General features: G+C 46.4%; 63 protein-coding genes. 58 read left to right on the top strand and 5 right to left on the bottom strand.

The window, feature by feature from the left end; translation table 11 throughout:
* The first annotated feature begins 600 nt into the window (after positions 1-600).
* The 7 genes from ABEQ74_RS00315 (at position 601) to ABEQ74_RS00285 (ending at position 4,930) form a co-directional block, all read left to right on the top strand.
* Positions 601-900: a hypothetical protein gene (locus ABEQ74_RS00315; protein WP_430118278.1), complete on the top strand. Its 300-nt coding sequence runs from the start codon at positions 601-603 to the stop codon at positions 898-900.
* 94 nt (positions 901-994) lie between these two features.
* On the top strand, positions 995-1,318 hold the full coding sequence (locus tag ABEQ74_RS00310) for a hypothetical protein (protein WP_430118276.1): 324 nt from the start codon (positions 995-997) through the stop codon (positions 1,316-1,318).
* A 56-nt stretch (positions 1,319-1,374) separates the two neighbouring features.
* The gene (locus tag ABEQ74_RS00305; protein WP_430118274.1) at positions 1,375-1,608 is read left to right on the top strand and encodes a hypothetical protein; all 234 of its coding nucleotides are present in this window, start codon (positions 1,375-1,377) and stop codon (positions 1,606-1,608) included.
* 252 nt (positions 1,609-1,860) lie between these two features.
* The gene (locus tag ABEQ74_RS00300) at positions 1,861-2,361 is read left to right on the top strand and encodes a hypothetical protein (RefSeq protein WP_430118272.1); all 501 of its coding nucleotides are present in this window, start codon (positions 1,861-1,863) and stop codon (positions 2,359-2,361) included.
* Between the two features lie 236 nt (positions 2,362-2,597).
* On the top strand, positions 2,598-3,248 hold the full coding sequence (locus ABEQ74_RS00295; protein WP_430118270.1) for a hypothetical protein: 651 nt from the start codon (positions 2,598-2,600) through the stop codon (positions 3,246-3,248).
* Between the two features lie 30 nt (positions 3,249-3,278).
* Positions 3,279-4,577: a site-specific DNA-methyltransferase gene (locus ABEQ74_RS00290; protein WP_430118268.1), complete on the top strand. Its 1,299-nt coding sequence runs from the start codon at positions 3,279-3,281 to the stop codon at positions 4,575-4,577.
* Between the two features lie 137 nt (positions 4,578-4,714).
* Positions 4,715-4,930 carry a hypothetical protein gene (locus tag ABEQ74_RS00285; RefSeq protein ID WP_430118266.1) on the top strand — a complete coding sequence of 72 codons (216 nt, stop codon included), beginning with the start codon at positions 4,715-4,717 and terminating at the stop codon, positions 4,928-4,930.
* Positions 4,931-4,941: 11 nt separating this feature from the next.
* Here the strand turns inward: ABEQ74_RS00285 and ABEQ74_RS00280 are convergent, their stop codons facing one another.
* Positions 4,942-5,361 carry a hypothetical protein gene (locus ABEQ74_RS00280; RefSeq protein WP_430118264.1) on the bottom strand — a complete coding sequence of 140 codons (420 nt, stop codon included), beginning with the start codon at positions 5,359-5,361 and terminating at the stop codon, positions 4,942-4,944.
* A gap of 78 nt (positions 5,362-5,439) precedes the next feature.
* Here ABEQ74_RS00280 and terS point away from each other — a divergent pair, with 78 nt between their 5' ends.
* From terS to ABEQ74_RS00125, 31 genes are all read left to right on the top strand, one after another.
* The gene (gene terS / locus ABEQ74_RS00275; RefSeq protein WP_430118262.1) at positions 5,440-6,318 is read left to right on the top strand and encodes a phage terminase small subunit; all 879 of its coding nucleotides are present in this window, start codon (positions 5,440-5,442) and stop codon (positions 6,316-6,318) included.
* Positions 6,311-7,729 (top strand): DEAD/DEAH box helicase family protein, encoded by a 1,419-nt coding sequence (locus ABEQ74_RS00270; protein ID WP_430118260.1) that lies wholly within the window; start codon positions 6,311-6,313, stop codon positions 7,727-7,729. The genes terS and ABEQ74_RS00270 overlap by 8 nt, the downstream gene beginning before the upstream one ends.
* 10 nt (positions 7,730-7,739) lie before the next feature.
* Positions 7,740-9,245, top strand: coding sequence for a hypothetical protein (locus ABEQ74_RS00265; RefSeq protein WP_430118521.1), 1,506 nt, complete (start codon positions 7,740-7,742; stop codon positions 9,243-9,245).
* The gene (locus tag ABEQ74_RS00260; protein WP_430118258.1) at positions 9,245-10,288 is read left to right on the top strand and encodes a phage minor capsid protein; all 1,044 of its coding nucleotides are present in this window, start codon (positions 9,245-9,247) and stop codon (positions 10,286-10,288) included. Before ABEQ74_RS00265 ends, ABEQ74_RS00260 begins: the two co-directional genes overlap by 1 nt.
* A gap of 106 nt (positions 10,289-10,394) precedes the next feature.
* Positions 10,395-11,111 (top strand): scaffolding protein, encoded by a 717-nt coding sequence (locus tag ABEQ74_RS00255; RefSeq protein ID WP_430118256.1) that lies wholly within the window; start codon positions 10,395-10,397, stop codon positions 11,109-11,111.
* Positions 11,112-11,126: 15 nt separating this feature from the next.
* Positions 11,127-11,504, top strand: coding sequence for a head decoration protein (locus tag ABEQ74_RS00250; protein ID WP_430118254.1), 378 nt, complete (start codon positions 11,127-11,129; stop codon positions 11,502-11,504).
* A 29-nt stretch (positions 11,505-11,533) separates the two neighbouring features.
* Positions 11,534-12,673 carry a major capsid protein gene (locus tag ABEQ74_RS00245; RefSeq protein ID WP_430118252.1) on the top strand — a complete coding sequence of 380 codons (1,140 nt, stop codon included), beginning with the start codon at positions 11,534-11,536 and terminating at the stop codon, positions 12,671-12,673.
* A gap of 53 nt (positions 12,674-12,726) precedes the next feature.
* Positions 12,727-13,089 carry a hypothetical protein gene (locus ABEQ74_RS00240; RefSeq protein ID WP_430118250.1) on the top strand — a complete coding sequence of 121 codons (363 nt, stop codon included), beginning with the start codon at positions 12,727-12,729 and terminating at the stop codon, positions 13,087-13,089.
* A gap of 9 nt (positions 13,090-13,098) precedes the next feature.
* Complete coding sequence (locus ABEQ74_RS00235) at positions 13,099-13,488, top strand: hypothetical protein (protein ID WP_430118248.1); 390 nt, start codon at positions 13,099-13,101, stop codon at positions 13,486-13,488.
* Positions 13,485-13,802, top strand: coding sequence for a hypothetical protein (locus tag ABEQ74_RS00230; protein ID WP_430118246.1), 318 nt, complete (start codon positions 13,485-13,487; stop codon positions 13,800-13,802). Before ABEQ74_RS00235 ends, ABEQ74_RS00230 begins: the two co-directional genes overlap by 4 nt.
* The gene (locus ABEQ74_RS00225) at positions 13,795-14,247 is read left to right on the top strand and encodes an HK97 gp10 family phage protein (protein ID WP_430118244.1); all 453 of its coding nucleotides are present in this window, start codon (positions 13,795-13,797) and stop codon (positions 14,245-14,247) included. Before ABEQ74_RS00230 ends, ABEQ74_RS00225 begins: the two co-directional genes overlap by 8 nt.
* 1 nt (position 14,248) lies before the next feature.
* Positions 14,249-14,653, top strand: a complete 405-nt coding sequence (locus ABEQ74_RS00220) for a minor capsid protein (RefSeq protein WP_430118242.1) — start codon at positions 14,249-14,251, stop codon at positions 14,651-14,653.
* A gap of 2 nt (positions 14,654-14,655) precedes the next feature.
* A complete protein-coding gene (locus tag ABEQ74_RS00215; RefSeq protein ID WP_430118240.1) occupies positions 14,656-15,207 on the top strand; it encodes a hypothetical protein in 552 nt (183 codons plus the stop codon).
* A gap of 74 nt (positions 15,208-15,281) precedes the next feature.
* Complete coding sequence (locus tag ABEQ74_RS00210; RefSeq protein ID WP_430118238.1) at positions 15,282-15,689, top strand: hypothetical protein; 408 nt, start codon at positions 15,282-15,284, stop codon at positions 15,687-15,689.
* A 152-nt stretch (positions 15,690-15,841) separates the two neighbouring features.
* Entirely contained in the window at positions 15,842-15,988 is a 147-nt protein-coding gene (locus tag ABEQ74_RS00205) for a hypothetical protein (protein ID WP_430118236.1), read from the top strand.
* A gap of 4 nt (positions 15,989-15,992) precedes the next feature.
* Positions 15,993-20,492: a hypothetical protein gene (locus ABEQ74_RS00200; protein ID WP_430118234.1), complete on the top strand. Its 4,500-nt coding sequence runs from the start codon at positions 15,993-15,995 to the stop codon at positions 20,490-20,492.
* Positions 20,493-21,035, top strand: a complete 543-nt coding sequence (locus ABEQ74_RS00195) for a phage tail domain-containing protein (RefSeq protein ID WP_430118232.1) — start codon at positions 20,493-20,495, stop codon at positions 21,033-21,035.
* 7 nt (positions 21,036-21,042) lie between these two features.
* Positions 21,043-21,480, top strand: coding sequence for a phage tail fiber protein (locus tag ABEQ74_RS00190; protein ID WP_430118230.1), 438 nt, complete (start codon positions 21,043-21,045; stop codon positions 21,478-21,480).
* Positions 21,481-21,493: 13 nt separating this feature from the next.
* Positions 21,494-24,283 carry a hypothetical protein gene (locus ABEQ74_RS00185; protein ID WP_430118228.1) on the top strand — a complete coding sequence of 930 codons (2,790 nt, stop codon included), beginning with the start codon at positions 21,494-21,496 and terminating at the stop codon, positions 24,281-24,283.
* A 12-nt stretch (positions 24,284-24,295) separates the two neighbouring features.
* Positions 24,296-25,087 (top strand): hypothetical protein, encoded by a 792-nt coding sequence (locus tag ABEQ74_RS00180; RefSeq protein ID WP_430118226.1) that lies wholly within the window; start codon positions 24,296-24,298, stop codon positions 25,085-25,087.
* Positions 25,074-25,217, top strand: coding sequence for an XkdX family protein (locus ABEQ74_RS00175; protein WP_430118224.1), 144 nt, complete (start codon positions 25,074-25,076; stop codon positions 25,215-25,217). The genes ABEQ74_RS00180 and ABEQ74_RS00175 overlap by 14 nt, the downstream gene beginning before the upstream one ends.
* A gap of 24 nt (positions 25,218-25,241) precedes the next feature.
* On the top strand, positions 25,242-25,760 hold the full coding sequence (locus ABEQ74_RS00170; protein ID WP_430118222.1) for a phage distal tail protein: 519 nt from the start codon (positions 25,242-25,244) through the stop codon (positions 25,758-25,760).
* Between the two features lie 12 nt (positions 25,761-25,772).
* Positions 25,773-27,968 (top strand): phage tail protein, encoded by a 2,196-nt coding sequence (locus ABEQ74_RS00165; RefSeq protein ID WP_430118220.1) that lies wholly within the window; start codon positions 25,773-25,775, stop codon positions 27,966-27,968.
* 45 nt (positions 27,969-28,013) lie between these two features.
* Positions 28,014-28,574, top strand: coding sequence for a copper amine oxidase (locus ABEQ74_RS00160; protein WP_430118218.1), 561 nt, complete (start codon positions 28,014-28,016; stop codon positions 28,572-28,574).
* Between the two features lie 92 nt (positions 28,575-28,666).
* On the top strand, positions 28,667-29,368 hold the full coding sequence (locus ABEQ74_RS00155; protein ID WP_430118216.1) for a copper amine oxidase: 702 nt from the start codon (positions 28,667-28,669) through the stop codon (positions 29,366-29,368).
* A gap of 59 nt (positions 29,369-29,427) precedes the next feature.
* Positions 29,428-29,637 (top strand): hypothetical protein, encoded by a 210-nt coding sequence (locus ABEQ74_RS00150; RefSeq protein WP_430118214.1) that lies wholly within the window; start codon positions 29,428-29,430, stop codon positions 29,635-29,637.
* Positions 29,638-29,654: 17 nt separating this feature from the next.
* Positions 29,655-30,116: a phage holin family protein gene (locus ABEQ74_RS00145; RefSeq protein WP_430118519.1), complete on the top strand. Its 462-nt coding sequence runs from the start codon at positions 29,655-29,657 to the stop codon at positions 30,114-30,116.
* A complete protein-coding gene (locus ABEQ74_RS00140; RefSeq protein WP_430118212.1) occupies positions 30,061-30,858 on the top strand; it encodes a peptidoglycan recognition protein family protein in 798 nt (265 codons plus the stop codon). The genes ABEQ74_RS00145 and ABEQ74_RS00140 overlap by 56 nt, the downstream gene beginning before the upstream one ends.
* Before the next feature lie 2 nt (positions 30,859-30,860).
* Positions 30,861-31,151: a holin gene (locus ABEQ74_RS00135; RefSeq protein WP_430118210.1), complete on the top strand. Its 291-nt coding sequence runs from the start codon at positions 30,861-30,863 to the stop codon at positions 31,149-31,151.
* 82 nt (positions 31,152-31,233) lie between these two features.
* Positions 31,234-31,818: a hypothetical protein gene (locus ABEQ74_RS00130; RefSeq protein WP_430118208.1), complete on the top strand. Its 585-nt coding sequence runs from the start codon at positions 31,234-31,236 to the stop codon at positions 31,816-31,818.
* On the top strand, positions 31,796-32,320 hold the full coding sequence (locus ABEQ74_RS00125) for a hypothetical protein (RefSeq protein ID WP_430118206.1): 525 nt from the start codon (positions 31,796-31,798) through the stop codon (positions 32,318-32,320). The genes ABEQ74_RS00130 and ABEQ74_RS00125 overlap by 23 nt, the downstream gene beginning before the upstream one ends.
* 45 nt (positions 32,321-32,365) lie before the next feature.
* On the opposite strand, the gene ABEQ74_RS00120 is transcribed toward ABEQ74_RS00125, so the two are convergent.
* Positions 32,366-32,584: a DUF3006 domain-containing protein gene (locus ABEQ74_RS00120; RefSeq protein ID WP_430118204.1), complete on the bottom strand. Its 219-nt coding sequence runs from the start codon at positions 32,582-32,584 to the stop codon at positions 32,366-32,368.
* A 5-nt stretch (positions 32,585-32,589) separates the two neighbouring features.
* Complete coding sequence (locus ABEQ74_RS00115) at positions 32,590-33,462, bottom strand: ComEC/Rec2 family competence protein (protein ID WP_430118202.1); 873 nt, start codon at positions 33,460-33,462, stop codon at positions 32,590-32,592.
* A gap of 278 nt (positions 33,463-33,740) precedes the next feature.
* Here ABEQ74_RS00115 and ABEQ74_RS00110 point away from each other — a divergent pair, with 278 nt between their 5' ends.
* From ABEQ74_RS00110 to ABEQ74_RS00025, 18 genes are all read left to right on the top strand, one after another.
* The gene (locus ABEQ74_RS00110; protein WP_430118200.1) at positions 33,741-34,592 is read left to right on the top strand and encodes a DUF3800 domain-containing protein; all 852 of its coding nucleotides are present in this window, start codon (positions 33,741-33,743) and stop codon (positions 34,590-34,592) included.
* 640 nt (positions 34,593-35,232) lie between these two features.
* Entirely contained in the window at positions 35,233-35,445 is a 213-nt protein-coding gene (locus ABEQ74_RS00105; protein ID WP_430118198.1) for a helix-turn-helix domain-containing protein, read from the top strand.
* A 102-nt stretch (positions 35,446-35,547) separates the two neighbouring features.
* Positions 35,548-35,928 (top strand): hypothetical protein, encoded by a 381-nt coding sequence (locus tag ABEQ74_RS00100; RefSeq protein ID WP_430118196.1) that lies wholly within the window; start codon positions 35,548-35,550, stop codon positions 35,926-35,928.
* Entirely contained in the window at positions 35,929-36,273 is a 345-nt protein-coding gene (locus ABEQ74_RS00095) for a YolD-like family protein (protein WP_430118194.1), read from the top strand.
* Positions 36,274-36,523: 250 nt separating this feature from the next.
* Entirely contained in the window at positions 36,524-37,669 is a 1,146-nt protein-coding gene (locus ABEQ74_RS00090; protein ID WP_430118192.1) for a cysteine desulfurase family protein, read from the top strand.
* Between the two features lie 140 nt (positions 37,670-37,809).
* A complete protein-coding gene (locus tag ABEQ74_RS00085; RefSeq protein ID WP_430118190.1) occupies positions 37,810-38,331 on the top strand; it encodes a PRC-barrel domain-containing protein in 522 nt (173 codons plus the stop codon).
* Between the two features lie 11 nt (positions 38,332-38,342).
* On the top strand, positions 38,343-38,552 hold the full coding sequence (locus ABEQ74_RS00080; protein WP_053489262.1) for a hypothetical protein: 210 nt from the start codon (positions 38,343-38,345) through the stop codon (positions 38,550-38,552).
* A 165-nt stretch (positions 38,553-38,717) separates the two neighbouring features.
* The gene (locus tag ABEQ74_RS00075) at positions 38,718-39,785 is read left to right on the top strand and encodes an AI-2E family transporter (RefSeq protein ID WP_430118188.1); all 1,068 of its coding nucleotides are present in this window, start codon (positions 38,718-38,720) and stop codon (positions 39,783-39,785) included.
* Between the two features lie 424 nt (positions 39,786-40,209).
* Positions 40,210-42,837 (top strand): alanine--tRNA ligase, encoded by a 2,628-nt coding sequence (gene alaS / locus ABEQ74_RS00070; RefSeq protein ID WP_430118186.1) that lies wholly within the window; start codon positions 40,210-40,212, stop codon positions 42,835-42,837.
* A 202-nt stretch (positions 42,838-43,039) separates the two neighbouring features.
* Positions 43,040-43,300, top strand: a complete 261-nt coding sequence (locus ABEQ74_RS00065) for an IreB family regulatory phosphoprotein (RefSeq protein WP_006208869.1) — start codon at positions 43,040-43,042, stop codon at positions 43,298-43,300.
* Positions 43,301-43,312: 12 nt separating this feature from the next.
* Positions 43,313-43,726 (top strand): Holliday junction resolvase RuvX, encoded by a 414-nt coding sequence (ruvX, locus tag ABEQ74_RS00060; RefSeq protein WP_053489259.1) that lies wholly within the window; start codon positions 43,313-43,315, stop codon positions 43,724-43,726.
* A gap of 17 nt (positions 43,727-43,743) precedes the next feature.
* Positions 43,744-44,046: a DUF1292 domain-containing protein gene (locus ABEQ74_RS00055; RefSeq protein WP_053489258.1), complete on the top strand. Its 303-nt coding sequence runs from the start codon at positions 43,744-43,746 to the stop codon at positions 44,044-44,046.
* Entirely contained in the window at positions 44,046-44,357 is a 312-nt protein-coding gene (locus tag ABEQ74_RS00050; protein WP_430118183.1) for a DUF1292 domain-containing protein, read from the top strand. The genes ABEQ74_RS00055 and ABEQ74_RS00050 overlap by 1 nt, the downstream gene beginning before the upstream one ends.
* 94 nt (positions 44,358-44,451) lie before the next feature.
* The gene (gene mltG / locus ABEQ74_RS00045) at positions 44,452-45,495 is read left to right on the top strand and encodes an endolytic transglycosylase MltG (RefSeq protein ID WP_430118517.1); all 1,044 of its coding nucleotides are present in this window, start codon (positions 44,452-44,454) and stop codon (positions 45,493-45,495) included.
* Between the two features lie 82 nt (positions 45,496-45,577).
* Entirely contained in the window at positions 45,578-46,510 is a 933-nt protein-coding gene (locus ABEQ74_RS00040; RefSeq protein ID WP_430118181.1) for a peptidase U32 family protein, read from the top strand.
* Positions 46,511-46,522: 12 nt separating this feature from the next.
* Positions 46,523-47,869 (top strand): peptidase U32 family protein, encoded by a 1,347-nt coding sequence (locus ABEQ74_RS00035; RefSeq protein WP_430118179.1) that lies wholly within the window; start codon positions 46,523-46,525, stop codon positions 47,867-47,869.
* Between the two features lie 212 nt (positions 47,870-48,081).
* Entirely contained in the window at positions 48,082-50,253 is a 2,172-nt protein-coding gene (locus ABEQ74_RS00030; RefSeq protein WP_430118177.1) for a methyl-accepting chemotaxis protein, read from the top strand.
* 139 nt (positions 50,254-50,392) lie between these two features.
* On the top strand, positions 50,393-52,186 hold the full coding sequence (locus tag ABEQ74_RS00025) for a peptidoglycan D,D-transpeptidase FtsI family protein (protein WP_430118175.1): 1,794 nt from the start codon (positions 50,393-50,395) through the stop codon (positions 52,184-52,186).
* On the opposite strand, the gene ABEQ74_RS00020 is transcribed toward ABEQ74_RS00025, so the two are convergent.
* Positions 52,135-53,298 (bottom strand): AI-2E family transporter, encoded by a 1,164-nt coding sequence (locus tag ABEQ74_RS00020; protein ID WP_430118173.1) that lies wholly within the window; start codon positions 53,296-53,298, stop codon positions 52,135-52,137. The two genes, ABEQ74_RS00025 and ABEQ74_RS00020, sit on opposite strands and share 52 nt — an antisense overlap.
* A gap of 142 nt (positions 53,299-53,440) precedes the next feature.
* On the opposite strand from ABEQ74_RS00020, the gene ABEQ74_RS00015 reads away from it, so the two are divergent.
* Positions 53,441-54,820, top strand: a complete 1,380-nt coding sequence (locus ABEQ74_RS00015) for a polysaccharide deacetylase family protein (RefSeq protein ID WP_430118171.1) — start codon at positions 53,441-53,443, stop codon at positions 54,818-54,820.
* Between the two features lie 131 nt (positions 54,821-54,951).
* Here the strand turns inward: ABEQ74_RS00015 and ilvD are convergent, their stop codons facing one another.
* Positions 54,952-56,640: a dihydroxy-acid dehydratase gene (ilvD, locus tag ABEQ74_RS00010; protein ID WP_430118169.1), complete on the bottom strand. Its 1,689-nt coding sequence runs from the start codon at positions 56,638-56,640 to the stop codon at positions 54,952-54,954.
* 288 nt (positions 56,641-56,928) lie between these two features.
* Between ilvD and ABEQ74_RS00005 the strand changes: the two genes are divergently transcribed.
* On the top strand, positions 56,929-57,095 hold a 167-nt coding region (locus ABEQ74_RS00005; RefSeq protein ID WP_430118515.1), incomplete at its 3' end, for a transposase.

Here is a 57,095-nt window from a genome sequence, read left to right as displayed (position 1 = left end):
AGGGGGACCCCTGAGAAGGTCCCTGGCTATGCTCCTTCAGTTGCTTTACTGCTCAAGTGTAAAAGAGTGAGCAAAATGGAGAGTAAGAGAGAATTGATACAGCAGATCGTTAGTAACTGCAGCTGTGAATTTTGACTTCATTTTCGGCGGCTCGTTAAAATGGTCTTGTCATTCGTATCTAGTTGCAAAGTACAGATGCTTTTAAAGCAAAGAGCGAAGCGTTTTTGCTGCGGCCGGTACGGTCGCAATGCTCTAATGGCTCTCTTTGCAGATAAGAACTGAATATATAATCCGAAGTCGTTCCTTCCTGGAGCGGCTTATTTTTATTTCCTCGAAGGAGCGTGATGTTACATGAAATGGATTGAATGGTTGGTTAAAGTGACAGCGGGCAGCTCGCCAAGAAATCGGGAGGAACGACGACATGGCCGGAAAACGTAATAAGCTGAAGCGACCACGATATAAGCCGAAACAGCCGGATAAGTGTAAGCGATGCGTGTGGGGTGAATGGACCGGCACGAAGCAGTTCTGCAGTAGGAGACCTTGTGTGAACCTTGTAAAACCCTCCCAGTTTCGAATATGATATGTGAGGGAGGGGATCGCATGGTTAGAATTAGATTTGCAGATGGCGCAACATTTATTGTAAAAGCAGACACCGTGCTCCATGGTTACAGAAATATTTCTTCTGACCCTGAAAAGGAGTTCTATTTGGAAGAAGTATATAGCGGATCAATCGATGGTGCTAGTGAAGAAAATGGTTCACGTCTATCAACCACTAATCCAGCAGTAGGGGTCATGGGGTTTATTCTTTCAGTTGACTGTTTCACGTTTGGCGACAACATCAATGCTATTTATCGCTCAGCGGCGGTCGTTTCAGTCGAAAACACAAAATTAATTCTATGAGTATGGAAGCACCTCTTACAGGTGCTTTTCTTTTACAACAAGAGGGAAATCCTCCCTGTTGTCGAATTATGGACACTAGGAGGCGATGTGAGATATGAAAGAAACGCTAGATGGAATCCTTCGTTCAATTAAAGACAACAGAAATAAAGCCCTAATCATCGAATTAGAGGAATTGTACATTACAATCTTCAATCAAAAAGTAAAAATGGGTGTAAGTGATGATGTCTGGGGAAGATACCAACTCCTTAATAAAGCAGAAGACGAAGCACAAAAAAAGACAAGGCAAAGCAGGTTGAATTTATCTGTAGAATTTGAAATTGAAAAGAATCCAGAAGTCTGGGTATCGGCTAATGAGTTTTTAAAAAGCCGAACGGAAGAAGATGTAAAGAGAATGAAAGAATACTTCAGCGAAAAGTAAGGCGATTTTCGAGATGTTATGTCAAGGGGATGATTCTCATAAAGGGGATTGTAACAATGATCAACCCTCATAAACAGTTTCTTGCAGTTAAAACTCCCTCAGATGAATATTCCGTTATTGAAGTCCTTGAAATGGAGACTCCAGAGTTGGGGGACGTCCTCTCAGGGGAGTTAGAGTCTTTAGGCGGTGAAACTTTGATTAACTTAACCAAAGAGGAAAGTATAGATGTTTTCATTCAAGAAATATATGCTACAAAAGAGCAGGCATTAAGACTACTACAGGCACCTTAACATGGTGCTTTTTCTTTTGCTCTCGGATGCGAAATCCAAGCCGTTTTAAGGCGTGGACAATTGATTGTGAATGGAATAGAGGAACGAGTCGGGAAAACAGCAGAGAAGGGGCATAGCGTTGGCGTATGCTCCTATTTGTCGTGCGTTCATATTAGAAACCAACTCAACTCAAATAGAAGTTCTTAATTTTGGAGAAGGGAAAACTTCCCGGATGTCGAATTTACTCCTAACACAATTGAGAGGAAACGAATTATGGACAAAGCAGTTATGTTGAAGGCGCTTGATGCTATATCATTCAGAATTAAAGATCCAGTCCACAAGGACATAAATAATACAGCGCAAAAATTGCCGAAAAGTAGTGCGCTCGTAGAAAATTCCTATAGAGTATTGAATGACTCCCTAAAGCTTGAGGTACTTCGATTAATAGAAGACATCTCAAACACTAGAATTAAAATTAGTGAAGTAATTTGGATTGACCGTCAAGTTGTTATATTTGTACATAAAGAATATGAAAAACACAAGGATTATCTAAAGAAAATCAATGCTTACAATATTGGAAATAGAGATTATTCGGCATTTATAAATGAATTACAGAACGATCTCCTTTCAACATTAGAAATAAAGATAGCCATTCTGAAGAGTGATCTAATAAGAAAAAGAAATAAGGGATTGCTTGAAATAGGCAGGATGGTGTTATCAGCACTTATAGGGGCCTTAATAGGGTGGGGAATAAAGCATTGGACTGGAGGGTAAATGTAATGCTTTTTCTTCTGTTCTCAAATGGCGGTATCTAAGACTCTTTAAGGAAAACCAATTCATAGTTGATGAATATAGGAATAAGCTGGGAAACAGCAAAGGAATGCATAGCGTAGGCATATGCTTCTTTTTTCGAGCATCTATATTTAGAAATCAATATCACTCCAAAGTGAGGAGATACATAGGAAACTATTGAAATTATATGCAACAATCATGTGCTGGGGGTAGGGGATTTGAGAACAGATAAAAAAAAGAACAATTCACTGATATTAATTATTTCTCTACTGTTGATTTTGGGTCCCACTCTGTATTTCGGAATCGTAGGTAAGGCTGCTGAAATGGGAGTGGCGCTAGCAGCAGGTACTTTATCCGCTGCTTTTCTTCACCTCGACAAACTTCAAAAATTTAAAGGTGCAGGAATTGAAATTGAACTAAAGGAAGCAGTGAAGGAAGCACAAGCCACACTAGAGACATTGAAGGATTACACTGATCCCGTGTATATCTCATCTATCAAGATAATGTCTGAAGGTTTAACGTGGGAGGGAATATCAGAAGATACTCAGCATGATATCGTACGTAAAATCGAAAAAATCGTGAATAATAATGGAGCCAGTGAAGATGTATCAGAAGCTATTAAAGAATTTTATAATTTCAATCTTACGCAATTATTTGATCGTTTAATTCCTATTGTTGATGGTTATTTTAAGCCCGAGGCAACAAAAAATCTATTATTGCTCAGGGACAGGGAGAACTTTATTTTTCCATCAGAGAAGCAAGTAAGGCAGGCATTAGAGGCGCTTCCTCATCTAACTCCTGATCTAGAAGAATCTATAAAGGACTATGGCTATTATAAAGAAAATCTATATCCAAGAAACCACTCTTAAGAGTGGTTTCTTCTATTATGGAGGTTAACAATGGACATCAGATTTATATCGGTCGATCAAATCAACGCAGCAGCTTACAACCCACGAGTGGACCTGCAGCCGGGAGATCCAGAATATGAGAAGCTTAAACAATCTATAGCAACTTTCGGGTACGTTGAACCTATTGTTTGGAATGAGCGTACTGGCAACATGGTCGGCGGGCATCAGCGATATAAGATCATGGTCTTTGAACAAGGACATACGGAGTTGGCTGTCAGCGTTGTCGATCTAGATGATCAGCAGGAAAGGCTTTTGAACATTGCGTTGAACAAGGTGTCTGGACGCTGGGATGAGGAAGCGCTGGCCATGCTGCTCTTGGAGCTACAGGAATCCGGATCGGACTTGGAATTGTCGGGCTTCGACCAGGAAGAAATCGGAGACCTGATCGCATCGTTACCGGATGTACCGGACGTGGATCCTCCGGTGGTTGAGGACGATTTCGACGTAGGGAAGGCATTGGATGATATCAAAGAGCCGGAGACCCATCGCGGTGATGTTTGGCAGCTGGGCCCTCACCGGTTGATGTGTGGTGATTCTACCAGCATTGAGGATGTAAGTTGCTTAATGGACGGTGAGCTGGCTGCACTTGTGGTTACAGACCCGCCATATAATGTGGCCGTAGAGAGTGATTCCGAGCGCCTCGGAGCCGACGGTCGCAGTAGCATAATGAACGACGACATGCCCGCAGAGGAATTTGCGGGCTTTTTGCATTCCGTATTCGAGAGGTATGCCGAGCATATGGCGCCGACGGCGGCGATATACGTCTTTCATCCATCTTCTTACCAGCGCCAGTTCGAGGACGCCATGAACGCAGCAGGCATTGTCATCCGGAGTCAATGCGTATGGGTGAAGAACGCGGCTTCGTTTGGCTGGTCACAGTATCGTTGGCAGCATGAGCCGGTGTTTTACGCTCATATAAAAGGGAAGGCCCCAGCTTGGTACGGTGATCGTCGGCAGACAACGGTATGGCGAGCTGGTCTACCCTTGGAAGAACCCGAGCCGTCTACGGTCTGGGAGGTATCTCGCGGAGATGTCGGAAAATACGTTCATCCGACACAGAAGCCGCTGGAACTGCTGGCAATACCGATCAAGAACAGTAGTCGTCCAGGTGACACTGTGGTGGATTTCTTCGGCGGCAGCGGATCCACGTTAATGACTTGTGATCAACTTGATCGGCCTTGTCGCACCATGGAGATTGATCCAAAGTTCTGCGATGTAATTAAACGGAGGTATCAGGAGGCAACAGGTATCGAACCAGTTCTGATCCATCGTGCTGTTACCACAACATAATAAAAAGGAGGACGCGGTAACGTCCTCCTAACTGACCAGGGTATCCCCCGGCTGAGATAGCGGCCCGCCACGCGTGGCATTTTGCAGACATCCGCTATCTCGCATTCCATCATAACGGAAAGCCGAGGGGAACGACAATGGGAACACCTGAGAATAAAGATTTGCTTCTGCAGCATGAGCTTGAAGTCATGGAAGGTATCCTCGAGAGCAAGGAACAATACAGGAAGATCGTCAAGGCTGGAATAGCCAAGTGGGTCAAAGACTTTCAAGATGGTCGTATCGAGATCAAGACGGTGGACGACCTAAAAAAGCTGATTGAAATAGATATTGAGCTACAAAAGGATGAGCTATGAACTTACTTTGATTAATTCTCTAACACTTCATCAATCAATTGTATGATGATTGTATAAACAACAGATTTTTTATTGATAAGGAAGTTGCTTAAGACAAGCATGACGAGTGATAAAAGGATGAGAGGTGCAACAATTGAGAAAAACAGCCTTATTTCTTGCCCCAATGAAGAGTTTAAACTGAACATACCAATAATTAATGAAATTATGATAGCTGCTATTGTTAGATAATTTGCCATTGTTGGCGCACTAGCTAATTGAGCTTGATAGAGAATTCGGATATCTTTTAAATCTTCATCCAATTCTTTGCCTCGTTTTTTTGTGTGTTCCTTTAAAATTTGTAGGCGTGATTTAGCAAATTTAATATGTTCTGGTTTCTTCTTTTTAATTGAGTGTAGATAATCTTCGATTAATAGTACTTGATTAATAATCATAACGATACCTCCTACGACTTATCTTCATTATCGGCTATTCGAGTAAACAATTATATATGGGGGTGGTGATGGTGTAGCATGGCTAGAGCACGCGATCCTAACCGTGATCGTGCCCTTGAGATATGGCAAAAGCACGGAGGAAATATAACGAATCGTCAGATTGCTGAACAACTTGGCGTGGATGAAAAGAAGATTGCAGTCTGGAAGCAAAGGGACAAATGGAATGTGAATGTTGTACAACAAACTGATTCGAATGTTGTACAACAAAAGAAACGTGGTGCTCCCAGAGGGAATAAGAACGCTGTTGGCAATAGTAGCGGAGCTCCCGAAGGCAATAAACGAGCTGTTGGCAATAAGGGCGGCCCCGGAGGGCCACATGGAAATAAGAAGGCTGTCACCACAGGTGAGTATGAAACGATATGGCTCGATGCCCTTGAAGAAGACGAGCAGGAACTGATTGATCAGGTTGATACGGACCCAGTCCAGCAGGCCGATGAGGCTATCAAGCTTCTGACCATCCGGGAACGTCGCATGCTTCAGCGCATCGGCAAGCTCATGAATGGCCTGACCGAGAAGCAACGGCGAGTTCTTAATGAACTCAAAGCGATCAAAGATGTTATGACCGTCCATGATGAGAAGTCAGGTGTCACCAGGTCGGTACCCGTTACCCGAACTGATATGGTTGAATCTCAAATTGAAGAGACGGAGTATCGGGCCATTGACGACATTCTTAAAATCGAAGATGCTCTGACACGGGTCCAGGCTCAAAAACTCAAAGCGGTCGAACTGAAGAACCGCCTGATTGATGATGAGAAACAGATCCGCACTGCTCTCCTGCAGATCGAATTGAACAAGCAACAAGGTGCTGCTGGTGCAACACAAAGTTGGACAGATGCCTTGAAGGAGATTGCAGAGCGGCGTAAAGCGAAGCGGGCAGAGGTGTTAGCCAATGAGTAAACCGTATAATGTCGTCTCTGATTTGCTCGATCTATATTGGGATGACCCGGTCGCATTCGCAGAGGATATGATGGGTTTTGATCCAGACGATTGGCAGCGTGAAGTCATGCTGGATGTTGCCCACCACCCAAGGACCAGTGTCCGATCTGGTCAGGGTGTCGGGAAAACAGGTCTTGAAGCTGCATTGGTTATCTGGTTTCTATGCTGCCGCCCAAATCCCAAAGTAGTATGCACTGCGCCAACCAAGCAGCAGCTGCATGATGTTCTTTGGGCTGAGGTATCCAAGTGGCTGGAAAACTCCATGGTTAAGAATCTCCTAAAGTGGACCAAGACCAAGGTTTACATGATCGGACATGAACAGCGGTGGTTTGCCACCGCCAGGACGGCCAACAAACCCGAGAACATGCAGGGTTTTCACGAGGATTACATGCTTTTCGTTGTGGATGAAGCATCAGGTGTGTCCGATCCCATTATGGAAGCCATCCTCGGTACCCTGTCCGGCGCAGAAAACAAATTATTAATGTGCGGAAACCCGACTCGTACGAGTGGGGTTTTTTATGATTCTCACAATCGAGACCGTAGTCGCTTCCGTTCTCACAAGGTGGATAGCCGCAGCAGTAAGCGTGCCAGCAAAGAGAACATTCAGATGCTGATTGACAAGTACGGTGCTGATAGTGATGTTGTCCGTGTCCGCGTGTATGGAGAATTTCCAAAAGCAGAAGCAGATGCATTTATCCCCCTGGAGCTTGTCGAGCTGGCTGCAGGAGCGGTTATCGATCCGATCGGCGACACTCTCCATCTGGGTGTAGACGTCGCGCGCTTTGGTGACGATGAAACGGTTATTGCCCCGAGAATCGGTATGAAAGTATTTGATCTCAAACGGTACAACAAGCAGGACACTATGGTGACTGCAGGTCAGGTATTGAATATTGGGAGGGGCATGCTTAACACCTTTCCACAATTGGAGTTTGTCGAGATCAAAGTCGATGATAGCGGGGTTGGTGGCGGCGTTACAGACAGGCTGAATGAGGTAATCGCAGAGGAAGGGATGTATGGCTGGCGGGTAATCCCAGTCAACAATGGGAGTAAACCCACTGACGATGAAGTCGAACATTACGAGAATCGTGGAACAGAGGCTTGGGCTATTGTTCGGGATGTTTTGCAAGAATGCTTTTCAAAGCATATGCAGGGTGAACCTATCAGTGTTGAGCTGCCGAATGATGAGCGGCTAATTACTCAACTGACGCAGCGGAAATATAGGATGACCAGCAAAGGGAAGCTTGCTCTTGAACGTAAGGAAGACATGAAAAAACGTGGGCTTGATTCTCCGGACCGTGCGGATGCTGTGGTCCTGTCATTCGTAACTGATAAGGCACTCCATTACACTAATCAACGGCCGGCAGGCTGGTAGAAAGAAGGTGATGAACCTGACAATCATTTATAGCAAGAAGACTTTCCCACCGCCCCCATACGACCAAGAAATCGGCATGATGACATATTATCGCCTGCTTTACGAGGGGGAACATGCGGCGATCTTTCCTCGTGCATCGGCGGTCGTAAAAGAAACTCGGATCGTTCGCCGTCGTAATGGTATTCGATCATGGAAGCAAGTCGAAAAAGTGTTCAGTTCGGACCGCCAATACATCGTAGCTAACTTCAGTAGCCTTGTCGCTGAGGTGCCAGCGGATCTCCTGAACCGGGCTCTAGGGAACATATCTGCTGATACAGAGGAAGGCCCGGAGTTGGAGTTCGTATCTTCAGTCGTAACGGCAAGCAAGCCAAATGAGAAGGTTTGGTCGGCTATAACCCAGCATCAGGTTGACGGCAGGGTTGCTTACAGGGCTCGTCGGAGCGGGGCCGGGGTGGTATGGTTCGAGTGGCTGCTGGGAGATCAATATCTACCACATGAGGACGGTGAGGGGGCTGATATCGTTTGGATAGAAGAGTGGGGCGAACAAAACCGCAAAGACCGATTCCTCCGTGTTGAACGGCAGCGATTGGAGGCAGACGGTCTGACCATCAAGCAACTGGTTTTTAAGATGGAAGGCGACAATGTCGGTGATGAGATCGATATCGCTCAATATGCTGTCGATAACGAGCTTGATATCCCAGAGGATGTTGAGCTTCCAGGCGTAAACGAGCTGCTTTGCGGTATGGTCACCAATGACGAAACGCTCATGAGTCCTCGTGGCCGATCCGCGCTTCGGAACATTGATGGTTTGCAGGAAGAAATCAATTGGACCATCACACGCGACAGCATCGTCTTTGATAAACATGGAAAGCCGAAGATGGCGATACCTAAAGGGTTATGGGATACAGTCGCCAATGACAACTATAAAAATTACGGTGGTCGTTTCGTCCGGAATGCCGACCTCGAAGTTGTCAGCTACAATGAGAACAACGGCGCTATTCCTATGTATATTACATGGGACGCCAAGACCCAGCAGAGTTTCGAGCACGTAACTCGCCTAATCAAGTACATGCTGGCCATCAGCAAAACTTCGCCGCAGGCAGCCGGATTGGAAGACGGCAAAGGCGATTCTGGTGTTGCCCTCCTTTACCTCTGGATCCAATCGGTGATTAAGGCTGAGGCGATCAAGGACAAGTTTGACGCTGCAATCAAGGATGCTATCCGGAAGTGTATGCTGCTGGAGAATGCGATTGGTGATAAGAATCTTAAAATCAAAGACCCTGTAGTCGAGTGGGGGGAGCTGCTACCAAAAGCAGATAGTGAGAAAGATACGGAAGAAATCGAGAAGTATGCAGGCGGTGTGCAATCGCTGGAGACGACGGTGCGTCGTATGCATCCGGACTGGTCTGAGGAGGCGATCTTGGCCGAGATTCAGAAGATTCAGGATGAGCAAACGGCTGACTCAATGAACCCAACCTATACGCAACCCCCGCGGGTGAATCTGGGTGGTAGCTGATGGCGGACGCTGAAAAGCTAATTGCACTTTACACTCTGGCAGGCGAGCGGTTAATCGAACTCATCCAATCGCTAGAGGAAGGTAGTTACAGTCGGCGGCGCAAAGAGAAACTTCTGCAGCAGGTTGACGAGATCCTTGCCGAACTAACCGATGGATCTGCTCAAAGCATGTCTGAATTGTTGGCCGAGGCATATAAGGCTGGCTCCCTGGAAGCATCCAGCAGCATGATGGCTCAGGGGATGGCGGACAATCAAGTGAATACTGTACTGGAACCCATCATTCATCAGCAAGCTGTTCAAGCGATCATGGACGACACCTTTTTACGAATCCTTGAGGCGACCGACAATATGTCCCAAGATGCCAAAAGACGGATAGAGGAAGTCGTTCGAACAGCGACGGAGCGTATGCTTACGGAGGGCGTTAGTCGGCGACAAGCCACGAAAGAAGCTGTTGCCCACATGACGGAACAAGGGATCACCGGGATTGTAGCCAAGAACGGCTCCCGGATTCCGGCGGATAAGTATATGAACGGGGTTGTTCAGTACAACCTTCGCAAGGCACACGTTACCGGAGCCGAGAACACGATCGTTCAAAACGGCCTAGATCTGGTCTATGTGAATTACGTGGGGATAACCTGTGAGTATTGTGCAAAGTATCAGGGGCGGGTGTATAGCATTAGCGGAACCGATCAACGATTCCCGAAGCTTGAGATTCGGCCGCCATACCATGCACATTGCGTTCATTCACTGAGTGCTTGGATCGAGGAATATCAGTCTGCAGACGAAGTTGAACGTATGGTCGCTATTTCAAACCGGCCGTTTACAGACAATCGGACTGAGGCAAACATCCGAAGGTACAATGAGATCCAGCGGGACAAGGCTCGGAAGAATGAGACCAGGAAACAATGGATGCGGTACAAGGCTGTGCTTCCGAATGATACACCGAATCTGCGGCAGTTTGCCAGCCAGAAGGTACGAGGTACAAAGAAGTATTCTGAACTGCAGGCGTTGTATCGGAAGGTGAATGCTAATACCAAGGATTAAACAGTCGCTTACAATGAGCGGCTTTTTCTTTTGTCCAAAACACCGTGATGACGTTATAAAAGCTGCGGTAGGCAGTCCACCCGGACTTAAATTAGGAGGATGAAGAATGAGCAAATATATCGCAAAACGATTCCCGTTGGCATTGGACCTACAACTTTTCGCTGAAGGTGGCGCAGCTGGTGGCGAGGGTGGTAACGGTGGTGAAGGGGGATCAGCTGCAAATGCAGAGGGCGGTAGTAATCCTGGAAAGACGTTTACTCAAGCTGAGCTAGATGCGGCTGTTCAGTCCCGACTATCTCGGGCTGAGAAGGCCGCTCAGAAATCTCTGGCCAAAGAACTCGGTTACGATTCCGTGGAAGCGATGCAGGCCGCCCTGAAGAAGGACAAAGGCAGCGACAAGGACAAGGACAAGGAGAAACTTAACCCTGCTGACATTGACAGTCTGGTTGATGAGCGAATCAAGGAACGCGAGAAGGAGCAGAACGACAAGATTTTCAAGCGTTTGCTTACTGCCGAGGTAAAGGTGTTAGCGAACGAACTCGAATTTGCCGACTGGGAAGACGCTCACGCACTTGCCGATCTGTCCCAGGTGAAAGAGAACGACAAGGGCGAACTGGAAGGCGTGAAGGAAGCGCTCGAAACTTTAGCCAAGAAGAAGCCGCATCTGCTCAAATCGAAGCAGGGGGGCGGCCGGATCGGTGCTGACATCGGTGGTGGGACTCCAAACGACAAGAAGAAACGGCAAGAAGAAATCATCAATTTAGCAAAAAGCCGCGGGGCGATCGGCGGACAAGCCGTGAATGATCCGTGGGCGAAGAAATAAGGAGGGAATGTATCAATGAGACTGCAACCAACACAACGTGTAACTGTCCAGGATGAGTATGAAATCCTGGCATCCTTTGAGGTGATCCGGGAAGTGACCAACGGTATCACTATTGATTCGGCAGCCGTTACTGCGGATGCCAAAGGCGACAAAATCATCAAGAAAGGCATGCCGATGGCGAAACTCACCGCATCGGGCAAGTTTGTACCTTACAACGAAGCTGGTTCAGATGGAAGTCAAAATCCAACAGTCATCCTGAAGCACACAGTCAACGTCAAAGATGGCGACCATGTTGTCGGCGGGTATGAAGTCGGTAAATTTATCACCGAACGGATCCCCGTCACTGTAGACGATACGTTGCGCCAGAAAATGCCGCACATTGTCTTTGCTTAATTCAAATCATGGAAAGGATTGAACAATATATGAAAAAGCAATATAAATTGCGTCACAAACTGGATCTGCAGACCTTCGCAGGTGACGATACCATTGATTTGACATTGGATGAAGCATTGACGGGGGAAGACCTTCTCGTCTACTCCCGAAACCTCGAAGTATCCAATGAATATCTCCACCCCTTGTTGTTCCCACCACGGGAAACGGCGGAGTTGACGGTCGATGTCATTCAAGAAGAGTCGCCACGACTCCCAGTTATGGCACAGATCGCCGAGCTTGGTACCGAGGTAGAATACGGTTCCCGGGAAGGTTTGAAAGGCTCCCGGGTAGAGATTCCAAAAATTCAACGCGGTCGCTATATGGATGAGAAGCTGGTCCGCTTGGCACTTCAAGCGTCTCAGAGTTATGGCCTGCGGAATGAAGAGCGTAACCAGTTGCGCAACCGACAATTGAATGACGCACAATATGCCGTCGATGCCATCCGGGCTCGTCGAGAGTGGATCGCCATGACAAGCATTTGGAGCGGTAAGGTGGTTTATACCGAAGGCAACGTTAAGGTTAATGTAGATTTCGGCTACACTGCTGATCAATTGCCGGTCCTTACTGGCACCGATTTGTGGAGCGATATTGTGAACTCTACACCACTTGATGACATCCAATTGTGGGTGGATTTGTGGAGGGCGAGAGGCATCCGTCTTCAGCGTGCTATGACCAGTCAGAAGATCATTACGTTCCTTCGTCGTAACCTTTCTATTCGTCAGCATTATCATGGAAACCCTAGCGGGAACGCACTGCCGCCGCAACTAACAAAAGCACAGCTTAATGCGGTGTTCGAAGAACTTGAGTTCCCTGCTTTGATTGCCTACGATACCCAAGCCCGTACCGAAGACCGGGCTCTGACTGGCGGAAAACTGTCCTTTACGACAGTGCGCATGTTGCCAGAAGATCGTTTTGTACTTTTGCCCGAGGGGCCGCTGGGTAACTACCTTTGGGCTAAGACAACGGAAGAAATGATGGCTGAGATTGATGCCGAGCAAACGGGCGACATGGGTCTCTATGTATTCCGAGATGTCACAAAGAACCCGATCCGTCTCCGGACAGCAGGAGTCGCACTGAACTTCCCAGCTTTTGCTTGGGCGGATTCGGTTGTATCTGCGAAGGTTCTTTAGGAGCTCTTATGAGGGCTCCTTTCTTTTTATCCAAAACTGAAAGGGTGAAGTAAGTGGATCTAAAACTGACAGGTGTCGTGAAGTACGATGGTGACTGGAAGCAGCCAAACGATATTATTCGCAAGGTCGATGATTCCGTTGGTAAGTCAATTATCAGTGCAGGGGTTGGGAAAGAAATCGAAGCGCTGCAGGATGATTCAGACACCGAGCTGCAGGAGCTCCGCGAGCGGGCGAAGGTGTTGGGTGTGCCAAACGCCGGTCGACTTGGTGAAGCCAAGCTGAAGGAAGGCATCGCCGAAAAAGAGGCTGAACTCAAGGAACTTCAGGAAAAAGCGTTTGAGCTTGGCATCGAGGATTCTTATGAAAAGGGTGCGGAGACTCTCGTCAAAGAAATTGAAGCAGCCGAGAAGAAGTAGGTGATTAGTATGGACCCACAAGAGGTTGGTGCCTGGATCAGTGCCAATATGCTGGATACGGAAGCTTGGGACCGAGCCCCGGATAAGAAACAAGCCGTGGCCGTCGTCCAGGCTGAGAGGAATCTGGCCCGTTGGTATCCCAACATTAGCCCAATGGACATTTCGATCGTTGCGCTTCAAACGGTGTGGGAGCTGCAAGGTATCGATCCAGCACTGAAGTATCAGAAACATAACGTTAAAACGGTATCGGATAACGGCGAAACGATCAGCTACAAGGACGGGGAACGTCCTGACGTGGCCCCTGACGTTCGTTCTTTGCTTGGTCTTACTGCTGATGAGTTGGCCGAGGAGGGAGCCGCAGAAGCGGCACAGCGGCAGTATGGCGGTGCATTGGTATGAGTCTCTTTGGATACCCGGCAACCGTTCGTCATTTCCATTCCGAAAAGGACGATTGGGGCCGCCCATTACCACCAACAGAGACGGAACGAGCGGCTAAAGTGGTTGAGGAACAGCAGCTGATAAAGAATGCCCGCGGCGAGGAAATCCAGGTAGCCTATGAGATTCACATCGAAGGGGCAATCCCTATCGGCTTCGATGATTATTTCATGTATAAGAACGCCCTTGATCTGGAGGTCCGTTGCGATGTTGCTCATTATGAGGTTCGCAAGCATCTAGGTACTGACGATGTGAAGAAAGTGATCGTCTATGGCTGATCATCAATTATTTAGCTTTAGCCTCGAGGGAATTGACGCAATGGTCGACCGATTAACGAGGTTGGAGAACGACTTGGATCGGCGTTTGGAAGAGACACTCACCCGTCTTGCCCTTAAAGTCATAGCAGATGCTAAACGTCTTGCGCCGATCGATGAGGGCGATTTGGAAGCGGCTCTTACGGTGGGAGAGGTCAAAAAAGCAATTGCTGGCATGTACATTGATATTGGGACCAGTCCAGAAGTAGATGGATATGCTGTAGTTCAGCACGAAGGCTTCCGAAAGACCAAAAGCGGTGCAATCGTCCAGATGATGCCAGGAGAGAAAACGCGGAGCAAGCCATCACACGGCGGGTACATGCCTGGGAAGAAGTTTTTGGAGAACGCCCTGAAGATGAATGAAGATCTCATTCTCCAGGAACTGAAGAGTGTTCTGGAAGGAGAATAATATGTTCGCAAGTGATTTGATTGCATACCTGACAGCTGCTGGGCTCACTGTTTATCCGGACCCCAACTTCATCCCGGCCGATCTGCTGGAAGTGAAGCTTCCATGTCTGTTTGTTTTCGATACAGGGGGGTATGCGCCGCATGCGTACGTGCCGACGGAGAAGCCTACATTTCAGGTGATCGTGAAGGGGAAATCGTACAAGGCGTTGCCGGCGAACATGGCCGCAACGGAAGCCCTCGCCAAACGGATAGTCAAGCATTTACATCGGCGTTGCAACTATATTGCTGGCAGCACGCATGTATTTTCAAGCACGGCTATGCAGCAGCCGATTTACTTAGGTTTGGATGATAAGGACAGGCCGATGTATTCCGTTAATTTCATGTTTTATACGAAGGAGGAACAATAATCATGAGTAATGTAGATAAAATTTATGCAGGTCCTGGTATTTTTACATGGGGCGTAGACGAAAATGGTGATCCTAATCCAGATTCAGTTGTATTCGATCTGACCCAAGGCGGCATCCGGTTTTTCACTGAAACCACCTATTTCGAACCTACGACGGATCAGACCGGAACGGCCCCAGTAAAGTCATTTACAACGGGAACAGTAGGTAAGGTTGAATTTGATACCCCTGATACTGATTTTGAGAATGTAGTGAAGTTTAACGCCAACGCAACCAAGGTTACAGATGGAACGGATCCGGACAAGGTGAAGTACCAGGTGACAGGTTTGGCAGGCAGAGAGTTGCCGCGCAAGAGGGCTATGATTCAACCTCAAGGCATCACAGACCCTTCACGCTTTATCTATCTCGAATCCTGTGGTGTGAAGTTCGACGCCAATGCAAACTTTCAACTGGATGACAACCAGAAATTTACGATTAACGCAACGGCGTATCCGGATCTTAAAGCAACTCCTCGGGGTTTGATCTATACCTGGGGAGATATCACCGCAAAGGCATAATATTTTTTACTGCAAGGAGAGGGCTATAGGGCCTTCTCCTTTTTTCTTATTTCCTACGAGAGGAATGATCAAGGATGTTTAACCTTGGTAAAAAGGATTATGTGGTACTTGGAAATAAACGGGTCACGGTACCCAAACTAACCCGAAGTCGATTGAAGAAGCTGACCGACCATATCGGGTCGATTGGCGATTATCTCGTTAAACTTTTACTGACTCCTGAAAATGATCGAGCGGTCTTCATTGTAGCGGCCGCGGACGTTTCTATAGATGAAATCTACGAGCTGACTTCAATCTTGAGTGATATTCCGATTGAATATCTCGACGAACATGCTTCATTCAGTGAATGCACAGAGTTTTTGCGACTCACTTGGGAGAAGAACGATATGAACGAAGCTTTAAAAAACTTGAACGGCCTGATTCCTCCGGTAGCGCAGCAGTTCATTCAGTCGATCGTCAAACGGATGGATCGGGCCGGCATGTAATTACCTATGATGACTTTGTCTTACGTTGTTGTGCGGTACTGGGCAAGACCCAACATGAGATCGAAAACGAGTACTACTTTGTAGACCTCCCTCAGATGCTGATGCTGCATGACCAGGTAAGAGCTGAACAGTTGCTGATGGAGATAGATGTTGTGTCGTTCCCACACCTTATGGATAAGAAGGCACGGGAAACGATCATTACACGGATAACTAGCAAGCTGCCAAAGCCACCTGCGGAGCCGCCAAAATCGGCAGAGGAACAGTATCAAGCTCTATTAGCACGGAAGGGAGGAGGGTAAGGACATGACTGTGGAGATCGGGGAATTGCGTGCTCGGATGACTGCTGAAGCGCAAGGTTTTAAAGCGGAAATCAAAGCTGTTAAACAAGAAATCTCAGGGCTTGGTGATCAAGGGAAGAAAACGGCGAGTGATATCAAAAGCATGGATACAGCATTTGATAAGATCGGGGCTTCCAAAGATAAAATCGCCCAGCTCACGTCAGTTCTCGACAATGTGAATGCGAAGATTGAACTCCAACGTAAAAAGCTTAGTGATCTGAAGGAATCCTATGATAATACTTTCAACGATGCTAGGAAGTCCAAGCTGCAAGAGCAAATCCTGAATACTGAGGCTGCACTTTTAAAGCTCACACAATCGTCTGATCAAACGGCCCAGAAAATATGGGAGCTGGAAGACCAAGCACAGAGAGCTGGGAACGGTTTTGAAGTCTTGGACAACGCCTTGAAAGACATCGGTTTGAGCTCAGGCCAGATCGATATGATCAATAAATCAATTCGGAATACGAATCCGGAGTTGCTCGAGGAACAATTACGGAAGGTACGAGAACAGCTCCGGATGATTGGTTTAGATGCCAAGCATATTGATAAGCTCGAGCAGGAACTGAAACAAGCCAATTCAGAGGTCCAAAACACCAAAAAGGGAATTGATGGTCTAGCTTCGGGGTTAACGGCTCTCGGATCTGGCATGGCGATGAGGCAGCTCATTCAAACCTTTACTACTCTGGCAAAGGAAGCGCGAGAACTTGCAGATTCTTATCAAGGGCTTTCCGAAGTTTCTAAATCTCTGCACATGGACTCCGAAAAAACGATTGGTCTTGCAGAAGAACTCTCGGATCGTTGGGGGCTCAGCAAGACGGTTATGAATGATACGGTAAAAACCTATCTCTCTGCCGGACTAACCTTGGAACAGACGAGAGAAATCATGATTGCAACAGCAGATGCAGCTGTCTATAACAGGGAAGCACATCTGAGTTGGGAAGAAGCAATCCAACAAGTAGCGCGAGGAATCAAGGCAGGTAACTCTAATCTGACAGATGCTGCGGGTATTACAACCAATCTATCTGTTATGCAGGAGCGTTACGCGAAGTCCATTGGCAAAAAGGCAGCTAAGTTGACCGAAGCCCAGAAGCTCCAAGCTGCATATAACGGCATCATGGCAGAGTCCGCAATGTTTGCAGGGAATGCTGATTCTGCCATGACGGGCTATACCGGAACTCAAGCGACATTTAACCAGACCATGGAAATGGCACGTGTGGAATTAGGAGAAGCTTTCCTTCCTGTTCTCGAAGAGATTATGCAGACACTCACGCCCATGATCAAGGATTTTGTTGAGTGGGCTGAAGCAAATAAAGAAGTAATTGCTGGCTTGGCCGCGGGAAGCATTGCCGTGCTTGGATTGATTGCGGTTTTAGGGACTTTGACCGTTAGCATCGCAGCTGTTACGGCAGCACTGCGAGCAATGAACATTGCTATGGGGCCAATTGGTTGGATGGTGACAATCTTGTCAGTGGCTGCAGCGGGTGTCGGTGCGTACAAGCTTGCAGCAGATGCGGCATCCGAATCCGTTATGAAGTTTGCAGCAAATCAGGAGCAACTCAATCAAAAACTATCTGAGTCACCTGCTAACCGGACGGCCGAGGATGTCAAAAAGCTTCAGGGCGATATTGAAGCACTGAATGAGATCCTTGAGAGGCGTAAGGAGCTTGAAGAAACGCTGGAAGGGATGCGAAGCAAGCATGGATCCTACATTGAGCATGGTACCGGCTTCGCCCCGTTGGAAGTCAAAAAAACGGTCGATGAGTTTGAAAAACTCAACAAGCAGCTGAAAGAGATGGATTTCAGTAATGCGGAAGAGGCTGGTACTGCTCTCAAAAAAATGAGGGAAGAGGTTGAAAAGTCGACGCCTGCATTGATCGATATGGCCAAAGCGGAGTTGCAAGATGTTGCTGCTAAGAACAAGCAAGTACTTGAAATGGAAAAAACACTGAAGCGATACAAAGAGCTTGATTCTGCTCAAAAGTTAGATGAATCTCAGAAGCAAGAGCTTGTAGCAGTTACGAATTTGCTTAAAAAACAGTATCCCGGTTTGCAAGCGCACATGGACGAGGAAGGTAGGCTGCGGATTGAAAACATAGGTTATATTGAAGATCAGATCACAGTTGAAAAAAACTTGATTACTGCTTCGGTCGAATCCGCTAAAGCTCAAATTACCAACCTCAAGGAAACCACTAAAGCTCAAAAGGAAGCTGTAGAAGCCCAGATCAAAAACTATCAGGCTCTTGCAAGAGTGATGAGTTCGATTTCTGGTAAAGCGCTTGACCTTGGTATGACCAAAGGTAAGGGATCGTTGGCACGAGTTGGAGGGATGATTGGAGGCTTCGTTACCGCCGGCATAGAAGCCCAAGCAAATGCGGCAGCTGCTCAGATGGGAGAAATACAAAACTCATTCGCGGCCGCAGAGCTGGATGCTGACCGGATGCTGGAAAATCTGACTACCGGAAACTTAGATGCTTTTACTTATAAACCGCCGGATTACGGCGATGGGGAAGAAGATGATGATAAGAAAAAGAAGAAAAAGAAAAAGAAAGAGAAAAAGGGCAAGTCTGCTGCTGAACTTGCCAAGGAACAACGTCAGGCTGCTTATGACGCTGCAATGGCGACGGCCCGTTATAACGCTGATTATTATGACCAGACCGCCGAGCAACAGTTAAAGGCGTTGAAGAAGATTCAGGCGAATCACAAGCAGCATCTCAAGGAAACCATTGCGGATCAACGTGAACTTAACCTGCAAATGAAACGTCTGCAAGAGGATAGTGCCAAGTCCAATTATGAGGCTTCCTCGACGTGGATTGACCGTCAAGAGCGCAAGATGGAAGAGTCGTATAAAAGCGAAACTCAGATCGCTCAAATGAAAGTAGATATGTGGACGAAGGTTCGCGATCGTTATAAGAAGGACAGCGAGTTTTATAAAGCGGCTGATGAGGAACTGAGTCGAGCTCGTGAAGAGCTAAATAAAGCGCAGTATGCTGCCTCATCTGAATGGATCAACAAAGAGGAACGCCGCATGCAGGACTCTTATAAAAAAGATTCGCAAATCGCACAAATGAAAATTGATGCCTGGACCCGTGTTCGGGATCGGTACCACAAGGACAGCGAAGAATACAAGAAAGCTGATGAAGAGCTGTACCGTGCCCGAAAGGAACTGCTGCGAGCACAGTTTGCCGAATCAGAGGAATGGATCGCGAAGGAAGAACGCAGGATGGAAGAGGCCGGCAAAATGGAGAACGAGATCACTGAGATGAAGTTGGCGGCATGGACTCGGGTTCGCGACAGATACCATAAAGACTCTGATGAGTATAAACGTGCTGATGAGGAAGTTTACAAAGCCCGCAAAGCATTGATTCAGGATATGAAGAAAGTGACAGACGATTTCTACACTGCTCAGAAAAAGAAGCTGGATGAATCTCTTAAGTCTGAATTGGATTCCATTGAGAAACGCAAGAAGGCTTTTGTGGATGCTCAGAACGAAAAAATCAAAGCCATTGACGACTTGATCGCCAAAGAGCAAGAGCTGAACGTCGACGAGGACTATGAGACCCAGCTCGCCAAGAAGTTGGCCCGCAGGGAAGAACTGAGCACTGCCGTATCACCTGAAGGTAAAAAAGCGTTGGCCGATATCACTGCAGAAATCGAACGTATGCAGCTCGAGCGCAGCCGTGAGCTTCGCAAACGGGACTTGGAGGACGAGAAGCAGAAACTCGTGGATGAAAAGAATGAAAAAGAAAAGGCATTTGACGAAGAGAGACGGGATACAGAGGCCCGTTACAATGTGTTAAAGGATGCCTTTGAAAATCACAAAGACGATGTCCAATTTATCGAGAATGCAATCAAGGATTTCAGGATCGGCGCCAATGAGACGGCCAATCAACAAATCTTAAGCGATCTGGACCAATTTGTTTCAGCATATAATGCGAAACTATCACAGATCTCCCAGGTGTCCAATCCTAGCGTTCCAAGCTCTCCAGGCTCTTCGCCTGTCCAGGGATTAAGCAAGGAAGAACGAGACCTGCAGGAGTACAATTCGAACAAGGATGCCTGGTCAGAGGCCAAAGCTCGAAAGGATACGGCAGAGATGGCCAGGCTATCAGCACGGAATGAGGAACTCCGGCAATTGTATGGGATCGGAAAAGATACTGGTAAGCTGCAAGCTTTCAAAGATGGAGGAGTCGTACAGGGAAGTCCGGGTGAGGCGGTACCGGTCATTGCTCATGCTGGCGAGATGTACTTTAATCCGGAGCAACAAAAGACGCTTTGGAAGTTGGTCAGTGGGCAAGTGGCAGCGCCAATGGCAAGTAAATCAGAGCCTACTGTGATGCAAACCATCAATCAAATTGATATGTCGATTGATCGGGTTGAAGTCCAAGACTCGACGGATGCAGAAATACTTTATTCTCAGCGTGAACGGACTGCACGCCGTTTAACAACGATGGGAGGTGGAAAGTAGATGGACGTGTCTGTGAATGGAGAGAAAGAGTGGATTTCAAGAACGGGCGCAATACTGGTTTACCGGAACATACCCGGTTTGCCTGAGGCAACAGAGAATACCGTTCAGATCGCTGAGCGGGATGGAGAAATTGATTTCGGAAGTACGTATGGAGCCCGGCCAGTTGGCCTGGGCTTTTTTATTACCGGAGATTATGACACAACCGTTTCCCTGCTTATGCGCCAATTTAACACCAGACGCGGCGTGTTGGATCTGGTGTTTTCAGACCGCCCTGGCAAACACTATTTTGCTCAGTACCGCGGCACAATGAGTTGGGACGATTCAACGGGGAACCGGGTGATCGATATTCCACTCAAGATGTATGATCCATTTCCCGAAAGTAACGAGAAGATCACAGAATTGAATATCACACGGTCACCGCAAGTGGTATCCGTACAGTCCCTTGGTGATGAGCGGGCAAGTCCCGTTATTGTGCTAACTAATGTGGGAACGACCACGTTGCAGAACTTCAAAATACGAAATGAATATCTCATGGAAGGATGAATGATTGATGAACATGTCCAATTATTTAGCCGGGGTATTGCTGAATCAAGTGTTCCGCAATACAGCTTATACCCGGCCAGCGAAGGTTTTCCTTGCACTGTATACCAGTAATCCCACGGCAGCTGACACGGGCCAGGAGGTATCTGGCGGTGGGTATGTTAGGCAAGAGATCGCCTTTGGTGCTCCGACAAGTGAAAACTATCAAGTTTATCACCCGTCAACTGGGCAGCAAGTCACCGTCCAAAAACGGACTATCAAAAACAGTGCTGACATTGTAATGCCAACTGCAACAGCAGATTGGGGACAAATAACCCACATGGGCATTCGGGATGCTGCCACTGGTGGGAATCTGCTTTACTTTGGTGCTCTGGAAACGCCACGAAGCATTCTGTTAAATGACATTTACAAGATGCTGACTGGGCAAATCGTATGCACACTGGCATAAAGGAGGGCTGATGATGAAGACAATGTATCCGGCGCAGGTAAATAGCCCAGGGACTGAGTTGGCCACTGCGATCGACGCAACTCAGGACACGATTTTAGTCGCTGATGGATCCATGCTATTAGATGGCCCCAACTTGCTTACGATTGGCACGGACGAAGCAGCTGAAACGATCTTGTATACCGGAAAGAGCGGAGATGAGCTCACGGGCGTAACGCGAGGATTTCAAGGTAGTGCGCAGAGCTGGGCAGTCGGAACGAAGGTTGCCCGTTATTTTACCGCATACGACCACGACGCCGCGATCGGGAATATTAGTGAACTGTCTGACGGATTGACCGCGACGAGGGACCGCCTGGACACCGAGCAGCATAAAGACGTAGTGCTTGCGCCAGGAATGCATGTTGTGAATGCGGAGCGTAGCGCACCATTTAAGTTGAGTGGAATAAAAGGACGGACGTTGGTTAATTTAGCTGGACGACAAACAAACAGAACCGTTAATGATACCGCATCAGCAACAATAAGCGTAGGTTTAGGCTCCACAGGCAGCAATACTGAGGTTATAAATGTGGATGTCAAAGATTCGGGAGAGGCATATCTCGTATTTAATCAGGCCGGGGGGACGACTCCCTTTAAAGCTACTGCAGGTAAATATTACGCGGTGGTAGCAGATGTAAAAATAAACAGTATATCCGGTGCGGGACTAATTAAACTAGGCGGATCAGGTCTTCCGGCGGTGGGAGCGGTTGCCGTGGATAAAACTAAATTAGGAGTATGGCAGAGGGTCGCCCATAGATTTACGATGACCGCAGATACCGAATATAGTATTATCGTCGGGACTTGTTACGCTGGGACAGTCTTAGCAAAAGCTAATTTTGACGTTAGAAATATAGCTTTACATGAGATTTCGCAGTCTGATTACGATAGCTTGCAATCTCTTTCGGAGGCCCAGGTATCCGCCAAGTATCCTTATGTCGATAGCGTCCAGCCTGTACGAAATCCATATGCGATCCGGTACGGGGAGAATTTGTTGCCGCCGTTTTACGAGTGGGCTTCTAACTACGTAAATACACAGTGGACGATACTGGAACCATATACGGCACGACTTACTCCCCCAAATGGCTCCACGCCCGTATCCATGCACTACGATATCACATTAACGCCTAATGCCAAGTATACGATAAGCGCCGAACAAACGGATGGAGCGACATTTTCTGTTATTGACATGGCTAGAGTTACCGCACTGGTCGATAACACAACGAAGTCAACGATGTTTACTACCGGAAACAGTGGTACTGTCCGCATATTTATTTCTTCATACTTGGACGGAGGCGCTATAGGAAAAGACTCATATACGTTCAAGAATTTAATGCTTACTCTCGGCACCAAAGCCAAACCGTTTAAACCACGCGAGGACTCCATGCTTGCGCTGCAAACGGACTTATACTCCGATCCGCTGACAGGTACGAATGCTGACGAAGTGTTCGAAAAGGACGGGCAGTATTTCAAGCTGGTGTGGTGGAAGAAAGCCACGATAACCGACAACTTTAACTATGTTGGTATTGGCGGTAAGGGGGTCGGATGGAAACAGACTTTCTTTGATTTACCCAGTAACACATCTGGACCGTATTCTGAAACAGTCATAAAATATGACGGCAAAATACTCCAATCGAATCAGATTACCAACAGCCCCGACAGTAGTGCAATTGATTCAGGAAACGCAAAGCGTTGTTATATTTCAATAGCCAATACAGACAGCGGATGGGGCGACAACTACACGCCGACAGCCGACGAGATTAAGGCGTATTTTATGGGATGGAAAATGTATAATCCAGACACTAATCCAAACGGTGACGGCGTCTACAATGATTCCGGGCGTAAGTTTTTTGCGTATCGGAGAGATGGGGTTTCGGCTTCTTACACAGGCGGACAAGCATCTTTCCCGACAACTGTAGCCCCTAACTGGACGCCGTACCAACTCGTATACCAACTCGCCACGCCAACGGTCGAGCCTATCGTTTCCGAGGGGATACTAACGTTTAACGAAGGCGACAACCAGATCGAAGTTGGAACGGGGATTGTGTTGCGTGAGAACGTTAAGCCGATATTTGGAAATGGTTACTATCGTTTCAACGACACGGCATTAGCAGGGACTACATTGAAATACAAACTGTCTAAGCCGTTGTTTATGTATCGAAATAGTCAAGTTGATTACGGGTGGGAGTTTATATCCGATCAGTACGCGTACGGGACATATAAAGCACGGAAAGCTCCTGCACAATATGACGCATCGGCTTCAGATTCAATCACGTACATGATGCTGGACACATCTCCGGCTGCTCCATTCACCGGATCATATGCAGCTAACGAAAAGGCCATGCTCCAAGAGTTGACCGACGCCGTGCAGCAGAATGCGACCGCTGTATCCGTCCTGATGAATAAGAAGGCGGAGAAGGATGCGCCAGGATTGATTATGCCTACATTGCTTAATGGGATTACATTTAACGACACATCAGTAAATAACAACGGGTACTATAAAGACAGTAATGGCCGCGTTTGGCTGTCATTTGCAATTGTTGGACCTAGTTCAGGGCCAATCCCACAGGGCACTACAATTTTTAAGCTTGTAGATGGGTTCAGGCCTAGAAAGCGAGAATACATTGCTGGGGTGACAACCGATGGGATGGCGAGCAGTGCACAGCCTATTAGTGTTCGTATTGAACCAGATGGTGCCGTGATTCTAACAGCAGTAGTGGGAACATCCTCGTGGCTATCAGTCACGTTTAGTGGTTCATTTCTAGCTAGATAAAGGAGGTATCACATGAAAGCCGTTCCTAAAATAAATACAGACGGCCTCTATATAGAGGATACGCTTGTAGACGATGCCTTTTCGGGTGTCGTCCCTTTTTATGCCAATGTTGAGCCACAGCCGCCCGCCGAACCGGACGTAGACAGAGACGAGGATACCGAGGAACAACTGGAGGAGATGCCCGAACCGGAGATTATCGGATACATCGTTGGCGTGCCGGTTACTCTCGGTCTGTTCTGGCGGCCACGATTTGACCTTGACGCATGGGAAACGTATCAAGACGAGCTGCAGGCTACGGAATCGGAATATCGTGACACGTATAACGAATGGCAAGCTCAACCGGAGGATGAGCGTGGGGAGCCGCCTATTTATGGTGCTCCGGCGCAACCGACGTTATGGATCGAAGGGTTAACACCCGAAGAAATCGAGGAGATCACGCGACAACCAGAACAAGAGCCGACCGAGTTGGAGTTGCTTGCGGAGAAAGTTGCGGAGATTAAAGAGCAAACTGCGCAACAACAGGCGGACATATCGGTGGTCGAGTCTGGCGTTGAGCATGCGAGGAAAAGTACCGAGGAACTTCGGCAGGTATCGTCGGCGCTGGGATCGGAACAAGTCAAACAGGACCTCTCCACGCTAGATCTCAAACAGCAAAATAACGTGATCGGCGCTGAGCTGGTCAAAAAGGACATTTCCATACTAGACCTCTATATGCAAAACCAAGTGCTCGGGCAGATGCTGGCAGCATTGGAATTGAAGCTATTAGCCAATGGAACAGGAGGCGAATTGAATGTTCAACAGTGATTTCGAAAGATTGTCTTATTATTATGAGAAGAAATGGGTATCTGACGTTCAGCTCCGGCTATACGTTCAGTTCGGCGTGATCTCCGCGGCAGAATTTAAGGTTATTACTGGGAAGGAATACAAGGGTTGATTTTTGACCGGATAGGAGGGACGCATGTTCGGAGGACCATTCAATAGGCTGCCGTTTAATCGTCCAATAACAATGTTTGTGTTCGGTCGAGCCGTCCTTAGTGGGTGCGCAGGGGTTGAAGCTGCATCTGTTGTCGAGATGACTGGTCAGGCCACCATGAATGGAGAAGGTGGAGTGACAGCTGACTTTATTCGTGAAATCTCCTTTGCTGCCCAAATGGATGCGGACAGCGGCATGAAATCCGATTTTATCAGGGAGCGCATGCAGAGAGCCATCATGCACGGTATTTCATCCCTGCAGGGTAAAGCTAGCCGGTACCATGTCGATGAGATTGAATTTACAGGACCCTTCGTTCCCGGCGACATCATTGTGATTGATAGCGAGAAATTCAAAATCACGCAGAATGGATTGAATGTCTCTCATCTATACAAGGGTGATTTCTTTGACTTGAATTTGGGAACGAACAACCTTACCTGGACTGATCCAGCCACCGGGCGGACCGTCCTCTTCCGCATTACGCATAGAGACAAGTTTTTATATTAGGGAGGCGATACATTGCCTAATCCAACATTGCAGGTCTATGACAAGGGGCTGTGGCGTACTGGCACGCTGATTGATGCATACAACATTGAACGACGAAGACGGCTCAATAGCGATTATGAGCTGTCTTTTTTAGTGCCTATGACCAGCGAGGACTATCTTGAAAAGATCCAGATCAAGGGCCACGTCCGGGATGAACGCGGGCAATATTATGTGATCAATACCAGGCAGCGGCAGCGAGATAAGAAGAAGCTGACGGCACAAATCACCTGCACTCATGTGATGTTCAAGATGAATGATTACAAGGTACCATATGACGAATACATTGATGAAGCTTATGGGATTCACATCTCGACGCTGCTAAATAAAATCAGCGCCTGGACCGGCAACCGCTTTACGTTCCAAATTCACGATACATTTGATATGTGGGATATTAAAGACTTCGGCCGGACGACTGCACTCGCTGCGCTGAATCAGGTAATTAACACATTCAAGGCGGAGATCCGTCCGGATAACTTTGTTATTCATATTCACAAGAAGATTGGTTCTCAAACGGAACGATACGAGTACCGGACGAAGAAGAACATCATTTCCGATTCGTTTAAAGACGATAGCACAAACCTTGTGACCCGGATGTATGCCCACATGAAAGATGGCCGGACTTGGGTTGGGATGTCTGCAGATAACCTGACGGCGGAAGAACGAAGCCTCCTGCAGTCGGTACCGGGCGCCATTCAGAACGGGAAGGTGATGGTTAACTACCTGCTTTCCCCCTACGTCAATTATTGGGGAAGCAATTCGGTGCCTTATTTTGATGGGGAAAACATCCAACAGGATATTGAAGATCCTGTAGAGCTTTTAAAATCCACCCGGGAAGAGCTGCGGAAGAAGGAAATGCCGGAGCTTGAGATCACGATAACAGCAGCAGATCTACATAAGATCGACCGAGAAGAACGCGCACCAGACCTTGGGGATGCTGCGGCTGCTTATGATCCGAAGATGGAAATGAACCGGATTGCTATGCGGATCGTGGAGTTGACGGAATATCCGTATTCCATTGACCAACATTCCAAGGTGACATTGGCCAACTTTGCGTTGAAAGATGACATTGATCTGCTCGCAGACTTGGAGAAATCCCGAAAGGTGATGGAGAATTTGCTTTCGGGCGGTCGGATCCGGACGGAAGTTTTTGAGTCATTTGCGCGGCAGGCCATCATCGATATTGATAACTCTAAGACGGAACTGATCTACCCACCAGAGGGCGGTATTTTGGCTCAAGAGAAGACAAATCCTTTGGAGCAGGTACGAATTACTTCGAAAGGTCTTGGGATCTCCACTGACGGGTGGCGAACGGTTCGGGCGGCAATTACGGCCCGAGGGATTTTGGCCGAAACGATAATTGGCCAGCTCGGAAGCTTCGTCTCCATGTTGATCGGCAGTGGCAACAACATAACCCAGATCAATACCAATGGCATTGCTGCGGGTCACGCAAACTTCAACAGTGCACCGTTCAGGGTGGATATGCAGGGGAATGTAGTAGCCAACCGATTGACTGCAAACTCAGCCAATATCTATTCATCCAATTTCATGAATGGAGCCATCGTGGGCTCTTCGATCAACATTGGAAATGGAGTCTTTACAGTTAGTCAATACGGACACATGGTTGCACAGAGTGGGGAGTTTAGGGGCAACATTAGAGCTTCTACCATTGAAGGCGGGACAATTAACGGTAGTACCATAATCGGTGCATCCATAAAAACGGCACTTTACGGTGAGAGAATCGAGTTAGATCCTTACGGCTTTGTTTTTTACGACGCATACAGTACGCGGAGAGTAACGCTAGGAACGAATCAGGTTGCGGGAATCTCCGGACATACGTACTATGACTCGTCGGGGTTGTCGTTAGGGTTAATTTATGCGAATCCGGGCGAATTACACGTAATGGGTAACCGTAGTCTGCGTCTTGGTGCAAACGGGGGAATTATCTATTTGCAAGGACCAGTTCATTTTACGAGTGGGGCCGTTACGGGGATTTCGTTAGGAATAGGAGAGGTTACCGGCCTTCGCGCGGAACTGAACTCATTACGCGACGAAATTAGAAGGAAAGCTGACCTGTCACACACGCATACTGTATACCTGCCGTCGCACAATCACGGAAACACACAAAACCAGAACTGGGGAGACAGAACCTTCACAACCTCGTCAGCGTAGTGGTATCATAGGAAAAACTAACCATCACGGAGGTACTGAGAAACTATGAAAAAGTCAGCATACGTAATTGGCGGGGTTCTGATCGGTTTTGTTCTAGCGACATCAACGAGTGCATTCGCAGATACAGTAAAATCGCTTATCGGAAAGAAAGTAACCGGTGAGTACACTGTTATCGTTAACGGAGAGAAACTTTTGGAGAAGGGCGCTATCATCGATGGCAAAGCTAACGTTCCTGTTCGCGCTATCTCCGATGCATTGGGGGCTGATATAAAAGTGAGTGGAAAGACAATTACGGTCATAAGCGAAGGACAAGCTGCCATAGAAAGCACTGAGCCGTCCAAACCAGCAACAGGAGATAATGAGTATATAGGTAGAACGAAGGATGATTTGGAAAAAACAATTACTATGCTTAACGATAAAATTCTAAATCCAACAAAAGCAGAGCGAGAAACCATAGCAAAGAACTTAGAAGCTGCAAAAACGAACGAGGCGGACGAACAGCGTATATCAACGTTAGAAAAGCAACTTGAGTTGTATGACGCAGATATTGAAAAGTATTCGAATGAACTATCTCAGGTAGAAGCCGCACTCGCCGCAATTAAATAATCATTGAAATGATCCCTAAGGTGTAACCTTCATATTTTCGTCAGCTAATGGTAGGATAGGTACTTATTGTGGAAATTTAGGGGGAGTTATCTTTGAAAAAGATTGCATACATCGTTGGTGGTGTATTGATTGGATTCTTATTAGCGACTACAACTGGGGCTTTTGCGGATTCCGTGAAATCGCTAATCGGAAAGAAAGTGACTGGAGAGTACACCGTTATTGTAAACAGGGAGAAGTTGACGGATAAGGGAGCGATTATAGATGGTAAGGCTAATGTACCGGTTCGTGGTATTTCCGTTGCATTAGGGGCGGATATAAGAGTAACAGGGAAAACGATTACTGTAACTTCTGAAAGTGCCGATAATCAAAGCTCATTTGAGCCAACTATATCAAAAAACAATAAATACAAAGGATTATCTAAGCAATCATTAGAGAGTAGTCTCGCTACTTTGAAGAATAATATCCTGACGCCATCTGTACAAGCTGTAACAGAAATAGAGAATAATATCCAAAGATTAAAGGATGCTGACAAAGAATACAGAGAATATTTGGAGAAACAAAAAGAGGTTTATACAGTTACTATTCAGCAATCAAAGGAATCTGGAGATTATCAAACTGCTTCTTTAAGAGAGACACAATTAAAAGAAGTTGAATCATTATTATCTAATAGTGAACCATACAACCAAGAAGAGATAGTTAAAAGAGAGCGAGAGCTTAATAAATTGAAAGAAATTATCAAAAACACTGAAGCTGATATTAAAAATATCGAGGAAGCCCTTGCGGCAATTAAATAATCATCATTGAGAGTCCGGTATCCCCGGGCTCTTTTATTTTGCCTGAAGGGAGGTGCGATATGGCTAAGGTAACAAAGGTGGAACTGCAACTCGATTTATCGGTACCTGTCGAGGAGATCTCAGCTGTGGTGAACATCATGCTCGATGCCTATCCAGGTCGAGAAATCGAAATCTTACAAGCAGTTGATCATGGTATCGGCGAGGCTCTCGCTAAATTGCAAGCATCTGAAAAGTCCGAAAAAGATAAAACTGAAAAAGAGAAAAAATAGAGAGGTATGGGATGGCCATGGATGAAAAGATCTACGGGGGAGTTGCAGCATTCTTTGGAGCCATAACCGGCTACTTCTTCGGGGGGTGGACAGGAATGATGAACGCATTATTAGGGCTTGCAATCATTGACTTTGTGACTGGTATGGGCGCAGCTTGGATGCGCGGAGAATTAAGGTCGATGAAAGGATATATTGGGATCGCGAAAAAGGTAGGGATTTTCCTACTGGTCACGGTAGCCCATCTTATAGACGGCGTCTTAGGGGAAATGCATTATCTCCGGGACGCTGTTGTTTTTTTCTACATTGTAAATGAAGCACTGAGCATTGTTGAAAACTACGGAAAGATGGGGTTCAAGGTTCCTACTGCTTTGGTTAAAGCGATATCTGCCTTGGAGGACAAAGCTGGAGAGGAGGTAAAGCGTGATGAAGATAGTGGATCTTCGGGGGAAGCTCCCGATACACAAGACAAAGCGGTATAGTACCCGAAAACTTAACGATATCCGATCGTTGGCTATTCACCATTCTCTGACTTTCTCGGGGTCTCCTGAAGCTTTTGCGAATTACCACGTGAATACCAATGGATGGCCAGGTATTGCCTATGCTTTTGTGGTCCAGCGTGATGGTACCGTGTATAAGTGTTGGGACCCTGAAAAGGTCACGTATCACGTGGGTAACAGCAATAAGCATGCTTTAGGTATTTGTATGGTCGGAGACTTCCGTACCCAGCAGCCAACGCCAGAGCAGTATAAGGCAGCGTTGGAGCTTGTCCGGCAGCTTCGGAAGGAAATTCCTTCGGCTCAACAGATAAAAGGACATAGCGAATACCCAGGGTACAGCTGGAAGGCTTGCCCGGTCATTGACATGGATAAATTCCGGGATGATGTAGATGGAAAAACAATCGAGAGGGATGAGAGCATGAACGCATCAGAAAAAGCAGCATTCGAAGCGTTGGGACGTAAGGTAGCCAGCTTGGAGAACAGTAAAAACGTCCTAAAGAAAGGGCTTCAAGAACAAGGCTCAACGATCAAAAAACAATCAGCCCGTATTGCAGAGCTAGAGAAGTTACATTACATGGAGGTCCCTTCATGGGCAAAAACCGCTGTGAATGAAGTAATGGCCGCAGGGCTTATCAGTTCACCGAGCGGAGGGAGCTATGACTTCTACCGATTACTCACTGTTCTGCAGCGTGGTGGCATGATTGTTAAGAGAGGGGATGTATAAAAATGAATAACGAAATTCTAACGAATGTATTGGCCTTCGCTTCGGTGTTGGCCGTTTTTGTGTTGGCTCTGGTTCAGTTAGTAAAGAAAACTGTAAACATGCCCAAAAATATCGTGCCACTGATAGGACTTGTAATCGGTATTCTGGTAGGCGCTGCGGCCTATCCGTTTACTGATTTTGATTTGACGTTGAGATTGTGGGCTGGAGGTTTGGCTGGTCTGTCTGCAACTGGTTTGTTTGAGCTAGCGTTTAGCAAACGAGATGGTGGTACAAAGAAAAAAACAAACAGATAGTTGTGTATGATAAATAATTCTGGATTTGAATGAGGGTTCTGTTATAATCAAGGTACTAGTAAAATGTGGTAGGTGACTCCTGGTGACTGAAATAAGTGAAAATATGAAATCGTCTTTGGAACTACTTGATTCAGTAATAGATGAAGATCGGTATAATTTTGATTTAATATGGAAAATAATTGATCGAATTATTAATGGGGATAAGATCCAGGTCGATCAAGATCTGGCCGAAGTTTTCGACACTACCTTCGGCAAGCCAATCGGATTAGCGATCGAATTCGTTTTGTCCAGTTCAGGTGAAGTTATAGCTAAACTTGAAACCAAGCATAGAATAAAATACATGAGCCTGAGTTCTTGTTTCAGACATGCGTTTCTTAATTACTACAGATTTGTTACTACTTCACCTAATGCCATCAGCAATATTAAAACACAGCAAGAGAATATCAACGAAATGAAGTTAATTCGAACTGACGGAAATAGCTTTGATGTCTATGTTGATATGCCTGGAGGGTGTTATTTAATCGCAATTATATCAGGAATAATCACCTCTCTTTATCAAGATGAGGATTCTGTTACCGAAGGAGATAAACAGGCATTTGAGACAATCATTCGAGAAGTGACGAAAATCGGAAGAGAATTGGGGATTGGTGAATTGGATGAGGACTAATCCCAGACAGTTGTTTGATAACGTACCCATTGGTTTAAGCAATAAAGAGCATCAACAACGGCAATCCAAGGATAATCTTTTCGATGATTTTATCGATAAGCTGGATATTATAATGCAAACAAAAACTGAAACGTCTCCATCCAAACAATCCCCGGAACAGAAAGTTGATGGTGAATCTATGGATGAATCAACAAGAATGTTTATTGAACGAATCGAGAGAGATTCGAGAGAGCGTGAGGAAAGATACCACAAGGATTCTCAAGAAAGAGAAAATCGCTATAGACAGGAATTACTGGAACAAGATCGTCGCTTTAGACAGGAGTCTAAAGAGCGAGAGGAACGAATAATTAGCGCAATTACTGAGCTTAAAACTGATTTGAAATCAGATTTTAACCAAGTCAAAGATGAGTCTAGAACTACTCGCAATACAGTTATAGCCCTGACTGTTTCGATTGTATTATCTGTTGCAGCGATGGTGCTAGCAGTGATTTTTGCTAAGTAACTCAAAAGACCCTACCGGCTATGTGCTGGCAGGGCCTTTTTTCTTTTAATCTTCGAAAAGCTCATCCATGAGGTTACCAATTTCAATTCTTCGCTTTTTAGTCTCCTCTTTGTCGACAGTAAAACGGTTACCGTCAATATTTACCACATCCCCAACTTCCGCATCTATTGGTAGGAGATGCTTGGGGTAATCCAGTGTATGACCATCCTCGACTTCGACTACTGCGATATCGTTTTCAAATCGGTCAATAACTCCCTTTATCATTTTGATTACCTCACAGTCTCAAATTTTATATTTTTTCCATCGCTTATAGCAGTGATCGTACCCTGAGTGTCAGTCCTGTATACAGTTACTTTTGCTCTTTTCAGACGATTAATAATGGCAGCCTTTGGGTGGCCATATTTATTATCCTTACCCGCGCTGATCACGGCATACTTAGGATTAACTGCATCAAGAAATTTTTGTGATGTTGATGTATCCGATCCGTGATGTCCCACCTTAAGGACGTCGGCTTTCAATAGTTTCGGATTTTTCAACATGTCGGCTTCGCTCTTAGATTCGGCGTCGCCAGTGAACAAGAAAGATGTGTTGCCGTGTTGTACGCGCAGCACAGCGCTCCAAGCGTTCAGATCTTTTCCATACTCGGCAACAGGAGCGACGAACTCTGCTGTGATCCCGTCAAGAGGGAGTATAAGTCCAGCCTTAGCAGTTTTTATCTTTAACCCGCTGTTTTTAACTGCAAGCAAAAAATCCTTATATGTATTTGTGGTGTGTGATACTCGTGGGGCATAAACAGACTTAACCGGTATGGCATCGATCACCGTATCCAACCCGCCAATATGGTCGGCGTCTGGGTGAGTGGCAATGATTGCATCCAAGCTCTTAACGCCAAGCTGCTTAAGATAACCAACCACTACATCGCCTTTGTGATTGTCTCCGCCGTCGATCAGGATATGTTGTCCCTTAGGAGTTCGTATTAATGTGGAATCACCCTGGCCAACGTCTAGGTAAAAGACTTGCAATGAGCCAGAAGTATGTCTCTCTGGGATTGGTTGGCTTGCTGCTGTTGTTGATGTTGGAAAAGGGGAACAGGCAACCAAAACAGATATAATAAGCCCTAGTATTATGTATAGTTTTCTCATGAGACCCTCCTTATGTAGACATTTTAACACACGATAAATGCAAAGGGCCTATGGATTAGGTGCTTACAGCATTTCAATGATGCATTCACAACATATTCCATATAGTTTATAATTGTCTTAATATCAACGGTAGCACCGTGGTGCAATCCGATGGCATCGGTAGAGGAACCTCGCTGGCTTTAGGCTGGCGGGGTTCTTTTTTTTGTTTGTTATAAACTACCAGCTTTAAGGTATAATATAAAACGTGTGATGATGTTGAGAGATTAGGAGGAACTTAGTTGCAATATATTATATATATGGATGAATCAAATGATGAAGGGCCTTCATTTGGAAATTTTTACGGCGGTGCACTTGTACGTTCACAAGATTATCAACGCGTTACTGAAATACTCGAAAAGAAAAAACTAGAGCTTAATATAAATGGAGAAATTAAATGGCAAAAGGTTACATTGCCATATGTAGATAAATATATTGCAATGATGGATACTCTGTTTGATCTGATAAAAGAAGATATAGTTAAAATCAGAATTATGTTTACTCAGAACTTACATGAACCCATAAATTTGTCAGTGGAACAGAAGGCCAAAGAATATCAAATGCTTTATTATCAATTTTTTAAGCATGCTTTTGGATTAAGGTATTCGAATCCTACAGGAAGAGATGATCTTTCGTTGCGTATTTATTTTGACGAGTTACCTGTATCGCCTAAAGACGCATCAGAGTTCAAGGATTATATTGAAAAAATCCAGTCCACTAAAGAGTTTGTGGAAGCAAAAATAAAAATCAAAAAAGAGGACATTACTGAAGTGAAATCACACAATCATGTTTTGCTTCAGTTTATGGATGTCGTGCTCGGATCGATGTATTTTAGGTTGAACAACCTGCATAAGATTATTCCTGAGGGCGAGAAAAGAAGAGGGAAGAGGACGGTAGCAAAAGAAAAAGTCTACAAACACATAAATAATAGGATCCGAGAGATATATCCTAACTTTAATATCGGAGTATCAACCGGCTACACAGATATCCAAGATAGATGGAATCATCCTTATAGGCACTGGCTATTCATTCCAAGTGAACACAGAATTTCGCCTGAGTATGTAAAAAGAAAGAGCCCCGTCTCTCCTACATAATTGGCCTAAGTGGAACTTAAGCGTTCGGAGAAGACAGGGCTTTCGCTACATTAAATATATACCCTTTTTAAGGTATTTGCAACGATTTTGTATGAACTAGGCTTTATTATGGACGAATAATCAACAATTTATACAGTGGATGTTTCAAAAAAGACCCTTCAGGCAACAAAGCCGGGTGGGTCTTTTTCTTGGGTCCCTAATACGGAGTTCACCACTTTGCAATAAGGATGCTTAACGTAACCAAGCTGATTATAATTGATGTCGTGCTTAACACCATTGTAGCTTTGTACATCTTGGTAATATTCATACCATCAGCTCCTTTGTGATATAATTAAGGAGAGAAGAACAACGTCTTATATTTCACCAACCCTTCGGGAAGCCCCTTTCGGGGCCCCTTCTGGGTTTCTGATTAGTCGACCAGAGCGGTGATGAGGTTGATGATTGAACCAACTAATCCAATGGTTGCCGCCATTAGGAGAAGTTTTGCGATTCTTTCATCTCGTTGTTCTTCTTTCCTTGTTTTTCTCATCCTTTTTCTCACCTCCTTATATATCTATTATACAACGAAAAACGTTGAATATCAACGAAAAACGTTGAATTTTTTATCTCTTCTGGTTATACTAGGTATGAGGTGGTAAAGATGTTGTTGTTGAAGTTAGACAAGATTATGGAAGAAAAGGGTTTGAATTCGCGGCAACTGAGCGAGATGACGGGGATACGTTGGAATACAATTGATGATATGAAGAAGAACAAAGCAAAGCATTGGGCTCCGGATAACCTTGAGAAGGTTATGGTGGCATTAGGAATCAAAGACATCGAAGATCTTATTGAATACAAAGAAGATTCTGAATAGGTTCAGAGCGAGGACCCTACTGGCATAGGCTGGTGGGGTTCTTTTTTTGTTCTGGGATGTTAAAATACAAACAAACGTTCTTATTATTCGAGGTGAGAGTCATTGGGTGTTGGACTGAAGACAGAAGAATTAAAACTTGTGAAGGATTATATCTTGTTACCTCTCTTGCTTGATGTCGTGGAGAATGATCGAAGCATCCTGTCCACTGCGACCTTAATAATGCCTGTGATATCCAACGTCCTAATCAATCGATTACAAAAAGCAGCGTTAGCCGATTTGACTCAGGTGCGCAAAAACATGCGTGATCTAGAATTGAAAGTTTACGAACAAAAGAAGACTCATCTTGGCGTGGAGGTTGAATTTTTATGTAGGGGATACCACCACAATCTATCCATGCTTTGGGGGCTGGTTGATACCGAGATTGAGCAGAAGTCTTACACGTATCTGGGGTTAGATATCGCAGATAAGAGGAGGGTATTTTAATTGACTACTCGCAAAAAGCTGGAAGGCAACGGGCTATGGGAATCCAGTCGTATGATGTTGCCAGAGCACAAGGAAGCAATAATTCGTAAACGGCTGGAAGAAGGGAGGAAGGATCGGCCAACGCTAGATCCGCAGGAAATAGAATTGATTGAACAAGCGTTGGCAGAGTCTTTCCATGAGCACCGTGCCGTTACTGTAAGGTTATATGATGAATATGAAGATACAGAGTTAACGGGTATGGTCGTACTGATCCACACGTTTAGACGTGAGATCAAACTATCCATTACTGAAGGAGAATGGCAATGGATTAAGATAGACGACATAATTTCTGTTACATTAATGTAACTGATGAAGTGTTGCTATGAAAGAGTGCTTCATATATGCTTAATGATGAATATGATTGAGCCATAACTCTCCATTGAAAAGAGATAAAAAAATCACATAAAAAATCACAAACTCGGCGAATAGCCGTGAATGAGAACGTTGCTTATACATGTTTATAGATTAAAAAAATAAAAAAAACTAGGTGAATGAACATTGATGAATCTCAACAAAACTACAAACAAGATGTTCTACATTTAAGGATGGTACGGACATGAGCACAGTGTATTTGGACCATGCCGCCTCGACTCCGGTCCATCCGGAGGTTGTCAAGCGGATGATGAATGTGATGACAAGCCAATATGGCAATGCTTCCAGCGTACATGCTTTTGGTCGGGAAGCGAAGAAGATTGTGAATGGGGCGCGTGATCGAATGGCGTCCCTTTTAGGATGCGAATCGGACGAGCTGGTATTTACCGCCGGCGGCACCGAAAGCGATAATTTGGCGATTCTGGGACTGCTCGAGTCGCTGGGCATGGAAGGCAAGCATGTGATTACTTCAGCGGTTGAGCATCATGCCGTTCTGCATACTTGCCACGAGCTTGAGCGGCGGGGCTGCACAGTGACATACGTGCCGGTGGATCATACAGGTCGAGTCTCCGTGAATGACATTGAGAATGCTATTCAGGATAACACGGTGCTTGTGACCATTATGTATGGTAACAATGAAGTTGGAACTGTTCAGCCCATTGCTGAAATTGGAGAGCTTTGCCGCAGCCACGGGATCGTGTTCCACACGGATGCTGTTCAAGCCTTGGGTTCGGAGACGATTAAGTGCCGCGATCTCCCTGTGGACATGTGGAGTTTCTCTTCCCACAAGATCAATGGGCCGCAAGGCGTCGGTGCTTTAGTGGTACGCCGAGGGATTAGTCTGTCTCCGCGATTGATCGGCGGTCTTCAGGAAAAGAAACGACGAGCAGGTACAGAAAATATGGCAGGCATCGTTGGTTTCTCTGTGGCAGTAGAATGGACCTTGCAAAATATGGAGGCACGCATCCAGCATTATCGTGAGCTGAGATCCACGCTGCTTCAAGGGCTTCGTCAAGAGATTGGCGAAGAATCATTTGTTTTTAATGGAAATTCGGAACATTACCTACCTCACATCCTTAATATCAGCTTCCCAGGTGCCAATACGGAGACGATGCTGATGAACCTCGATATGGAAGGAATTGCCGCGGCAAGCGGCTCGGCTTGTACTTCGGGATCTCTGGAAATCTCCCATGTTCTACAAGCTATGAAACTTTCCGATCCTGTTTTGCGCTCTGCGATTCGTTTTAGTTTCGGTTTGGGTAATACTACTCAAGAAATGGAGTACACTGCCCAAAAAATTGCAACCATCCTTAATCGGTTACGTAAATAGATGTTAGGGATTTCTCCTTCTGCGGAATAGGGGGTATGCGTTCATCCATTTCATCCTTGCAAATGATCCGTCAGGCCTAACAGTATTTTGACCTGCGGTTGATTTCAAACCATGGAGGATGAGGAGGTGTCCACTGCAACATGAAACTTCAAGAAATGATCGGACTAGCTGTATTCGACGTGGAGAACGGTAAGGAAATCGGCAAAATCCACGATTTTATACTAGATGAGAATTGGTTGATTACCGGGTTGGAATTGGACGGTAAGTCTTTGTTTTCCTCATATGTGAAAAGCGTCTCATGGGAAGATATCGCTGCGTATGGAGAAGATGCCGTGATGATTCGGAGCCAAGAGGCTGTCCGTAAGATGGACGCCAATGATATTACGCTTACTTATCTATTGGGCAAGCGCAAACTGAAAGAGATGCAAGTCCTGACAGAGGACGGTATTCTGCTCGGACGTATATCAGATGTTTATTTTGAGCAGGAACAGGGCAATACAATACTAGGGCTCGAAATATCCGATGGATTTGTCTCGGATTTGATTGAAGGCCGCAAATGGCTGCCTTGCACAGCGGAAATGGCTATCGGCGAGAATGCGGTAATGGTACCGTCGATGAGCGAACATCGTCTGGAAAAAGCCATTAATTCTGTGAACGGATAGGGTGAGGTAGGATGAAATGTCCAAATTGTAGTTCCAAAGATATTGGAAAAATCGGCTCGCACCAGTTTTATTGCTGGGGTTGCTTTATCGAATTGACCATAAACGGAGAGAAAATGTCGGTCTACCAGGTAGAAGAGGACGGCACGCTCAGCTCGCTGGACGATTTGTTCTCCCCTGAAGAAATGCAGCCAGATTTTCCTCAAATGCACGCGTCTTCTTGATAAGCGCGTACATAACTTAACAGAAGAAGCCTTCTTGCTGAGCAGCCATACGGCTGCCCAGCAAGGAGGTTTTTTTGTTTTTCAGGATTTCAGGAGGGATTTTGATTATTTCTGGAAGCTTGTACATATACTACAGGGTAGCTTTGTATAAAAGGAGGGGATCTTGTGGAACAGCTGACCGAAAACAAGTGGTTTCGATTGCTGGTGTGGTTGCTGCTTGGATTGATCACCCTATACTTTGTTTGGCTGCTGCGGCCGCTGTTTATGGACGTCTACCGTTTTATCAAAGCTGTTCTGGCCCCGTTTCTGATTGCCATGATCATATCCTATGTGTTGAATCCGGTTGTATGCATGCTCTCCGATCGCAAAGTTCCCCGGAGTATTGCAGTGCTGTTAATATATGCAGTATTCCTGACTTCGCTTACCGTACTTCTGATAAATATGATACCGATGCTGATCCGGCAGTTGGAGGAGCTTAACGAGCATTTGCCCGAACTAACCATGAATGCCCAAAGCCTGATGACGAATCTGGACAGCAGACTGCTGCCTCCAGGTGTAAGGACCGGGGTGAACAGCTGGTTTTATCAAATGGAGTCAAGGCTGGCCGGAGGAATCTCTGACTTCATGGACAATATCGGCAATACCATCAATATCCTGTTTAATGTACTGATTATCCCCTTCCTGATCTTCTACATATTAAAGGACTTTGAAGTCTTTCAACGAACCGCTGTTTCTTATTTGCCGAGGAGCCGTCGAAAATCGATCGTGACGCTGCTGAAGGATATCGATACGGCTCTTGGGAATTATGTCCGTGGACAGTTCCTGGTTTGCTTCATAATCGGTGTCCTGGCCTATGTTGGATATATGATCGTGGGCATGCCCTATGCGCTGCTGCTTGCAAGCATCGTGGCCGTGTTTAACATCATTCCGTATTTGGGCCCTTTTCTCGGCGCGGCTCCTGCACTTGTGATGGCATCAACGATTTCCTGGAAAATGGTGCTGCTGGTTGGGGTGGTCAATATGATCTGTCAGACGCTCGAAAGCAACATCATCTCACCACAAGTAGTGGGCAAAAAGCTGCATATGCATCCGCTTCTTATCATTTTTGCACTGCTTGTGGGAGGGCAGTTGGCAGGGACAGTGGGTTTGATTTTGGCGGTTCCCGTCTTCGCTGTATTAAAAGTACTGCTGCAGCATTTCTTTGCTTATTATGTGCGGAGAAAATCCGGCTGAGAATTGCGGCAGATGTCTGCCCTTGGTCATACATTGACAGATAGTTTCGCCCTATATATACTTGAAATAATCAATTGTATAGCAGTACAAAACGATGAGAAAATCGAGTAGGCTATGTGTACCTTGCCCAGAGAACAGGTTTCTGACGGAGGAGATCCGTCTGGCTGCGAGAACCTGGAAGCGTCCCAAGCTGAATGCTAATTTTTGAGTGTGATCCAAACTCACCGGATGGCTCCCGTTATCAAGCTGTTACAAGGCGATCGTCATATGTGCCAACCAGTTGCAAATCAGCAGACTGGTGGAACGAAACGGGCGATAACCAGGGTGGTACCGCGAGAACATCGTCCCTGAATCATTTCAGGGGCGTTTTTGTGTTCGGATAAAGGATCGTATCCCTACTAATATGACCGAAGGAAGTGTTGAGATGAAAGCAAGTGAAATTCGTTCCAAATGGCTTGAATTTTTTGCTGAGAAAGGGCACAAGATTGAACCAAGTGCATCACTTGTACCGCATAATGATCCGTCCCTGCTCTGGATTAATGCAGGTATGGCCCCGCTCAAGCCTTATTTTGACGGACGCGTAAAACCTGAAAATCCAAGAATCGCTAACTCACAGAAATGTATTCGTACCAATGATATTGAGAATGTCGGCAAGACCCGCCGGCATCATACGTTCTTTGAGATGCTCGGTAATTTTTCCATCGGGGACTACTTCAAAGAAGAAGTAATCACTTGGGCTTGGGAGTTCCTGACCGACAAAAAATGGATCGGCTTCGATCCTGAGAAATTGTCTGTTACCGTATATCCGGAGGATGAAGAGGCTTATAAACTGTGGAACGAAAAAATTGGTCTTCCAGAGGAACGCATCATTAAGCTGCAGGATAACTTCTGGGATATCGGCGAAGGCCCTTGCGGACCTTGTACCGAGATCTTCTATGACCGCGGTGAAGGATACGACACAGAGGCTCCGGAATCCGAAATGTTCCCTGGCGGCGAGAATGAACGCTGGCTTGAAGTGTGGAACCTCGTGTTCTCCCAGTTCAACCACAATAAGGACGGCAGCTACACACCGCTCCCTAATAAGAACATCGATACGGGTGCGGGTCTGGAACGGTTTGCTTCCATTCTGCAAAACGTGGCATCCAATTTCGACACCGACCTGTTCCAGCCGATTATTCAGAAGACAGCAGAGCTTGCTGGCGTAAAATACAATGAAAAGACGGAATATGATATTGCGCTCAAAGTCATTGCAGACCATATCCGGACAGTTGCATTCGCAGTAGGCGATGGCGTGCTGCCTTCCAACGAAGGTCGCGGCTATGTCATTCGTCGATTGCTCCGCCGTGCGGTTCGTTATGGTAAAGTGCTTGGTCTGGACAAGCCGTTCATGTATACCTTGACCGGAACGGTAGCCGATATTATGGGAGTCTACTACCCGGAAGTGGTTGAAAAACGTGCCTTTATCGAGAAGGTCATTGCAACGGAAGAAGAACAGTTCCACAAAACGCTCTCCGACGGGCTTAACATCTTGGCTGAAGTCAGTGCTGAAGCGAAGAAACAGGGAAAATCCGTAATCAGTGGCAGTGACGCGTTCAAATTGTATGATACGTACGGATTCCCGTTTGATTTGACGGAGGATTATGCATCTGAGCATGGACTTACTGTTGACCGCGAAGGCTTTGATGTCGCGATGAAGGAACAGCGTGACCGTGCGCGTGCAGCCCGCCATGAAACAGAGAGCATGAAGGTTCAGGGCGGCGTTCTTTCTGATTATACGGTTAAAAGTGAATTTGTTGGATATAATGACACCGTTAGAGAGGCTAAAGTGCTCGCCATCATTTCCGGCGACAGCTTTGCGGACAGCGTCCGCGAGGGTGAAACCTGCCAGGTTATTCTGGATGTGACCCCGTTCTATGCCGAAAGCGGCGGACAGGTCAGTGACCAGGGAACGCTCGAAGGAGGATCGGTTCGCGCCAGAGTCGAAGGTCTGTTCAAGGCTCCTCATGGACAGCATGTACATTTGGTAACCGTAGAGCTTGGTGAGCTTAAAGTGGGCGATACAGTCAAGGCACAGGTAGATTCGGCGATGCGAAATGACATTGTCAAGAACCATACAGCTACACATCTTTTGCACAAAGCGCTGAAGGAAGTGCTCGGCGAACACGTCAATCAGGCTGGTTCCCTTGTTGAACCGCAGCGTCTGCGCTTTGACTTCTCCCATTTCGGCAGCATTACGCCAGAGGAGCTTGCTGATATTGAGCGCCGGGTGAATGAACAAGTATGGAAGAGTATTCCGGTAGTCATTGAACGCAAGCCGATTGATGAAGCTAAAGAGATGGGCGCCATGGCACTGTTCGGAGAGAAATATGGCGATATCGTTCGTGTAGTTCAAGTCGGGGATTACAGCATCGAGCTCTGCGGTGGATGCCATGTAGGCAATACCTCGCAGATCGGGATCTTTAAGCTGCTTGGCGAGAGCGGAATCGGTTCGGGCGTACGCCGGATTGAAGCTGTAACCGGCCGTTATGCTTATGAGCATTTAGAGGAGCAGCTGGATCTGCTGAAATCAGCTGCCGGACTTTTGAAGAGTAATCTTGCTGATGTTCCGAAGCGGATCGAGGGCCTGAATCAACAGGTGAAGGATCTTGCACGCGAGAACGAATCTCTGCAAGGCAAGCTGGGAGCCATTGAAGCAAGCCAGCTGACCGATAAAGTGAAGCAAGTGGGCAGCATATCACTGCTTGCAGCCGAAGTACAAGCTGGCAGCATGGACGGACTCCGTGGTATCGCTGACGAACTGAAGGGCAAACTTCCTGAGACTATACTGGTGCTCGGCTCGAAAGCGGGAGACAAGGTGAATTTCGTTGTTGCGGTTCCTCAGGATCTTGTGAAGCAGGGCTATCATGCAGGCAAGCTCGTCAAAGAAGTAGCTTCGATTTGCGGTGGAGGCGGCGGAGGCCGTCCGGATATGGCACAAGCCGGCGGTAAAGATGCATCCAAGCTTGCACAAGCACTTCAGCAAGCTGAGGATATTGTAGCCCGGGGTGTGTAACATTTTTTGGGGTTGGAGCGCAGTAACGGCAAGCCGCGGCTGTGCTCAATCCTGAATTTTTTGGAACACCCTCTAAATATTTCGCTTTGGATTTCCGTAGAGACTCAGGATTATGTTATGATATAACTAGATCAAGCTGGTAAATATTTATTTCGACGAAGCATGGAAAACATGTTCTTTGAAGAAGCGAGGTGTGTCACACATGGACTCCATGGATAAGACAGTCAAGTTCAATGTAAAAGGTGATGAGAAGGAGGCTTCCGCCCAGGACATTCTACTTTCGGTATATGATTCGCTGGTAGAGAAGGAGTACAATCCGATTAACCAAATCGTAGGGTATCTTTTGTCCGGGGATCCCGCTTATATACCTCGGCACAATAATGCCAGAAGTTTGATCCGGAAGAAAGAGCGAGATGAATTGATTGAAGAACTGGTCCGGTTCTACTTAGCCAGTCATCGTTAGGAGTACACAGGGATGAAGAAGATCATGGGATTGGATTACGGGGACCGCAGAATCGGTGTTGCCGTAAGCGACGTGTTCGGATGGACAGCTCAAGGGCTTGAAGTGATTGAACGTCGTCGTGATGGAGCTGAGCTCGACAGAATTGCATTACTCGTCAAAGAGAACGAGGTTGGCGAGATCGTGGTGGGCTTGCCCAAGAATATGAACGGTACGATTGGTCCTCGGGGCGAAATCTGCATGGAATTCGCAAGTACTTTGCGTGAGTCCCTATCCTTACCCGTTCACCTTTGGGATGAACGGCTATCAACAGTATCCGCTGAGAGGGCATTGCTTGAAGCCGATGTCAGCCGAAAGAAGCGAAAACAGGTTGTAGATAAAATGGCAGCAAGCTTGATTTTACAAAACTACTTGGATTCTAAAAGGTAAAGGTGAGGGTGATTACTATGGCTAATGAGCATATTGGTATGGAAGAAGAACCGGAAATTATCTATATTCCCGATGATGAAGGCAACGAGGAAGAATTTGAAGTCATCATGAAATTCGAGGTGGACAACTCGGATGCCAGATACATGATGGTTGTACCAAGAGAGTCGGCTGACGAAGAGACCGATGAGGTTTACGCTTTCCGTTATGAAGAAGATGGCGACGATCTGAAACTGTTTATGATAGAAGACGATGAAGAATGGGCCATTGTTGAAGAAACCTTCAATACGCTCGTGGAAGAGCTGGACGGGAGAGACGAATGATGTCTGATTTTTCGGTTGAAAATATCGTATGGACCCAAGCACTTAAGGAAGCATTCGGTGAGAGTGTTGAGCTTGAGGACGATAAAGGCCATATCGAGGTTTATGATATTGCCGCCGAATTTGAAGTGGATGGTCAAGGCTATGCCATTCTCGTTCAACCTGATCGTACCGATGAGGAATACGAGGTTCTCCGTATCGTCAAGGAAGCGGATGGCGGATTGCAACTGGCAACCATTGATGATGATGAGGAATGGGAGAATGTATCCGAGTTATACGATGAACTGACTTTTCCCGAAGAAGATGAGGATTAAATCATCTGATATGCGAGCACATGCTTGATTTTCAAATGAAAGTTCAGGAAGGGGCGGCGCTGTCCGCCCCTTTTGGTGTGAAGGGATGAGTAGATTGAAGAAACTGGCAATAGCAGTATTGGTTCTAATCCTTGTTGCGGGCGGGGCTGTGTTTTATGTTTGGAATGGACTACAGCCTGTTCAGAGCTCGGAAACCCCTATCGAATTCACGGTAGAATCCGGCATGAGTACGTCCTCTATCGCCGATCTGCTTGAGGAAAAGGGATTGATTAAGAATGCCCTTATACTTAAAGGTTATTTAAAGGTTACCAATGAGGGCAACCGTCTGATGGCGGGAACCTATGAGGCCGTACCGGGAACTTCCATTCAAGAACTGTTGACTAAAATGAACAACGGAGACGTGAAACCCGAGGAGATGGTCCGTTTTACAATTCCCGAAGGATATACGGTCCTCCAAATGGCTGAAACTATCGCTCGTGAGAGTGGAATAGATGAGAAGGATTTTTTGAAAGCAGTCGACCAGTACAAGGGCTCGGATGTGCCGATTGTCGATGAAATCCCAAAAGGGGCGGAACTTAGACATCGCCTGGAAGGATACCTGTTCCCTGCAACCTATGATTTGCCGAAGAAGGACCTCACGGCAGAGCGCATTGTAGAAACAATGCTGAAGGAGACTGAGAAACGTTTAGATGAAATACCGGATTGGCAGAGCCAATTGAAGGCTCGCGGGGTGAGTTTGCATGAACTGATGACAATCGCTTCATTGGTTGAGAGGGAAGTGGTTGCAGACAAAGAACGTGCACTTGTAGCTGGCGTTATTTATAACCGATTAGAGGAAAATATGCGGCTGGAGATCGATGCGACCGTTCAATATCTCCTGGATAAGCCGAAAGAACGATTGCTTTATTCCGACTTGGAGGTGGAGAGTCCGTATAACACCTATCGCCAGAAGGGGCTGCCACCGGGTCCCATCTCAAGTCCAAGTCTGGCGTCCATTCAGGCTGCACTGAATCCGGAGAAATCCGACTATTTATTTTATGTAACGAAGAAAGACGGTACGCAAGAGCATCTGTTTGCCAAGACGTATAAAGAGCATTTGAAGAACATCGAGATCAGCAAGAAGATGGCACAACAATAATAATACGAGTTAAGCAAGACTCCACTAGCTCCTAATCGGAAGAGTTTTGTTGAACTACCCCTAGGTAGGGAGGATTTTAGATATGAGTATCAAACCAGAATTATTGGCGGCAGCCGGCTCAGTGTCCGATGCCGCGGCTTTCCTCGCAGCAGGAGCCGATGCACTGCTTGTGGGAGAGGATCGGTTCGGCATGAGATTGCCCGGCAATCTGACAGTGGATGAGATTACCCAAATCGTAAACCTTGCCCATATGCGGGATAGCAAAGTGTACGTAAGCTTAAATAACTTGATGACCAATGATGTGCTGCCCGAACTACCTGCTTATGTGAAAGCATTAGGAGATATCGGAGTGGACGCGGTCGAGTTTAATGACCCTTCCGTGCTTACTACCGTAAAAGAGCTGGCTCCGCAAATCAAACTTCATTGGAATGCAGAAATGACTGCTACCAACTATTCAACAGCGAATTACTGGGGAAGCAAAGGCGCCTCCCGGGTTATTCTTGCGCGTGAGTTGAATATGGATGAAGTAACGGAGATGAAACCGCAGCTTCAATTAGAAGCACAGGTGCAGGTCCATGGGATGACTAATATTTATCATTCGAAACGCCGTTTGGTGAACAGCTATATGCAGCAACAAGGCAGACCTTTGACTGAAGGCAGTCTTGGCAAGGAACGCGGCCTGTTTCTCATTGAGAATGAACGCCAAGAAGAGAAGTATCCGATCTATGAGGATATTAACGGGACTCATATTATGAGTTCGGAGGATATTTGCATGTTGGAGGACTTGCATTTATTGATGGCGGCAGGCATTGACAGCTTTAAAATCGAGACGCTTTTGAAGCCTCGTCATTACAATGAGCTTGTGATACGGACTTACCGTCAAGCGATTGATTTATATCATGCTGATGCCTCTGCATATGCATTTCAGGAAGAATGGTTGGACGGAATCCGGGCAATTCAGGATCCCGAACGTGAATTGTCGTTTGGATTTTTCTACAAGGAACAAGTTTATTAAGGAGTGGACAGCATGGAAGCAATGGCACAGCCAAAGTACAAAGGCAAACGCTATCGCCTGGACAAGCCGGAATTGCTCGCCCCGGCTGGAAATTTGGAAAAATTAAAATTTGCGGTGCACTATGGGGCCGATGCAGTATATATCGGGGGCCAGAAATATGGCCTTCGTTCAAATGCGGATAATTTTAGCTTCGAAGAAATGAAAGAAGGCGTCGAATTCGCCAAGAAGTACGGAGCCAAAGTCTTTGTTGCAACTAACATTTACGCGCATAATGAAGATGTTGAGGGAATCGAATCCTATCTGCGGAGTTTGGAAGAAGCAGGCATTGCGGCGATCATCGCTGCAGATCCGGCTATTATTGAGGTGGCCAAACGTGCTGCTCCCAAGCTTGAAGTGCATCTGAGCACGCAGCAATCCACACTCAATTGGCAGGCCGTGAAATTCTGGAAGGACGAAGGGCTGCCACGGGTTGTATTGGGGCGGGAAACGAGTTTGGAAGAGATCGCTACGATTAAAGAGCATGTTGATATCGAGATCGAAGCCTTTATCCATGGTGCGATGTGCTCCTCGTTCTCTGGTCGCTGCGTATTGTCCAATCATTTTACGGATCGTGACTCCAATCGCGGCGGATGCTGCCAGTCCTGCCGCTGGAAGTATGACTTGTTTGAGGATGGAAGAGAAGAGCAAGGTAATTGGGTCTCTGAAGAGCAGCAATTGATGGAACAGTCCCTGCCGGCTCCATCGCCCTTCAAACCGGGTGTTACGCAGATTCCGTTGTTCCAACAGGAAGATAATCAATTTACGATGGGGTCTAAGGATCTCTGTATGCTTGAGCATATTCCCGATTTGATCGAGGTTGGCATCGACAGTTTCAAAATTGAAGGCCGGATGAAATCGATCCATTATGTAGCCACAGTGGTTAATGTGTACAGACAGGCGATTGATTCCTATATGGCAGATCCTGAACATTATGTGCTAAAACCCGAATGGATCGAGGAAATTAATAAAGCAGCCAACCGGCCACTGAATACCGGCTTTTTCTATGACACGCCGGATCATGAGGATCACATCTATGAGCCGGAAGAGAAAGCAGTTCCATATGATTTTGCTGGATTGGTAATGGAATACGATGAGAACTCAGGAATAGCTGTTATTCAGCAGCGAAATCATTTCAAGCCAGGGGATGAAATTGAATTTTTCGGACCTGAAGGGACTTTCTTTAAACAGAAAGTTGGTTCCATTCAGGATGAGAATGGCCAAGAGCTGGATGCAGCGCGGCATCCTTTACAGCTTATTCGCATGAAGGTGGATCAGCCGCTTCGTAACTTTGATATGATGCGGAAACATAAAGGGTCATAAGATCATAGTTCTAAATAACTACACAATTGAGAATTCAGGTCCGCAGTATGACCTGAATTCTTTTTATTTTGAGAAATTTAGGGTTAACGAATTATTTTTTTTGCGAAAAGCCAAAGGAAAAGCCCTTGTTTTGTCGAAATAAAGAGTAGGGAATACGTTTTGGGAAATTAGTCCGGCGTATTAATATTATGATTGTGGTAGGTGAACAGCTAATGTCAGGAGTCGAGCAGCATGATAAGAAGCCGAAAAAGGACAGAAAGCACGGAGGAAACAAGGAGAAAAAGATTCCTTCGGCATCAACAGGGATACATAATGCTAAATCGTTTGTTTCTAACATGGGTACGGCTATCAGCCGGATGCCCGTAAATCCCGCAAAATCTGTTGGAATCCGTCTGTTTTTGATCTTTTTATCCACTATCGTATTTTTTGTGATCGTATTGGGTTATCTTTCTTATGATAAAGCGAAGAGCACCATTGAGAAAAATGCTGCGAATGGCAACCAGCAGACGATTATCCAGACCTCTGAGAAAATCGATATTATCCTGGAAAAGTATGAAAGTGCCAGCAGGCAAGTTTTCTATGATATCGAGCTGCAAAAGTTATTGAATCAGTACACGAGCAAAGGCTTAAGCGAGTATGATGCGTTTACGGTTGAACGCAGTATTCGGGACAAACTTTCCAATCAGATTACATCCGATTCGTCCATTAGAGCCATCTACTTGATCCCGTCTAAGGGAGAGAAGGTTTTATCTGCTGGACAAGCTTCGGAATCCTCGAGGACTTTCCTTGAGCAAAGCTGGTATGCAGAATTGAAGGATGGCGAGAAGAAAGTGATGTGGCTGCCAACCGTTCAGAACAACGGTGCTCCATTCTTCTCGATTGCCCGGTCTTTGGGATCTATCAATGATATGACTTCAAAGTATACGGTTATATTTGAACTTAACGCTTCCGTATTAGATACACAGCTGCAGGGAATCAACCTGGGTGAGAATGGCCAGTTGCAATTGATCAGTCCGGAAGGGACGGTAGTTTCTTCAAGCGAATCCTCCATTGTGGGTGCAGAATCTGGATGGACTTTCGTGAAGGATTTCCCGGCGGAGACCAAAACGGATGACGTAAGAACGAAGGATGAGCAGGGAAGACATGTTCTGGCTGTTTATAATACGCAAAGCATCAACGACTGGAAACTTGTAGGCTCCGTTCCGACGAGTGAGCTTACAAAGGATGCGACGAGTATTCTGACCATCACGCTTATCGTAGCTATCGTCGATGTGATTATTGCTATTCTGATTGGTATTTGGATGGTTAGAATGATTGCCCGTCCGTTAGGTAAACTGAACCTGCTGATGAAGGAAGGCGCAAAGGGCAACTTGAATGTTCGCACAAACCATAAGAGTCAAGACGAAATCGGTCAGCTGTCCGCAAGCTTTAACGATATGATGGAACAGATTACAGGCCTCGTTCAGCAGACGAGTAATACGGCACAAGAGGTGCTCAAAACGGCTGCAGAATTAAGTGACGCCTCGAAGAAGACGGCGATTTCTGCGAAGGAAATCGCGATCGCTACCGAGGAAATTGCGAACGGAGCCAGCAGCTTGGCAGTTGAAGCCGAGCGAGGCAGTGATTTGACCAACAATATTTCGAAACAGATGCAGATGGTTGTTACAGCTAACGAAGAAATGGGCAAAGCTGCCCGTCACGTTGAAAGCTCGAGTGAGCTTGGTACCAAACATTTGAGTGATTTGTTGGACAAGACGCATCAGACCGAGGATATGACTCGATCCATGATGCACAAGGTAGATGGCTTGAAGGAAACAACCTCATCGGTTGTCAAAGTGTTGGATGTGCTTCAGAACATTACGAAGCAAACTAACATCTTGTCATTGAATGCAACGATCGAAGCGGCTCGTGCAGGAGCAGCAGGTAAAGGGTTTATGGTCGTTGCAGATGAAATCCGCCAATTGGCGGATCAATCCAGACAATCCATCGATATGGTGAGCCAGATTACAGATCGGATTATGACCGAAATGAACGAGACTGTTCAGGTATTACTGGATGCCAATCCTCTGTTTAAAGGTCAGATGGATGCCGTTAAGGAAACGAATGATATCTTCGTATCTGTGCAGCAGCAGATGGTGGAATATATCGAACGGTTGGATTCGGTAACGAATTCCATTGACGAATTGAATGAATCTCAAACTGTGCTTTCGGAAGCGATGAGTAATGTGAGTGCAGTGGCCGAAGAATCCTCGGCAACTTCTGAAGAAGTGGCATCGCTCTCGACTGAGCAGCAAAGCGTTAGCAGTCAGCTGGTGAATCTGTCTACACAGCTGGAGAATGTGTCAAACGAGCTTAAAGAGACTTTATCCCGCTTTACATTGTAGAAGTCCAAAGCTGCTCCATCCGTTAACCAAGACGGATGGAGCAGCTTTTTTTCTATGCCTCTCGGCGATTATAAATGGATTGATTTATCCTGCAAATGGAAATAATAATGAATCAATGATGAATTAGGAGGACCCAAACATGAGGCTGATCCGCAATAGGCGAATTACATATGGATGGTTGATCTTGACGGTGTTGATTGCCATTCTAATGCTTCGTTTGGCTTGGGTCCAGCTTGTGATGAAACACCAGCGGCTACCCGGAAGCAGGCATACGATGGTAGAAGCCTCGCTGATTCAGCGCGAGCGGGGCATTATACTGGATTCGGGTCGGGGGCATTTTACGGACCGGAATGGAAAGCCGCTCACAGGCAATCTGATCTGGGCAGCGGTATTGTTTCCGGCAGGTGAGAAGGAGCTGACCAACTCCCATCATCAGTTAGCCGAGCTTGCGCGCATTTTGGGGACGAATGTGGATGATTTAATGCAGAGCTGGGGGAGAATAAAGGAGCCGATACTGTGGCATGGTGAGAATTCACGCATCCCTCGTTCTTTGACTAAAGATCAAATCGAGAAGATTCGACAGCTTGACCTTCCCAAGTTGAGGGTTCTCCCTTATGAACAGCGGTATGGGGATCGCCAATCAGGGATGCAGTGGCTTGGTTTTGTATCAGGTCAGCGCAAGGAAAGCCTGTTTATTCATGATAGTGCGGAGGTTACCGGGACCAGCGGTTTGGAGAAAACGATGGATTCGTTAATACGGGGAGAAGGACCAACGGTTGTCTATTTTCCAGTTGACGGCACCAACGAAGTGATTCAAGATATCAAGCCCGTGGTGCAGGCTCCTGACAATCCCTATTATCCGCTGCGTGTAACTACCACCATTGATATCGATATCCAAACAGGGATTGAGGAATTGACGGAGAGAGCAGGCATGAAAGAAGGAGCTGTTGTGGTACTGGATACCCGCAATGCAGACATTGTGGCGATGGTCTCCAGACCATTCTATAACCCGGAACATATCGTTCCGAGTGAGGGGCAGTGGGAAAACCGAGGGCTGAAAGCAGTAACGCCAGGCTCCATCTTCAAGCTGGTCACTGCCGCAGCCATTCTGGAGAATGGATTAAGTACCTCAGAGGAACACTTTCATTGTGATGGTGAATACGGCAAGTTCGGGTTGTCATGCTGGAAAAAGGGAGGACATGGAACGGTAAGCCTTCGTGAAGGCTTCGCGGAATCATGCAATGTCGTATTTGCAACGCTTGCGGAAAGATTATCCGCTGGGCAATTATCAAATACAGCCTCAGCGCTAGGTTTTGGACAAACCGTAGGTTGGAGATCCCATCAGTTTCTGGGCCTTAGTTCATTCGCTCCATTGGATCATGAAGAGAAAGGGACCGTGTTCTCCGGCTCCGTGGATGCCTCAGATGCTGGTGTAAGAGTGCAGACAGGCATTGGTCAAAGAGATGTTGCCATATCCCCCCTGCAAGCTGCTAATGCCATTGTCACGCTGCTTCATGGTGGGGTGAAAACTAAACCCCGAATTGTGAAGCAGGTTCGATATGCCAACGGCCAATTGCTTCAAGATACTGCCCCACTTATAGAGTTTGCAACAGGCAGCAGTATTTCCCGGGAAACCTCCTCAATCCTGCTTGAGTGGATGGAACAGGTAGTCCTAGATGGGACAGGCAGTTCGTCTCTGAAAAATCGTAGGTGGTCGCTTGCAGGCAAATCAGGCACAGCACAAGTGCAAAACAAAGGCCGTGCCCGAAATAACCAGTGGTTTATCGGATACGGCCCAGTCGAGAAGCCGCGTTATGCCGCAGCTGTCTTGGTAGAGAATCGGAGTCCTGACAGCAGTCATCAGGCAGCCGAAATATTTGGTCAGCTATTTGATTTCTTGGCTTCTGTTGAATCTGACTCCGGCTCAGCGTAAGAACGCGACATATCCAAAGGAGAAACATCGAATTCTTCACTCGGCAGACGGATCCATTGTTTCAGATATCCTTGCATAAGCAATTCCTTAATGAGAATTAGCAAGATGGGAGCCAGAATCAAACCGGCAACTCCAAATATAGAAAGCGAGATCATCATGAAGGACAGCATTAGAAAAGCGGATGATACGCCAATCGAATTCCCTGTGATTTTGGGTTCGAGCAGCTGCCTTGAAATAACAACGACGGCCAGTAGAACGATTAATCCAACAGCCAGGCCAGTATTGCCTACGATAAACAAATAGGTAATCCACGGAATAAAAATAACGGGAACACCCAGCAATGGCAAGATGTCAAAAACAGCACAGATAAGAGCTATAGACAAGGAATTCCCGGTACCTACTATCAAGAGTCCTATGTATACAATGACAAAGGTAATGCTCACCAGTTTCATCTGAGCTTTCAGATAAGAGCCAATCGCTTTGAAAACATTCTCCTTCAGAAAAATAAACGCTGTCTTGAGGGTTTTCGGCGTCTTATCCTTGGCAATTCTCCGCCAGCTGCCGATCTCGATACTCAGGAAGAAGGCAAGAATAATCGCCACACCGAAATTCGCAATAAACGAGGAGAACGAACCCATAAATCCAATCACATAATGAAAAAAGGACTCGGCTGCTCCCTGGGCAAATGCGGTAATATCCCGGAAATAACCATTCATTCGTTCCGCCAGATCCGGTGGAAGTGCGTCAAGTTTCGTCTGTAGGTATATGACGCCTTCGGAAAAATGCTTTTGAATCGTTTGGGTGTAGGCTGGCAAATTATCCTGTAAATTCATAAACTGTGAGACGATGAGTGCTCCAGCACCAAACAGGATGCCCAGAATGACGAGCAGGAAGAGCAGAACGGAGATAGCGGCGGCAAATGGCTTCGGAAGTCCTCTCCGATTCAGGAATTTGGAGAAAGGCTCGATAATCAGGAAGACCAGGAAGGATAAAAACACCGGAGCCGCAATTTGATATAGTTTACTGAACATGAACATAACCAGGTAAACTGTAAGTATGATTAAACCTATATCGAAAGCGGTTCTCCAATATTTTTTATACAAGGGAAGCATAGGGGTTATCGGCTCCTTTATATGTATTAATAGTTACCATTGTACACGATTTGAGAAAAAAAAGCCTATTTCTTAAAGGGCTATGCTAAAATAATAATAGTGTGTTCATGTGAAAAATAGAAATAAAAAGCGGGGAGTTAGCATGCAAACATTACTGCTATGGTTGTTTTACCTTTCATCTTTTTATGCATTTATTCCCGGTATCCTGACCCGGATATTTGGTTTCCGAGTGTTTCGCAGGGGAACTGGCATAAACGAATTTGCTTTAACCTTCGATGATGGTCCTGATCCTGTGTATACACCAAGATTATTGGACCTTTTGAAACAGTATAATATGAAGGCGACATTTTTTCTGGTTGGTTCCCATGCGGAGAAGCATCCCGATATCGTGAAGCGGATCCATAGTGAAGGTCATTTAATTGGAATTCACAATTATATTCATAAGAGCAACTGGCTTATGAGACCGGTAACCGTCCGGAAGCAAGTGAAACGAACGGATGAAATTATTTATTCGATCACCGGCGAGCGTTCTCATTATTACCGACCGCCATGGGGAATCGTAAATTTATTCGATTTTGCCAAGAATACCGGATGTCGGATCATTTTGTGGTCTTCCATGTTTAATGATTGGCGGAGCAAAATCGGCGCCGATAAGCTGACTCAGCGAATGCTTGCTAAGTTGAATGGCGGAGAGGTTATGCTCCTTCATGATTGCGGGACAACGGTGGGAGCGAATCCTGACGCCCCTGAGCAAATGTTAATTGCATTGGAACGTGTTCTCAAAGTCGCGGAGGAGAAGGGGATGAAGAGTATCCGAATCGACGATATGATGGCGAAGGAAACCAAAGCGAAAGCGAAGAAGCTGTCACCATTCAAGCAAATGGCCGTCTCGCTGTGGCTTTTGTGGGAAAAAGGCTTTCATGCGGTATTTGGGCTTGAAACGGTTTCGCCTGAAGATCCGATGCTGCATTTCCGGAAACGAGCGTACACCGGTAAAACGGTGGTTATGGAAGATGGCAGCCGGCTTGAAAAGGGAGACCCCGTACTGGAACTCCATTTTGATAATAAGAAATTGTTTGAGATCGGCAGCCGTTCCCGTTCGGAAATGCAGCTTGCCATCAAAATGATCCGTGCAGTACAGAAGGATCTGCCAACTCTGGCCAATATGGTGCTTGATCGACCCGAATTCCAGAACATTCAAGGCTTGTATGCAGTAACCATGATTTCACGAGGTCCCGAGCAATTTGGATTTCATGTCATGGATTTACGACGCGGATTGTTTGCAAGCTCGTCCAGACTGTATCTTAAACTTCTTCTCAGTGTCATTCATCCAAAAGGTCAGGCACGTCTAAAGGAAGGCAGCGAGATCATGGAGCCAAAAATGCTGCTTATGCCAGTGGATGTGTTAATCGGACGATATGCAGAGAAGAATACAAAGATCCAGCCACCAAAAGAGGAGCCGCAGGAAGTCCAGGAAGAGCATGTCGGCGATTTAGCCGTCGCCAGTGCATCACAAGGTTAGTTCCTTTGAAGTGAATAGTTATGGCTATAATATATGGATTATATCTTAGGTAAAGAGGCAATCGGGTATATAAAAGGGTAACCCCGCAGGTTTATACAAACCTGCGGGGTTACCCTTTTTCTTGTGTTCTGTTAGATCTTCAATACGCCGCCTGAGCTGGCATTCGTAACAAGCTTAGAATAGCGAGCGAGGTAACCTGTCTTCACCTTCGGTTCGAACTCAACCCATTTGCTGCGGCGTACAGCCATTTCCTCATCGGAAACGTCCAGCAATTGAATAGTCCGTTTGTTCAAGTCCAGCTCGATGATATCTCCGTCTTCAACGAAGGCGATCGGTCCGCCTTCAGCAGCTTCCGGCGAAATATGGCCGATACTGATGCCGCGGGAAGCGCCAGAGAAGCGTCCGTCCGTAATAAGACCGACTTTGGCCCCGAGACCCATACCTGCGATCTGTGAAGTCGGCGCCAACATCTCAGGCATACCCGGTCCGCCCTTAGGTCCTTCATAACGAATGACCACCACATGGCCTTCCTTGACTTTGCCGTTGGCAATACCGCTAAGCGCCTCGTCCTGGGAGTCAAAGCAAATGGCAGGTCCTTTATGATATCCGCCAACCGATGGATCAACGGCGCCGACTTTAATGATGGAGCCTTCAGGAGCCAGGTTGCCGTATAGAACCGCGAGCCCTCCGCGTTCGGAGTATGGCGAGTCAATCGGATGAATGACGTTTTGATCCTGGATTTCACAGCCCTCTACATTCTCGGCCAATGTCTTACCTGTTACGGTGATGCGATCTCCGTGCAGGGCACCTGGCTTCTTGAGAAGCTCGTGCAGAACGGCACTTACGCCGCCTGCCAAATGCACATCTTCGATAAAGTAATCCGAAGCAGGAGCCAGCTTGGAAATGTGAGGCACACGATCAGCGACTTCATTGATCCGCTCCAGCGGGTACTCAAGACCGGCTTCCTGAGCCAATGCGAGTGTATGAAGAACCGTGTTCGTGGAGCCGCCCATAGCCATATCCAGCGCAAACGCGTTGTCAATCGCTTCAACAGTCACGATATCGCGCGGCTTGAGGTCCATTTTTACGAGTTCCATCAATTGTTTCGCGGATTGTTTAACGAATTCTTTACGCTCTTCGGCGATGGCAAGAATCGTACCATTGCCCGGCAGAGCCAGACCCAGCGCCTCGGCGAGACAGTTCATGGAGTTGGCGGTGAACATGCCGGAGCAGGATCCGCAGGTAGGACAACCGTATTGTTCCAATTCCAGGAGCTCATCATCATTGATCTTGCCGACTTGGTGAGCGCCAACGCCTTCAAATACGGAAGTCAGAGACAATTTGCGGCCTTTGCTGTCCACACCGGCTTTCATCGGGCCGCCACTGACAAATACTGTTGGAATGTTAACGCGCAGAGCACCCATTAGCATGCCTGGTGTAATTTTGTCACAGTTCGGGATGCAGACCATGCCGTCAAACCAGTGAGCGGATACAACGGTTTCCAGGGAATCCGCAATGATCTCGCGGCTCGGCAGCGAATAGCGCATACCGATATGTCCCATAGCGATACCATCATCAACGCCAATGGTATTGAATTCGAATGGAACGCCACCGGCTTCACGAATGGCTTCCTTTACGATTTTACCGAATTCTTGAAGATGCACATGGCCTGGAACGATATCGATGTAAGAGTTGCACACGGCGATGAAAGGTTTGCCGAAATCCTCTTCTTTAACACCTGCTGCACGCAGAAGGCTGCGGTGCGGCGCACGGTCGAAGCCTTTTTTGATCATGTCTGAACGCATTTTTTTGGTTGTCATGATGTCGATTTCCCCCCAGATCTATAATGAAATTGTTACGCTTTAGCGCGGTCTTCCGGCAAAGCAGCCGGGTACCTGTAATCAGCGAATAGGTTTTAAATGAGTCTATCACAAATAGGTAGGTTTTTCTACATGATATTAATAGGAAGTAATGAAAAGTTGCTGTTCTTACAGAGGAAAAAGAAGCCTGTCCCCAACAGTTGGGATGGTATTATCCCCTCAAAGTAGACACTCGAAAAAAGCCTCATGTTATCATGAGAATCGAGCGAACTTGGAGGGGATATTTTTATGGCTAAAAAGGGACAAGTTTTTCAATCGTATACGGAGGAGTTCAAATTAAGAGCAGTTCAATGCTACCTGGAGGGATCGACGAGTTATCAAGCCATAGCAGACAAAATGGGAATACGAAGTTGCACACAACTTAAAACGTGGGTGAGAAAGTATCGAAATGGTGA

This window comes from Paenibacillus solani, from assembly GCF_050475945.1.
In the GTDB taxonomy this organism is placed as follows: domain Bacteria; phylum Bacillota; class Bacilli; order Paenibacillales; family Paenibacillaceae; genus Paenibacillus_AQ; species Paenibacillus_AQ solani_A.
The sequence above is the reverse complement of the archived record's forward strand: the minus strand, read 5'-3'. Positions and strand labels throughout refer to the sequence as shown.

What these genes read in the sequence shown, in the direction of transcription:
- ABEQ74_RS00315 (WP_430118278.1), top strand. Translation starts at nt 601, where the DNA reads ATGGTTAGAATTAGATTTGCAGATGGCGCAACATTTATTGTAAAAGCA.
- ABEQ74_RS00310 (WP_430118276.1), top strand. Translation starts at nt 995, where the DNA reads ATGAAAGAAACGCTAGATGGAATCCTTCGTTCAATTAAAGACAACAGA.
- ABEQ74_RS00305 (WP_430118274.1), top strand. Translation starts at nt 1,375, where the DNA reads ATGATCAACCCTCATAAACAGTTTCTTGCAGTTAAAACTCCCTCAGAT.
- ABEQ74_RS00300 (WP_430118272.1), top strand. Translation starts at nt 1,861, where the DNA reads ATGGACAAAGCAGTTATGTTGAAGGCGCTTGATGCTATATCATTCAGA.
- ABEQ74_RS00290 (WP_430118268.1), top strand. Translation starts at nt 3,279, where the DNA reads ATGGACATCAGATTTATATCGGTCGATCAAATCAACGCAGCAGCTTAC.
- ABEQ74_RS00285 (WP_430118266.1), top strand. Translation starts at nt 4,715, where the DNA reads ATGGGAACACCTGAGAATAAAGATTTGCTTCTGCAGCATGAGCTTGAA.
- ABEQ74_RS00280 (WP_430118264.1), bottom strand. Translation starts at nt 5,361, where the DNA reads ATGATTATTAATCAAGTACTATTAATCGAAGATTATCTACACTCAATT.
- terS (WP_430118262.1), top strand. Translation starts at nt 5,440, where the DNA reads ATGGCTAGAGCACGCGATCCTAACCGTGATCGTGCCCTTGAGATATGG.
- ABEQ74_RS00270 (WP_430118260.1), top strand. Translation starts at nt 6,311, where the DNA reads ATGAGTAAACCGTATAATGTCGTCTCTGATTTGCTCGATCTATATTGG.
- ABEQ74_RS00265 (WP_430118521.1), top strand. Translation starts at nt 7,740, where the DNA reads ATGAACCTGACAATCATTTATAGCAAGAAGACTTTCCCACCGCCCCCA.
- ABEQ74_RS00260 (WP_430118258.1), top strand. Translation starts at nt 9,245, where the DNA reads ATGGCGGACGCTGAAAAGCTAATTGCACTTTACACTCTGGCAGGCGAG.
- ABEQ74_RS00255 (WP_430118256.1), top strand. Translation starts at nt 10,395, where the DNA reads ATGAGCAAATATATCGCAAAACGATTCCCGTTGGCATTGGACCTACAA.
- ABEQ74_RS00250 (WP_430118254.1), top strand. Translation starts at nt 11,127, where the DNA reads ATGAGACTGCAACCAACACAACGTGTAACTGTCCAGGATGAGTATGAA.
- ABEQ74_RS00245 (WP_430118252.1), top strand. Translation starts at nt 11,534, where the DNA reads ATGAAAAAGCAATATAAATTGCGTCACAAACTGGATCTGCAGACCTTC.
- ABEQ74_RS00235 (WP_430118248.1), top strand. Translation starts at nt 13,099, where the DNA reads ATGGACCCACAAGAGGTTGGTGCCTGGATCAGTGCCAATATGCTGGAT.
- ABEQ74_RS00230 (WP_430118246.1), top strand. Translation starts at nt 13,485, where the DNA reads ATGAGTCTCTTTGGATACCCGGCAACCGTTCGTCATTTCCATTCCGAA.
- ABEQ74_RS00225 (WP_430118244.1), top strand. Translation starts at nt 13,795, where the DNA reads ATGGCTGATCATCAATTATTTAGCTTTAGCCTCGAGGGAATTGACGCA.
- ABEQ74_RS00220 (WP_430118242.1), top strand. Translation starts at nt 14,249, where the DNA reads ATGTTCGCAAGTGATTTGATTGCATACCTGACAGCTGCTGGGCTCACT.
- ABEQ74_RS00215 (WP_430118240.1), top strand. Translation starts at nt 14,656, where the DNA reads ATGAGTAATGTAGATAAAATTTATGCAGGTCCTGGTATTTTTACATGG.
- ABEQ74_RS00210 (WP_430118238.1), top strand. Translation starts at nt 15,282, where the DNA reads ATGTTTAACCTTGGTAAAAAGGATTATGTGGTACTTGGAAATAAACGG.
- ABEQ74_RS00200 (WP_430118234.1), top strand. Translation starts at nt 15,993, where the DNA reads ATGACTGTGGAGATCGGGGAATTGCGTGCTCGGATGACTGCTGAAGCG.
- ABEQ74_RS00195 (WP_430118232.1), top strand. Translation starts at nt 20,493, where the DNA reads ATGGACGTGTCTGTGAATGGAGAGAAAGAGTGGATTTCAAGAACGGGC.
- ABEQ74_RS00190 (WP_430118230.1), top strand. Translation starts at nt 21,043, where the DNA reads ATGAACATGTCCAATTATTTAGCCGGGGTATTGCTGAATCAAGTGTTC.
- ABEQ74_RS00185 (WP_430118228.1), top strand. Translation starts at nt 21,494, where the DNA reads ATGAAGACAATGTATCCGGCGCAGGTAAATAGCCCAGGGACTGAGTTG.
- ABEQ74_RS00180 (WP_430118226.1), top strand. Translation starts at nt 24,296, where the DNA reads ATGAAAGCCGTTCCTAAAATAAATACAGACGGCCTCTATATAGAGGAT.
- ABEQ74_RS00175 (WP_430118224.1), top strand. Translation starts at nt 25,074, where the DNA reads ATGTTCAACAGTGATTTCGAAAGATTGTCTTATTATTATGAGAAGAAA.
- ABEQ74_RS00170 (WP_430118222.1), top strand. Translation starts at nt 25,242, where the DNA reads ATGTTCGGAGGACCATTCAATAGGCTGCCGTTTAATCGTCCAATAACA.
- ABEQ74_RS00160 (WP_430118218.1), top strand. Translation starts at nt 28,014, where the DNA reads ATGAAAAAGTCAGCATACGTAATTGGCGGGGTTCTGATCGGTTTTGTT.
- ABEQ74_RS00150 (WP_430118214.1), top strand. Translation starts at nt 29,428, where the DNA reads ATGGCTAAGGTAACAAAGGTGGAACTGCAACTCGATTTATCGGTACCT.
- ABEQ74_RS00145 (WP_430118519.1), top strand. Translation starts at nt 29,655, where the DNA reads ATGGATGAAAAGATCTACGGGGGAGTTGCAGCATTCTTTGGAGCCATA.
- ABEQ74_RS00140 (WP_430118212.1), top strand. Translation starts at nt 30,061, where the DNA reads ATGAAGATAGTGGATCTTCGGGGGAAGCTCCCGATACACAAGACAAAG.
- ABEQ74_RS00135 (WP_430118210.1), top strand. Translation starts at nt 30,861, where the DNA reads ATGAATAACGAAATTCTAACGAATGTATTGGCCTTCGCTTCGGTGTTG.
- ABEQ74_RS00120 (WP_430118204.1), bottom strand. Translation starts at nt 32,584, where the DNA reads ATGATAAAGGGAGTTATTGACCGATTTGAAAACGATATCGCAGTAGTC.
- ABEQ74_RS00115 (WP_430118202.1), bottom strand. Translation starts at nt 33,462, where the DNA reads ATGAGAAAACTATACATAATACTAGGGCTTATTATATCTGTTTTGGTT.
- ABEQ74_RS00105 (WP_430118198.1), top strand. Translation starts at nt 35,233, where the DNA reads ATGTTGTTGTTGAAGTTAGACAAGATTATGGAAGAAAAGGGTTTGAAT.
- ABEQ74_RS00090 (WP_430118192.1), top strand. Translation starts at nt 36,524, where the DNA reads ATGAGCACAGTGTATTTGGACCATGCCGCCTCGACTCCGGTCCATCCG.
- ABEQ74_RS00085 (WP_430118190.1), top strand. Translation starts at nt 37,810, where the DNA reads ATGAAACTTCAAGAAATGATCGGACTAGCTGTATTCGACGTGGAGAAC.
- ABEQ74_RS00080 (WP_053489262.1), top strand. Translation starts at nt 38,343, where the DNA reads ATGAAATGTCCAAATTGTAGTTCCAAAGATATTGGAAAAATCGGCTCG.
- alaS (WP_430118186.1), top strand. Translation starts at nt 40,210, where the DNA reads ATGAAAGCAAGTGAAATTCGTTCCAAATGGCTTGAATTTTTTGCTGAG.
- ABEQ74_RS00065 (WP_006208869.1), top strand. Translation starts at nt 43,040, where the DNA reads ATGGACTCCATGGATAAGACAGTCAAGTTCAATGTAAAAGGTGATGAG.
- ruvX (WP_053489259.1), top strand. Translation starts at nt 43,313, where the DNA reads ATGAAGAAGATCATGGGATTGGATTACGGGGACCGCAGAATCGGTGTT.
- ABEQ74_RS00055 (WP_053489258.1), top strand. Translation starts at nt 43,744, where the DNA reads ATGGCTAATGAGCATATTGGTATGGAAGAAGAACCGGAAATTATCTAT.
- ABEQ74_RS00050 (WP_430118183.1), top strand. Translation starts at nt 44,046, where the DNA reads ATGTCTGATTTTTCGGTTGAAAATATCGTATGGACCCAAGCACTTAAG.
- ABEQ74_RS00040 (WP_430118181.1), top strand. Translation starts at nt 45,578, where the DNA reads ATGAGTATCAAACCAGAATTATTGGCGGCAGCCGGCTCAGTGTCCGAT.
- ABEQ74_RS00035 (WP_430118179.1), top strand. Translation starts at nt 46,523, where the DNA reads ATGGAAGCAATGGCACAGCCAAAGTACAAAGGCAAACGCTATCGCCTG.
- ABEQ74_RS00030 (WP_430118177.1), top strand. Translation starts at nt 48,082, where the DNA reads ATGTCAGGAGTCGAGCAGCATGATAAGAAGCCGAAAAAGGACAGAAAG.
- ABEQ74_RS00025 (WP_430118175.1), top strand. Translation starts at nt 50,393, where the DNA reads ATGAGGCTGATCCGCAATAGGCGAATTACATATGGATGGTTGATCTTG.
- ABEQ74_RS00020 (WP_430118173.1), bottom strand. Translation starts at nt 53,298, where the DNA reads ATGCTTCCCTTGTATAAAAAATATTGGAGAACCGCTTTCGATATAGGT.
- ABEQ74_RS00015 (WP_430118171.1), top strand. Translation starts at nt 53,441, where the DNA reads ATGCAAACATTACTGCTATGGTTGTTTTACCTTTCATCTTTTTATGCA.
- ilvD (WP_430118169.1), bottom strand. Translation starts at nt 56,640, where the DNA reads ATGACAACCAAAAAAATGCGTTCAGACATGATCAAAAAAGGCTTCGAC.